Raw genomic sequence first — 57,671 nt, 5'->3', positions numbered from 1 at the left:
AAGGAGCAGGAAGCAACGGAAAAACTGCTCTCCCTCGAACAGAAAATGAGCGTCGCGCAAACGGCGCACAGCCAGTTTGAGCAGGCTTATCAGCTGGTGGTAGCGATTAACGGCCCGCTGGCCCGTAACGAAGCGTGGGACGTTGCCCGCGAGCTGCTGCGCGACGGCGTGAACCAGCGCCATCTGGCCGAGCAGGTTCAGCCGCTGCGTATGCGTCTTAACGAGCTGGAGCAGCGCCTGCGCGAGCAGCAGGAAGCCGAGCGTCTGCTGGCGGAGTTCTGCAAGCGGCAGGGAAAAAATTACGATTTCGACGAGCTTGAAGCCCTGCATCAGGAGCTGGAAGCCCGTATTGCCGCGCTCTCCGATTCCGTATCCAGCGCCAGCGAACAGCGCATGACCCTGCGCCAGGAGCTGGAGCAGCTTCAGTCCCGCTCGCAAGCGCTGCTGCAGCGTGCGCCGGTCTGGCTGGCGGCCCAGAGCAGCCTTAACCAGCTGAGTGAGCAGTGTGGCGAGCAGTTCGAATCCAGCCAGGAAGTCACTGAATATCTCCAGCAGTTGCTGGAGCGCGAGCGCGAGGCGATTGTTGAGCGTGATGAAGTGGGCGCGCGCAAGCGTGACGTCGACGAAGAAATTGAGCGCTTAAGCCAGCCGGGCGGTGCGGAAGACCCGCGTCTCAATGCCCTGGCGGAGCGTTTTGGCGGCGTGCTGCTGTCTGAAATTTATGACGATGTCGGTCTGGATGATGCACCGTACTTCTCGGCGCTGTATGGCCCGTCGCGTAACGCGATTGTGGTTCCGGATCTGTCGCTGATTTCTGAGCAGCTTGCCGGTCTGGAGGATTGCCCGGAAGATCTCTACCTGATTGAAGGGGATCCGCAGTCATTTGATGACAGCGTATTCAGCGTCGATGAGCTGGAAAAAGCGGTGGTGGTGAAAATCGCCGATCGCCAGTGGCGTTATTCCCGCTTCCCGGAACTGCCGCTATTTGGCCGCGCCGCGCGTGAAAGCCGCATTGAAAGCCTGCACGCCGAACGTGAAACGCTGTCTGAACGTTTTGCGACCCTGTCGTTTGACGTCCAGAAAACCCAGCGCCTGCACCAGGCGTTCAGCCGCTTTATCGGTAGCCATCTGGCCGTGGCCTTTGAAGCTGACCCGGAAGCGGAAATTCGCAAGCTCAACACCCGCCGTGGTGAGCTGGAGCGTGCGATTGCCGCGCACGAAAGTGATAACCAGCAGAGCCGCGTCCAGTTCGAGCAGGCGAAAGAGGGCGTTGCGGCCCTTAACCGTATCCTGCCGCGCCTGAATCTGCTGGCCGATGATACGCTGGCTGACCGTGTGGATGAGATCCAGGAACGTCTGGATGAAGCGCAGGAAGCCGCCCGCTTTGTGCAGCAGCACGGTAACCAGCTGGCGAAGCTGGAGCCCGTCGTGTCTGTGCTGCAGAGCGACCCGGAACAGTTCGAGCAGTTAAAAGAAGATTATGCCTGGTCGCAGCAGGTGCAGCGAGAAGCGCGCCAGCAGGCGTTTGCCCTGACGGAAGTGGTGCAGCGCCGTGCCCACTTCGGCTACTCCGACTCGGCCGAAATGCTGAGCGGTAACAGCGATCTGAACGAAAAATTGCGTCAGCGCCTTGAGCAGGCTGAAGCGGAACGTACCCGCGCCCGTGAAGCGATGCGCAGCCACTCCGCTCAGCTGAACCAGTACAACCAGGTGCTGGCTTCACTGAAAAGCTCCTTCGATACCAAGAAAGAGCTGCTCAACGATCTGCACAAAGAGCTTCAGGACATCGGCGTGCGTGCTGACAGCGGGGCAGAAGAGCGGGCGCGCATTCGTCGTGACGAATTGCATGCCCAGCTCAGTAATAACCGCGCACGTCGCAATCAGCTGGAAAAAGCGCTGACCTTCTGTGAAGCGGAAATGGATAACCTTACCCGTCGCCTGCGCAAGCTGGAGCGTGACTACCATGAAATGCGTGAGCAGGTCGTGAGCGCGAAGGCGGGCTGGTGCGCGGTCATGAGGATGGTGAAAGACAATAACGTTGAGCGTCGTCTGCACCGCCGTGAACTGGCTTACCTCTCTGCCGATGAGTTGCGTTCCATGTCGGATAAGGCGCTGGGTGCGCTGCGTCTGGCGGTGGCGGATAACGAGCATCTGCGCGATGTTCTGCGGATGTCAGAGGATCCGAAACGTCCGGAACGTAAAATTCAGTTCTTCGTGGCGGTTTACCAGCACCTGCGCGAGCGTATTCGTCAGGACATTATCCGTACCGACGATCCGGTTGAAGCCATCGAGCAGATGGAGATCGAACTGGGACGCCTGACGGAAGAGCTGACCTCCCGTGAGCAGAAGCTGGCGATCAGCTCCCGCAGCGTGGCAAATATCATCCGCAAAACCATTCAGCGCGAGCAGAACCGTATTCGCCAGTTGAACCAGGGACTGCAGAGCGTGTCGTTTGGTCAGGTGAACAGCGTGCGCCTCAACGTCAACGTGCGTGAAGCCCACGCGACGCTGCTGGAAGTGCTGTCTGAGCAACATGAGCAGCATCAGGACCTGTTCAACAGCAACCGTCTGACCTTCTCTGAAGCGCTGGCGAAGCTGTATCAGCGCCTGAACCCGCAGATTGATATGGGGCAGCGTACGCCACAAACCATCGGTGAAGAGCTGCTGGATTACCGTAACTACCTAGAGATGGAAGTTGAGGTAAACCGTGGCTCCGACGGCTGGCTGCGTGCGGAATCCGGGGCGCTCTCGACCGGTGAAGCAATTGGTACCGGGATGTCGATTCTGGTGATGGTTGTACAGAGCTGGGAAGATGAAGCGCGTCGTCTGCGCGGGAAAGACATCTCCCCATGCCGACTGCTGTTCCTGGATGAAGCGGCGCGTCTTGATGCCCGATCCATCGCCACGCTGTTTGAGCTTTGCGAACGTCTCGATATGCAGCTCATCATTGCGGCACCGGAAAACATCAGCCCGGAAAAAGGGACCACCTATAAACTGGTGCGTAAGGTGTTCCAGAACAGTGAGCACGTACACGTTGTCGGGTTGCGCGGTTTTGCGCCGCAGCCGCCGGAATCATTGCCTGGTACGGCTGACGCATCGTAATCAATACGTTCTCTTTTAACGCAACCTTTCGGGGTTGCGTTTTTTATTTAAATGTACTGAAAATTAAAATAAGAAAAAATAAGCCCAGTAAAAAATGAGTTTATTGTTTATTTGTATTCATGCTATCTATTTATATTAATGTCTTAAAGCAATTTTAAACGGAAGCGGCATGCTGATATTTTCCCCATGAATTAAAGCCGTGTTTTATTGTTTTGGGTTACGCCCTGAGTTGATTGAATGAGGCGTTAATGGAACGGTAAGATTCGGGATTAATATGGACTATATAATTCATGGACCCCGTTATATGCAACCCAACGTCAGGAAACTATTTGCCTGCATACAGATTGTACTGCAGTTACTCCCGCCCTCCTCATTGTTTTATCTCTCTCCGGTCTTTAATGCCAGCGCCCAGGAAACACGTTCCTCCCCTGAAAAAGAAACGGAAAAAAATTCAGCGCAACGAGCAGACAACGTCGCGCAGGCTGCAGTGCAGGCTGGTTCTCTGCTCAGCAGTGACAACGCCTCCGACGCGCTGGGCAACACAGTGGTCAACGCCGCTACCGGCAAAGCGGCCTCCAGCGTGCAGGCGTGGTTGAGCCAGTTTGGTACCGCCCGGGTGAATATCAGTACTGACGAACATTTCACGCTTAATGATTCCGAACTGGATTTACTGGTTCCGATATATAACGAAAAAGAAAATCTGCTTTTCACCCAACTGGGTGGTCGTCGTCACGATGACCGTAATAGTATCAATGGCGGTTTTGGCTATCGCCATTTTAACGAGGAATGGATGTGGGGAACCAATATTTTCTACGACCGGCAGGTTTCCGGTAATCAGCATCAGCGTCTTGGTGTTGGTACCGAACTGGGATGGGATTACCTGAAACTGTCCGCGAACGGTTATTTCCGTCTGAGCGACTGGATCTCCTCTTCCCGCTATGACGATTACGACGAGCGTGCTGCAAACGGATTTGATATTCGTGCCACCGGTTATTTACCGGCATATCCGCAGTTGGGTGCGAATATTATGTACGAACAATATTTTGGTCACAGCGTCGGGCTGTCTGGCGATGACGAAGACGACAGACAAAAAGATCCGTATGCCGTCACGCTTGGCGTGAACTACACCCCGGTACCGCTGGTGACGATGGGGCTTAACCAGAAGATGGGCAAGAGCGGTGGAAATGACACCCAGGTGAATCTGGCCCTGACCTGGACACCGGGTGTGCCCCTGAGTGCTCAGTTCGACCCGTCGCAGGTGGCACTGCGCCGCACCTTGCAGGGGGGCCGAATGGATCTGGTCGATCGCAACAACAACATCGTGCTGGAGTACCGCAAGCAGGAGCTGATTTCCCTCTCACTGCCAGCGAAACTGGAAGGGGCGGAGCAGTCAAAGCAGGTCATGACGGCAAAAGTGAAAGCGAAGCACGGTCTCGACCGCATTGAATGGCAGGGTGACAGCTTCTTCAGCCACGGCGGGAAAATCACAGCGGGCAGCAGCCCGGAACAGGTTATCATGACGCTGCCAGCCTGGCTGGGCAGTGGCAGTAACAGCTACACCCTGAGCGCCACCGCGTGGGATAAAAAGGGCAATGCCTCGTCGCCGGAGAAGATGAGCGTCACGGTGAACGGCATTGATATCAGTACGTTGCAGTCCACAACGACCATTTCGCCGGTGAAGGTGCCGGCAGACGGGAAAAGCCCTGCCGTGGTGAGCGTAACGCTTAAAACCAGCGCGGGAGAAGCTGCAACGGGCCTGGCTTCACGGCTGACGGCCACGCTGACCTCATCGGTCACCGCTGCCGCGAAAGCCGTGGAGGCAACGACCGGGAAGGCGCCGACGATAGGGACCTTTACGGAATCCGGCAGAGGCATTTATTCGGCCACACTGACCAGCGGCACTACGCCGGACACCCTGACCATTCAACCGCTAATTGATGGCGCCATAACACTGGCTACCGCGAAGCTGATTGAAGAGGCGACGGTCGTTTTACCGCAGCTGGCAACGCTCGAAACCTCCGCAAACAGCGCGCTGGCGAGCGGCAACGCGCCCATCACCCTGACGGCACACGTGACAGATCAGTACGGCAAGGTGCTGAAAGACGCCGTGGTGAACTGGTCTGCCGACAGTGCTCAGGCGGTACTGTCTGCTTCTCAGACCAGCACAGATGAGTCCGGCGCCGCGCAAATCCAGGTGTCCAGTAAGGATGTCATCACCACGGTGGTGACGGCGCAATTACAGGGCGGCAATGCCCTCAGTTCATCATCAATGACGTTCACCGCTGATATGTCCTCGGCAAAAGTGGTGGCGGTTGACAGTGAAAAAGACAGGGTAGTGGCGAATAATGCTGACACGAACACGGTAACGGCACAGGTCACGGATGGCTACAGCCACCCGCTCTCCGGCGTGACGGTGAACTGGACGGTGCAGAAAATGGACGATACCCCGGTTACCACAAAAACATCGACCACTGACAGCAGCGGTAATGCGGTGTTGTCCCTGACATCGCCAAAAACCGGCACCATTACGGTGAATGCAGAAGTCAACGGGACCACGCAGGAAACGAACCCGATCACCTTTGTGGCGGATATCCACTCGGCCGTGATCAGCCAGATTATCACTGATAAAAAGCAGGCGCTGGCAAACGGCACGGACAGCATCACCTATCAAGCCACGGTGACAGATGCGAAAGGGAACGCGATCGCGGGCGCGACGGTGAACTGGTCGGCGGATAACCGCGAGGTGAAGCTCAGTGCCGCACAGACCCTCAGCGCCTCAGACGGCACGTCGCAGATTACGATAACCTCCGTTAAGGCGGGCGATGTGGTGGTAACGGCACAGACCAGCGAGGCGACGCCGAAGGCGGCGGATAAGGTGACCTTCATGGCGGACGCTGCGACAGCGCATGTCACCTCCATGACCCGCGATAAACCTTCTGCACTGGCCAACGGTTCGGATGCCATTATCGTCAGCGCTACGGTTACCGATAAAAACGGTAACCTGCTGGCCGATTCGGATGTGAACTGGCAGGTGTCACCCGCCACAGGGAAATTGTCGGTCAATCGCAGTAAAACGGATGCCCGCGGCGTAGCGCAGGTTCAACTCACTTCAGAGGAGGTGGCGAAATATACCGTGATAGCGGATTCTAACGGGACCACTAAGTCACTTGCCGATCTGAGCTTTACGGCGGACAGCGGCACGGCGCAGGTTAGAGACCTGACGGCAGACAAACTGACGGATATTGTTGCCGGGAAAGATACCGTGACGCTGACGGCGCAGATCAGAGATGCGCACAATCATCCGGTGGCCGGCGCGACGGTGAACTGGAGCAGCAGTGAATCCAGCAGCAACTTTAGCGCCAACTCGTCTGTGACGGATACGCTGGGTCAGGCGGTTGTCACCTTTACCATCCTGAAGGCGGGCAGTATCGACGTAACGGCCACCACTGGAACCAGTCATAAGGAGCAGACGCTGCAGGTCATGGGTAACCAGGCGACGGCGAAGGTCACCGACATCCAGGCAGATAAAACGCAGGCGGTGGCTGACGGTGCCGATGCGATCGTCTGGACAGCCACGGTGACGGATGCGAACGATAATGTACTGACGGGGGCCCCCCTGAACTGGAGCAGCTCTCAGGACGGCGTGACGCTTGCGCCAGCCAGCAGCAATACAGATGTAAATGGCACGGCGACCACTGCGGGAACCTCAGTGAAAGCGGGCACGGTGAAGGTGACGGCAACGCCCGCGATGAATCCCGGCGGTAAGAAAACCGACGGTGCGGTGACATTTATCGGGGATGTTAAAACAGCAGCGCTGGTCTCTCTGACGCCGTCTTCCACCCGTGTGATGATAAACGGGACTGGGGTTACCTATACCGCAGTAGTAAATGATGCTAATGGTAACCCGGTACAGGGGGGAATTGTCACCTGGACAACCACTATGAATACATTGTCTGCAACGGAAAGCACGACTGACAGTTCCGGTAAAACAAGCATCACCCTGAAAGGCGGAACCCGGGGGGCGGTGACGGTAACGGCTACGGCAGGCGGTACCACGCTGAAAGACAGCAGTGTGACTTTCTTTGATGTTGTCTCTTATGACTGGAATATCACAGGGGCATCAGGACGCTATAAAGGTGACGTTATTACGGATTATATCTCGGTCGGATTTATTGCCACAGGTGATACGGATGGCCCAACATCTTTATATGTAAGCGGACGTTCAAATCAGCCAGCCACGACCTTGACCGTGCCGATGAAAGATGAGAACGGTGTAGTTTATCGTGTGGTATTTAAAGGTGTCAGACAGACAGAGGGATGTGTCACTGTTCCGTTTAACAACGCAGTTGTCTGCGAAACTTCACGTAATAAACCGCAACTGGATTATTACGCAAGCGACAATCCGTCGTTACCTGAGGGGAGTTATCAGGGCGTGATAACGTTTGAGGGGCAGGACTACAATACCCGGACCCGGCTATTAAGTTATCACATCAATACTCTCTTAACCGTAGAGTAATGTCTTCCCCCGCAGCTTTCCTGCTGCGGGGGTTTTCTCTTATCACTTAACTTCTTTCTTCCGCTGCGTTATCTTTAAGCTTCTTTACATAAGGTAAGGCAACACTGTTTAAGCCTTTCTATAATGAAGAAAAGCCCCAGAGTGATGGGCATGTCGTGAGAAAACAGGGGGCAAGGGATGTTGCTAAAGAATAAATGTGGTCGTCAGCTGTCAGCACTCGGTTTGTGCCTGACAGTGATGTTTGCTCCACTGTTAACCGCTCAGGCCGATGAGCCTGAAATCGTGCCGACTGACAGCTCCGCCACGACCGGCGCACAGCCGACGTCGCTGTCGCAACCGCTGGATCAATCTCCGGCGACGGCTATTATGGCTGGCATCAGACCGTTACCGGAAGGTATCGACGCAGCGTCTCTTAGTCAGCAGCTGCGCTCCGGGCTTCCTGCCGGATACACACCTGTCTATATTAACCAGCTTACGCTGCTGTATGCTGCGCGCGATATGAAACCCATGTGGGAAAACCGGGATGCCGTGCGTGCCTTCCAGCAACAGCTGGCGGAAGTGGCGATAGCAGGTTTCCAGCCTCAGTTTACGCAGTGGGTGGAACTGTTAACCGACCCGGCGGTTACCGGTCAGGCACGGGATGTGGTGTTGTCTGACGCCATGATGGGCTACCTGCAGTTTGTGGCAGGTATTCCGGTCAACGGCAACCGCTGGTTGTACAGTGATAAGCCTTATAAGCTGGCGACGCCAGCCCTGTCAGTGATTAATCAGTGGCAACTGGCCCTGGACAACGGCCAGTTGCCGCAGTTTATTGCCAGCCTCGCACCGGCGCATCCGCAATATGCCACGATGCATCAGTCGCTGCTTACGCTGGTGGCGGATTCCCGCCCGTGGCCGCAAATGCGCGGTACCGCGACGCTGCGTCCGGGACAATGGAGCAGCGATGTTCCCGCCCTGCGTGAAATTCTGAAACGCTCCGGCCTGCTGGAAAGCGGACCGAAGATAGCCCTTCCAGGCGATGAGGCGCAAGACGCGGTGGTTAGCCCGTCAGCCTCCGTAAAAGAGAAGACGTTGAGTGATAAGCCCGCGGCTTACGATCGGGAACTGGTTGCGGCAGTTAAACAATTCCAGGCGGCTCAGGGGCTGGGCGCGGATGGTGTAATCGGCAAATCAACGCGTGACTGGCTGAACGTTTCACCTGCGCAACGCGCCGGGGTGCTGGCGCTGAATATCCAGCGATTGCGCTTGCTGCCGGGCACGCTCTCCACCGGGATAATGGTTAACATTCCGGCGTATTCGCTGGTCTATTACCAGAACGGAAGCGAAGTATTGGCGTCGCGCGTCATTGTTGGGCGGCCGGATCGCAAAACACCGCTGATGAGCAGCGCGCTGAATAACGTGGTGGTCAACCCGCCGTGGAATGTGCCGCCGACGCTGGCGCGTAAAGACATTCTGCCGAAGGTGTGGAACGATCCGGGTTATCTGGAACGTCATGGCTATACGGTGATGCGCGGCTGGAACAGCAAAGAAGCGATTGATCCTTATATGGTCGACTGGTCGACGATCACGCCGTCGAATCTGCCGTTCCGTTTCCAGCAGGCTCCCGGCGCGCATAACTCGCTGGGGCGCTACAAATTCAATATGCCGAGTTCAGAAGCGATCTATCTGCATGATACTCCGAATCACAAACTGTTCCAGAAAGAGACCCGTGCGCTAAGTTCTGGCTGTGTACGCGTGAACAAAGCCTCGGAGCTGGCCAATATGCTGCTGCAGGATGCGGGTTGGAACGACACCCGTATTTCGGATGCCCTGAAACAGGGGGATACGCGTTACGTGAATATCCGACACAATATTCCGGTCAATCTCTACTACCTGACGGCGTTTGTTGGTGAAGACGGGCGTACCCAGTACCGTACAGATATTTACAATTATGATCTCACCGCGCGATCCGGTGCACAAATTTTGCCAAAAGCGGAACAATTAATCAGGTAAATGAAGCAGTTCGGGAAAAATGATTGTCGTAAGTTATGGTGAACACGGGGCGATATCGCTGTAAGCCGCGTGTTCACTGGGGTTGGGCGCCTTGACGTACCCGGTTTTGCCAGTTATGGTGCCCTTCGTGCGCTAAGCATATTACGATTTCTTTGACCTGTAGATCTGATTATCATGGACAAATTTGACGCTAATCGCCGCAAACTGCTGGCGTTAGGTGGTGTTGCGCTTGGCGCAGCGGCCATCTTGCCGACGCCAGCATTTGCCACCCTCTCGACACCTCGTCCGCGAGTTTTAACGCTCAACAATCTTCACACCGGTGAGTCGCTAAAAGCGGAGTTCTTCGATGGCAGAGGCTATATTCAGGATGAATTAGCAAGACTTAACCATTTTTTCCGTGATTTCCGCGCGAATAAAGTAAAAGCCATCGATCCAGGACTGTTTGACCAGCTTTTCCGCCTTCAGGGCCTGCTGGGTACCAGCAAGCCGGTGCAGCTTATTTCGGGTTATCGTTCCATTGATACCAATAATGAGCTGCGCGCCCACAGTCGCGGGGTAGCGAAAAAAAGCTACCACACGAAGGGACAGGCAATGGATTTCCATATTGAGGGCGTTTCGTTAGCCAATATTCGCAAAGCTGCGTTATCTATGCGCGCAGGTGGTGTAGGATATTACCCCAGCAGCAACTTTGTGCATATTGATACCGGTCCGGTCCGGCACTGGTAATAACGAAACACAGGAGCAGTATGAACTATCGTATTATTCCGGTTACCGCGTTCTCCCAGAATTGTTCACTTATCTGGTGCGAACAAACTAAACTGGCCGCGCTTGTCGATCCCGGCGGCGACGCTGAGAAAATCAAGCAGGAAGTCGCCGACAGCGGTGTGACGCCGATGCAAATTTTGCTGACGCATGGTCACCTTGATCATGTTGGCGCAGCGGCGGAGCTGGCACAACATTATGGTGTGCCGGTGATTGGTCCGGAAAAAGAAGATGAGTTCTGGCTGCAGGGGTTACCTGCCCAAAGCCGCATGTTTGGCCTTGATGAGTGTCAGCCTCTGACGCCCGATCGCTGGCTAAACGAAGGAGAGCGCGTTAACGTAGGGAATGTGACTTTACAGGTGTTGCATTGTCCTGGGCATACGCCAGGCCATATTGTCTTCTTTGATGACCAGTCCCGTCTGCTGATTTCCGGCGACGTGATTTTCAAAGGTGGCGTAGGACGCAGCGATTTTCCGCGCGGCGATCACGGGCAGTTGATTCAGTCGATTAAACAGAAGTTGTTGCCGCTGGGTGATGACGTGACGTTTATCCCTGGACACGGCCCGATGTCGACGCTGGGCTATGAACGGCTCCACAACCCGTTCCTTCAGGATGAAATGCCTGTCTGGTAACCCGAAATAAAAAAAGCCTGCATAACGCAGGCTTTTTTATGGGCGCATTTTACAGTACGGCGACAATCGCTTCGCACAGTGGCGCCATGTTGTCAGGTGTCATACCCGCAACGTTCACGCGGCCAGACGCCACGGCGTACACGCCAAACTCTTCACGCAGACGCAGAACCTGCTCTTTGGTCAGGCCGCTGAAAGAGAACATACCGTTCTGTTTGGTGATAAAGCTGAAGTCGCGGTCAGCACCTTTCTCCGCCAGCGTGTTCACAAACAGCAGACGCATGCGCTGGATACGCTGACGCATATCGTTCAGCTCTTGTTCCCAGATAGCGCGCAGCGCATCGTTGCTCAGAATAGTGGCAACAACAGAGGCACCGTGTGCTGGTGGGTTAGAGTAGTTCGCACGGATAACTGACTTCATCTGGCTGAATGCACGATCGGCAGTCTCTTCGTTCGCCGCAACCAGCGTACAGGCACCTACACGCTCATTATAGAGACCGAAATTCTTGGAGTAGGAGCTTGCGACAATCAGTTCCTGATGGACGGCTGCGAACGCGCGCAGACCTTCGGCGTCTTCTTCCAGACCACGGGCGAAGCCCTGGTAGGCAAAGTCAAACAGCGGCAGCCAGCCTTTCTCAACAGAAAGCTTAGCCAGCTGTTCCCACTGCTCAAGCGTTGGATCGATGCCGGTTGGGTTGTGGCAGCAGCCGTGGAACAGCACCACGTCGCCTGCCTGCGCGTCGCTCAGGCTTGCCAGCAGGCCGTCAAAGTCAAGAGAGTGGTTTGCCGCATCATAGTAAGCATATTCGCGCACTTCGAGACCCGCAGAGTTGAAGACGCTCTTGTGGTTTGGCCAGCTTGGGTTGCTCACCCAGACGCGCTTAACAGAGGTGTTTTTCGCAAGGAAATCCGCCGCCACGCGCAGAGCACCGGTACCGCCAGGGGTTTGTGCTGTACGGGCACGTTTGTCACTTACAATTGCGCTGCCTTTACCGAACAGCAGCTCCTGGGTGCAGCGACCAAATTCAGGGATACCATCAATACCGAGGTAGTTTTTGGTGGTTTCATTTTCCAGCAGATACTGCTCAGCTTTCTTGACGCTGGTCAGTACCGGAGTTTTGCCGGTTTCATCTTTATATACACCAATACCCAGGTTGATTTTGCCAGGGCGGTCGTCGGCACGAAACAGATCGGCCAGGCCCAGAATCGGGTCGGCAGGAGCGGCGGTAATGTTCTCAAACATGACGAAGTTCCATTGTGATTACAGAAGTGAAATCCGCTATCAGGTTAACGGTAGATTTACAAAATGCCAACCGTTTGCGACGAAAAGCGTGCGGCTTTTCAAAAGTCGCTATTATTTTCTGTCGGGCATAAAAAAACAGGGCCGAAGCCCTGTTCATTAAGCATATAACATAGTGGTGTTCTGATTAGAACTGGTAGGTCACAGCCATTGCAACCTGGTCGTCTTTACCGTTCACGATGCCGACGTTACGAGAGTAGTCGGTGTCGTCGATCAGGTTCAGCTGGTAGTCAACATAGATGTTGAAGTTTTTGTTGAAGTAGTAAGTCGCACCCAGTTCAACGAATTTCTGCAGGTCAGCATCGCCGCCAGAGAAGGTGCCACGCTGTGCCAGGTTTTTACCTTTAGACTGAACGTAGGACACGGACGGACGCAGACCGAAGTCGAACTGGTACTGAGCGATCACTTCGAAGTTCTGAGTTTTGTTCGCGAATGAACCGTCAGCTTCACGGGTCATGTTGCGGGTTTCAGCATAGGTGGTCGCCAGGTAGATGTTGTTCGCGTCGTATTTCGCGCCAACTGCCCATGCTTCAGCTTTCTCGCCTTTGCCGTCTGCGCTCTGCGCATTAGTACGGTCAGAGTTGCTGTAAGCACCGATCAGGCCGAAACCTTCGCCGAATTCATAGCCCAGAGAGGTACCGAAGCCGTCACCGTTAGCCGTTCTCACGTCGGTACGCTCGTTTTTACCCTGATACTGCAGGCCCAGGCTCAGACCGTCAACCAGACCGAAGAAGTCAGAGTTGCGGTAGGTCAGCAGACCAGAGTTACGGCCAGTCATGAAGTTATCAGAGTAGTTAGCCCAGGTCATACCAGAGAAGGATGGGGCCATATCGGTATAGGATTCTACATCGTATACGATACCGTAGTTACGGCCGTAATCGATGGAGCCCGCATCACCGGCTTTCAGACCAGCGAACGCCAGACGGGTACGCTGAGTCTGGTTGCTTTCAGCCTGGCTTGCCAGCGCACGGTATTCCCACTGACCGTAACCGGTCAGCTGGTCATTAATTTGAGTTTCGCCTTTGAAACCGATCTGAGCATAGGTTGCGTCGCTGCTGTCAGTGTTGTCACCTGAAGTTACGAAGTCGTGCTCACCAACCACTTTCCCGTACAGATCCAGTTTGTTGCCGTTTTTGTTATAGATTTCTGCAGCGTTAGCTGCACCGGCTACCAGCAGGGCAGGGATTACCACTGCCAGAATATTGCGCTTCATCATTATTTATTACCCTCATTGGTTTTTTTATGACACTCGCCACTGCCGTCAATAAATTCTGTCAATAAATATTTCCGGAACTATTGATGAGAGTTTGGTGTCTTTATGTATCTGACAGGCATCTTTCCATTCACCGAAGCGTTTCGCTAGCCTCAAAGTGCTACAAATCTCAAGATTAAGTAACAACAAGAAAATATGTGTAACTAAATATGTATTTTTCGGAACTTTGTGAACCATCTCAAACTTCAGAACTCGCTGGCGAATTAAACAACAGGGCGTTTCCTATATATATGAATTCCTTATGATTAATTTGGATAAAGGCATTTCATATAAACAGACCTTAAACGACTCACTTTTTCTTATGGCGCAGTAAAGACGTCTGGATGGCTTAAAAAGTGGTTGAAATTTGTGCTATTGCTTGAGGATGTATTAATCGCAATAAGAATGGGGTTTATTTTTTGTGGCTGGATATTTCACGGAAACAAAACGTAACAGGTAGTGGTTGTGACGGGGAGAAGGTTTAAAGATGCTGACTTTACGCTGACGAAAACTGACAATGCAGAATAAAATAATGGCCAGCATGAGCTGGCCATTTTCTGTTTTACCGATTAGAAGCTGGCATTACGCGGAGTACGTGGGAACGGAATCACGTCACGAACGTTCTGAACACCGGTCACGTAAGCGATGAGACGCTCGAAGCCCAGACCAAAACCGGCATGCGGTACAGTGCCGTAGCGGCGCAGATCGCGGTACCAGCTGTAGTCTGCAGGGTTGAGACCCATCTCTTCCATGCGCGCGTCCAGCACGTCCAGACGCTCTTCACGCTGCGAACCACCGATAATTTCACCGATGCCCGGCGCCAGCACGTCCATCGCTGCCACGGTTTTACCGTCTTCGTTAAGGCGCATATAGAAAGCCTTAATGTCTTTCGGGTAGTTTTTAACAACAACCGGAGCCTTGAAGTGTTTCTCAGCCAGATAGCGTTCGTGCTCAGACGCCAGGTCAACGCCCCAGTAAACCGGGTTTTCGAACTTCTCACCGCACTTCTCGAGGATTGCCACCGCGTCGGTATAGTCTACCTGTGCAAAATCAGCGGAGACGAAACGCTCCAGACGAGCCACCGCATCGCTGTCTACGCGCTCAGCGAAGAATTTCATGTCGTCCGGACGCTCTTCCAGCACCGCTTTGAAGACATACTTCAGCATCGCTTCTGCCAGACCTGCGACATCGTCCAGGTTAGCGAACGCCACTTCCGGCTCCAGCATCCAGAATTCCGCCAGGTGACGGCTGGTGTTGGAGTTTTCGGCGCGGAAGGTTGGGCCGAAGGTGTAGATTTTGGACAGCGCACAGGCGTACGTTTCGCCGTTGAGCTGGCCAGAGACCGTCAGGAAGGCTTCTTTACCAAAGAAGTCTTTGTCGTAGTCCACTTTGCCTTCTGGCGTGCGCGGCAGGTTTTCGAGATCCAGCGTAGAGACGCGGAACATTTCACCTGCACCTTCTGTATCAGACGCAGTGATCAGCGGAGTCGAAACCCAGAAGTAACCCTGCTCATCGAAGAAACGATGCAGCGCCTGCGCCAGCGTGTGACGCACGCGGGCCACCGCACCAATCAGGTTGGTGCGCGGACGCAGGTGCGCGACTTCACGCAGGTACTCAATGCTGTGACGTTTTGCCGCCATCGGATAGGTGTCCGGATCTTCAACCCAGCCGGTCACCTCAATGGACGTGGCCTGAATTTCAAAACTCTGGCCCTGACCCGGTGATGCCACCACAACGCCGGTCACAATTACGGAACAACCAGTTGTCAGGCGCAGAACGTCATCATTGTAATTGGGCAGAGAATTATTAATGACGGCCTGTACAGGATCAAAGCAGGAACCGTCATAGACGGCAAGGAAGGAGATGCCAGCTTTAGAATCTCGGCGGGTACGCACCCATCCGCGCACGGTGACTTCGGCGTCAACGGCGACACGGCCCTGGAGTACGTCGGCTACAGGCACAACGCTCATAATATTCTCTCTGTTAATAGTCGGAAAAAATAAACACTTGTCCACCCTTATGGGGGATATCTATGTTACCTGCCATCCGCTATCAGACAAGTAAATTTCGCAGTCAAAAGAGAAGATTTAAGAAATAAATAAGAAGAGGGGAGCCAGTTAAGGCTCCCGTGAGCGCTTAACTGGCTTTTTTAACCTGGGGGAGATCGAACGCTTCGCGTAACGCGCGAACAAACGCTTTGTCATGACAGATGGTTTTGCCCGGGCTGTCGGAGAGCTTTGCCACCGGCTTGCCGTTACATTCCACCAGTTTTATGACGATATTCAGCGGTTTCACCTGGGGAATGTCGCAGGTCAAACGGGTACCAATCCCAAAGCTCAGGTTCACTCTGGCGTTGAAATGACGGTAGAGCTCAACGGCTTTCGCAAGATCGAGGTTATCGGAGAAGACCAGCACTTTGCTCATCGGGTCAATGCCCAGCTTTTCGTAATGGGCAATCGCCTTCTCGCCCCATTCAACCGGGTCTCCGGAATCGTGGCGTAACCCCTGGTAACGCTCGGCGAACTCGGGACCGAAGTCGCGCAGGAAAGCATCCATCGTAATACAGTCGGTGAGGGCGATCCCGAGTTGATTCGGGTACTCCTCAAGCCACGCGGCCAGTGCCGCACGCTGGCTGTTAGCCAGGTCGGGGCTTATCTGCTGGTGCGCCTGGAACCACTCGTGCGCCTGGGTTCCCATTGGCGTCAGGTCGAGACGACGGGCCAGGTCGTAGTTGCTGGTGCCCACGAACCACGGCTCCTGCTGCAGACGTTTTACAATCGCCTCCTGAACGTCGCGGGAGAAACGGCGACGGGTGCCAAAGTCCATCAGACGGAAGCGGGACATATCCAGCCCTTCAGTCATCGTGGCGAAGCCAGCCAGTTTGTTTTCCAGAGAGGCAACCGCCTGGGCGACGCCTGTTTCCGGCGAACGGTAGCGGTGGGCAAGCTCACTGATAACCGCCAGAAGCGGCACTTCCCACATGATCACTTCCCGCCACGGGCCTTCAAGGCGAATATCCAGCTTGCCATTATCGTTAACCACGGTCACCTGCTCCGGCTTATAGCGGAAATCGCGCAGCCAGTTCAGATAGTCGGTTTTGAAGAAAGGCAGGCCAGAAAGCCACTGATATTCGTCGTCCTGCAGCGTCAGATGCTGCATAGCATCGACCTGTTCACGAATGGAGTCTGCGTAGATACCGAGCAAGTCGTCGCCACGGCAGCGGAATTCCGCCGCGACATGAACGTCATAGTAATGGTGGAAAACGGCTTGCTGCATATGCAGTTTATACGCGTCGGTATCCAGCAACGTATGCAGAACAGGAGAAGCGAATTGAGTCATAGGTGCGCAGTAGCATCCTCTCACAGGAGCGTTTAGTACAATAAACAACTCCGGAGTATACCTTGTTTAGTGATTTATTGAACCCCGATCACAACATAAGCGCGTTTAAGGGTCGAGGGCATTTTGTGCCCCGTGTTATATAAATGTAGCAAAAAAGGGTTTTGTTCCTGAAAAGATGAACATTCTGCATAGCGCGTTTTACACAACAGGAATATATTGAAACGTTACTCGACAAACGATGCATAAGGTTTTCTATGACACAACAGCCACAAGCCAAATACCGCCACGACTACCGTGCGCCGGATTACCTGATTAGCGATATCGATCTGACTTTTGACCTGGATGCCACTAAAACCGTTGTGACGGCGGTGAGCCAGGTGACGCGCCACAGCGCAACGGCCGTGCCGCTGCGTCTGGACGGGGAAGACCTGACGCTGGTCTCCCTGCAGATTAATGATGAAGCGTGGTCTGACTATAAAGAAGAAAACAACCAGCTGGTCATCGACAACCTGCCTGAAAAGTTTACGCTGCGCATCGTGAATGAAATCAGCCCGGCCGCCAACACGGCGCTGGAAGGGCTTTATCAGTCTGGCGTGGCGTTGTGCACCCAGTGCGAAGCGGAAGGGTTCCGTCACATTACCTGGTATCTGGACCGCCCGGACGTCCTGGCGCGCTTCACCACCAAAATCATCGCCGATAAAAAGCTTTATCCCTTCCTGCTCTCCAACGGTAACCGCGTCGGTGAAGGCGAGCTGGAAAATGGCCGTCACTGGGTTCAGTGGCAGGATCCGTTCCCGAAACCGTGCTACCTGTTTGCGCTGGTAGCGGGAGATTTCGACGTGCTGCGCGACACCTTCAAAACACGGTCGGGTCGCGAGGTGGCGCTGGAGCTGTTTGTTGATCGCGGCAACCTGGACCGCGCCCCATGGGCGATGACCTCGCTCATCAACTCCATGAAGTGGGACGAAGAGCGCTTCGGCCTCGAATACGACCTCGACATCTATATGATCGTCGCCGTCGACTTCTTCAACATGGGCGCAATGGAGAACAAAGGCCTTAACGTCTTTAACTCCAAATATGTGCTGGCGCGCACCGATACCGCCACCGATAAAGATTATCTTGATATCGAGCGCGTCATCGGCCACGAGTATTTCCATAACTGGACCGGTAACCGCGTCACCTGCCGCGACTGGTTCCAGCTGAGCCTGAAAGAGGGCCTGACCGTCTTCCGTGACCAGGAGTTCAGCTCCGATCTGGGGTCTCGTGCGGTAAACCGCATCAACAACGTGCGCACTATGCGTGGCCTGCAGTTTGCGGAAGATGCCAGCCCAATGGCGCACCCGATCCGCCCGGATAAAGTCATTGAGATGAACAACTTCTACACCCTGACGGTGTATGAAAAAGGGGCGGAAATTATCCGTATGATCCACACCCTGCTGGGTGAGGAGAATTTCCAGAAAGGGATGCAGCTGTACTTTGAGCGTCATGACGGCAGTGCGGCCACCTGCGACGACTTTGTGCAGGCGATGGAAGATGCCTCCAATGTCGATCTCTCTCATTTCCGCCGCTGGTACAGCCAGGCCGGTACGCCAATTGTGACCGTCAAAGACGATTACAATCCGGAAACCGAGCAGTACACGCTGACCATCAGTCAGCGCACGCCGCCGACGGCAGAGCAGGAAGAGAAATATCCACTTCATATTCCGTTCAGTATTGAGCTGTACGACAACGAAGGCAAAGTCATCCCATTGCAGAAGGGCGGCCACCCGGTGCACCACGTGTTGAACGTGACCCAGGCCGAGCAGACCTTTATCTTCGATAACGTCTACTTCCAGCCGGTACCTGCGCTGCTGTGTGAATTCTCTGCGCCAGTGAAGCTGGAGTACAAGTGGAGCGATCAGCAACTGACGTTCCTGATGCGTCACGCGCGCAACGACTTCTCCCGCTGGGATGCGGCACAAAGCCTGCTGGCAACCTACATCAAGCTGAACGTGAACCGTTATCAGCAGGGCCAGCCGCTGACGCTGCCGGTTCATGTGGCTGACGCGTTCCGCGCCATCCTGCTGGACGAGAAGATTGATCCGGCACTGGCGGCTGAAATCCTGACTCTGCCGTCCGCGACGGAAATTGCGGAGCTGTTTGACATTATTGACCCGATCGCCATCGTGGCGGTGCGTGAAGCGCTGACCCGCACACTGGCGACCGAGTTGGCCGATGAGTTCCTGGCGGTCTACAACGCCAATAAGCTTGACGCGTATCGCGTGGAGCATGCGGATATCGGTAAACGTTCTCTGCGTAACACCTGCCTGCGCTATCTGGCGTTTGGTGAAACCGGGCTGGCGAACACCCTGGTGAGCAAGCAGTATCACGACGCGGATAACATGACCGACGCGCTGGCCGCGCTGGGGGCAAGCGTTGCAGCTGAACTGCCTTGCCGTGATGCGCTGATGCAGGAGTACGACGACAAATGGCATCAGGATGGTCTGGTGATGGACAAGTGGTTCATTCTGCAGGCGACCAGTCCGGCGGCCGATGCCCTCAGCACCGTTCGCAGCCTGCTGAAGCATCGCTCCTTTACCATGAGCAACCCCAACCGCGTGCGTTCCCTGATTGGCGCGTTTGCCAGCAGCAACCCGGCGGCGTTCCACGCCGAAGATGGCAGCGGTTATCAGTTTATGGTGGAAATGCTGACTGAGCTGAACAGCCGTAACCCGCAGGTGGCGTCACGTCTGATTGAGCCGCTGATCCGTCTGAAACGTTACGACGAGAAGCGTCAGGCGAAGATGCGTGCCGCGCTTGAGCAACTGAAAGGGCTGGAAAATCTGTCAGGCGATCTGTACGAGAAGATTGCTAAAGCGTTGGCCTGATGTAAAAGCCCGGTGGCGCTACGCTTACCGGGCCTACATAGGTTTCCTCCCTCTCCCCGTGGGAGAGGGCATCAGGCATTAGCTTTGATCAATGCGCGCTCATTCCCCCCCCGTTTCATCACCCGATCCAGCACTTCAGCTTCGAGCTCCGCCAGTCTTGCGGAACCGACGCGACGAGGGCGTGGAAGGTCTACCGTCAGATCCAGACCAATTTTCCCGTCTTCTATTAATAGCACCCGGTCGGCCATTGCGACGGCTTCGCTCACGTCATGCGTCACCAGCAGCACCGTAAAGCCGTGCGCCTGCCAGAGGGATGCAATCAAATCCTGCATGTCGATTCGCGTCAGGGCATCGAGCGCGCCCAGCGGTTCATCGAGCAACAGCAGGCCCGGACGGTGAATCAACGCCCGCGCCAGCGCCACACGCTGCTTCTGTCCACCCGACAGCGCCGCAGGCCATTCATTTGCACGATGTTCCAGCCCGACGGCGGCCAGCGCCTGGCGGGCTTCATCCCGCCAGTTGCCCTTAAGACCGAGCCCGACATTGTCGATAACCGTTTTCCACGGCAGCAGCCGCGCGTCCTGGAACATCATACGGGTATCGTCCTGAATATTGGCCAGCGGCGTCGTGCCCGCCAGAATGTCGCCGCCGTTGGGGGACTCCAGCCCCGCTAAAAGACGCAACAGTGTGCTCTTGCCGCCGCCGCTGCGGCCGACAACGGCCACAAATTGCCCGGCGGGAATGTGCAGATCCAGTCCGTTAAGAATGGTGTTTTCACCGTAGCGTTTGGTGACACCGCTGAGCAACAGCGGGGTACCCTGAGTCAGTCGGGCTGTATTCATGCTTTCGCCTCCGAAGTGGTATAGGCTGGATTCCAGCGTAGCCAGCTGCGTTCCAGCCACTGGGCGCTGACATCGGCGAGTTTGCCGAGCAGGGCGTAAAGGATGATGGCGACCACGACCACATCCGTTTGCAGGAATTCGCGGGCGTTCATCGCCAGATAGCCAATGCCGGAGTTGGCAGAGATGGTTTCCGCGACAATCAGCGTCAGCCACATCAGGCCGAGCGCAAAACGCACCCCGACCATAATGGAGGGCAGGGCGCCGGGCAGAATGACATGGGTAAAGAGCGCGAAACCTGATAAGCCGTAGCTGCGCGCCATCTCCACCAGACCGCGATCGATGTTGCGGATGCCGTGCCAGGTGTTGATGTAAATCGGGAACAGCGTGCCCAGCGCCACGAGGAAAATCTTGGCGCTCTCATCAATACCAAACCATAAAATCACCAGCGGGATCAGCGCCAGATGCGGCACGTTGCGCAGCATCTGAATGGACGTATCCAGCAGCCGCTCACCCCAGCGGGACAGACCGCTGATCAACCCCAGCACCAGGCCGATGCTGCCGCCGATGGAAAAACCAATCACCGCGCGCCAGGAGCTGATCGCCAGATGCTGCCACAGCTCGCCGCTGACGCTTAACGACCAGAACGCTTCGATAACGCCCTCCGGGGAGGGCAGAATGCGGCTCGACAGCCAGCCGGTGGACGACGCGAGCTGCCAGATAGCCACAATACCGACGGGTAAAAACCACGGCGCGGCGCGCAGCAACCATTTTTGTGAGGTGGCAGACATGGTTACTCCTTAGCTTTGCGCAACTTTTCGCGGGATAAATTCGTTGGCCACGGCTTCGCCCTGCAGCTGCAGCTGGCGGGGCTGGGGAATTTCCGGGATGGCCACATCCAGATGCGGGAACAGCAGTTCGCCCACCTTATACGCCTCTTCAAGGTGCGGATAGCCTGAGAGAATAAAGCTGTCGATCCCAAGCTCTGCGTATTCATTTATCCGCGCGGCCACGGTTGGACCGTCGCCGACCAGCGCCGTACCCGCACCGCCGCGCACCAGACCCACGCCTGCCCACAGGTTCGGGCTGATCTCCAGATTCTCGCGTTTGCCGTTGTGCAGGGATGCCATCCGGTGCTGTCCTACAGAGTCAGTTTTGGCAAACGCGGCCTGCGCTTTGGCGATGGTCTCATCATCCAGATGAGAAATCAGACGGTCGGCCGCCTGCCAGGCTTCTTCATTGGTCTCACGCACAATCACATGCAGACGAATACCGAAGCGCACCTTGCGGCCATGGGCGGCCGCTTTGGCGCGGACCTGGTCAATTTTTTCTTTTACCAGCTCAGGCGGTTCGCCCCAGGTGAGATACAGATCAACCTGCTCTGCCGCCAGGTCCTGCGCCACATCTGACGAACCACCAAAATAGAGGGGAGGGCGCGGCTGCTGCACCGGCGGGAAGTAAAGCTTCGCGTCGCGAACGTGAATATGCTTGCCTTCGAAGGTCACGGTCTCACCCTCCAGCAGACGTCGCCAGACGCGGGTGAACTCGGCAGAGGCCTCATAGCGCTCGGTGTGGTCGAGGAACACGCCATCACCCGCCAGCTCCTGGGGATCGCTACCCGTCACCAGGTTAAACAGGGCGCGACCGTTGGACAGTCTGTCGAGGGTTGCCGCCTGACGCGCCGCCACGGTGGGGGAGACGACGCTCGGGCGCAACGCAACCAGGAACTTCAGCCGCTGAGTCACCGGGATCATCGAGGCGGCGACCAGCCAGGCATCTTCACAGGATCGTCCGGTTGGGATCAGTACCCCGGTGAAACCGATGCGATCCGCCGCCTGCGCTATCTGCTGCAGATAGCCGTGGTCAACCGGGCGTGAACCCTCTTCTGTACCAAGATAGTGTCCATCACCGTGGGTGGGTAAAAACCAGAAAAGATTCAGACTCATGATTTTGTTCCTTCTTTGCCTGCGGGTTGCCAGATACGTTCACGAATATCCACCTGCTTAGGAACCAGGTGATTTTGATAGAAGAGGTCAGCGGTTTGCTGCTGAAGTGCGGCAACGTGTGCATCTACGGGGGAGATGGTGGTCGGTGGACGGTGGCTGAGGTAGCTCGCGATCACCGGTTCAGGTAAGCCCATGGTTTTTGCCAGCAGGGCAATACTCTCCTGACGCTGGCTTTGAGTCAGGGCATCGGCCTGGGTAAAGGTATCCAGTACGTTCTGAATAAATGCGCCGTTTTTTTCCGCATATGGTTTTGCGGCAAGGTAGAACGAGCCGGTCTGTTTCAGGGTGGTACCGTCTTTCAGTACCCGCACGCCGCCCTGCAGCAGTGCGGCGGAGTAGTATGGATCCCAGATGGCCCAGGCATCCACATTCCCTTGCTGGAAGGCGGCGCGCGCATCAGCCGGGGTCAGATAGACGGGCTGAATATCGGTGAACTTCAGCCCGGCTTCCTGCAGGGCACGCAGCAGCAGATTATGCGAGCTGGAACCTTTCTGGAACGCAACTTTATGTCCTTTAAGATCGGCGACGCTTTTGATGTCGCTCTTTTCCGGTACCAGAATCACTTCGGCCTTCGGTTTGGGCGGCTCAACGCCCACATAGACGAGGTCCGCTCCGGCGGCCTGGGCGAATATTGGCGGAATATCGCCTGTACTGCCCAGATCAATACTGCCGACATTCAGGGCTTCCAGCATCTGAGGTCCAGCGGGAAACTCAACCCAGGAGAATTTGGTGTCCGGGAAGCGTTTTTCCAGAAGCTGGTGGCTTTTGGCCAGCACCATACTCACGCTGCCTTTCTGGTAACCGATGCGTAAGCTCTCAGGGGCGTTATCTGCGGCATGGGCCAGCGACGTCAGTGCCATCAGACCTGCCAGTCCGACGCGGGATAAGATTTTAAACATGAGCGACTCCTTGAGGCTGACCAAACGCCGGGGCCTGAATATCCCTGCGATGCAGGGCATGCCAGAAGGTTTCCAGAGCGTTATCGAGGCGGGTTTGCAGATTAGGCGTAAAGTGTGGTTTGTGCTGATAGTCAATGACCTGGGAGTCATCCGCAAAGACGCCGTGGAGGATCTCCTGCGCTTTCAGCGCGTTCAGGACCGGCTTCAGGGCGTAATCCACCGCCAGTAAATGGGCGACTGTGCCGCCTGTGGCCAGCGGTAACACCACCTTGCCATCCAGTGCGCGTTCAGGAAGCAAATCAAGCAAGGTTTTCAGTGCGCCGGAAAAAGAGGCTTTATAAATCGGCGTGGCGACGATTAAGCCGTCCGCGTCTTTAAGTTGTTCTGTCAGGGTTTTGAGCGCGGGGCTGTCAAAACGGGCGTAAAGCAGATCCTCAGGTTCGAAGTTATGCAGGTTCCAGTGGCACACTTCCACATCCAGGGCATTGAGCTTTTCACGGGCATATTCCAGCAGGGCGCTGGAGCGCGAAGGGAATCGTGGACTTCCGGCCAGAGTAATGACGCGCATACTTCCTCCTTATAACCAATTGTTTGCTTTTATCTAACATTCATAACAATTTTCAGGAGTGTGACATCGCGCGGTTATTCCACTAAATGATTTATCTGCAATTAAAATGCGAAAAAGAGCATAAGAAATCCCCGGGCAGGTAAACGATTGCGTTTTACGCGGCTTTTTTTGCCACAGGTCAATTCCCTTTCGCGCCGGGATCGCCCATAATCCCCTCCCGGTTTGCACACCGGGAATCCAGGAGAGTTCATGTACTACCCCTTCGTTCGTAAAGCCCTTTTCCAGCTCGATCCTGAGCGCGCTCATGAATTTACATTCCAGCAATTACGTCGTATTACCGGAACGCCGCTGGCGGCGCTGGTGCGCCAGAACGTGCCGGAAAAACCTGTGCAGTGCATGGGACTGACTTTTAAAAACCCGCTGGGTCTGGCGGCAGGTCTGGATAAAAATGGCGAGTGCATTGATGCCCTGGGCGCGATGGGCTTTGGCTCCATCGAAATTGGTACCGTCACCCCGCGTCCGCAGCCGGGAAATGACAAGCCGCGCCTGTTCCGCCTGGTCGAAGCCGAAGGGTTGATCAACCGCATGGGCTTTAACAACCACGGTGTGGATCACCTGGTGGAGAACGTAAAAAAAGCCCATTTTGATGGGGTATTAGGCATCAATATCGGCAAAAATAAAGATACGCCAGTCGAGCAGGGTAAAGATGACTACCTGATTTGTATGGAAAAAGTCTACGCCTATGCCGGTTATATCGCGGTGAATATTTCTTCACCCAATACTCCGGGCCTGCGATCCTTACAATATGGTGAAGCGCTGGACGATCTTCTGAGCGCCATTAAAAATAAACAAAATGCCCTGCAGGCGATCCACCATAAATATGTTCCGGTGGCGGTTAAGATCGCCCCGGATCTTTCTGCGGAAGAATTGATCCAGGTTGCTGACAGTTTAGTTCGCCATAATATTGATGGCGTGATTGCGACCAATACCACCCTCGATCGCTCCCTCGTACAGGGAATGAAAAACTGTGATGAAGCGGGTGGGTTAAGCGGTCGTCCGGTACAATTAAAAAGCACCGAAATTATTCGTGCCCTGTCTGCGGAATTAAAAGGACGCCTGCCGATTATTGGCGTCGGTGGCATTGACTCCGTGATAGCTGCGCGCGAGAAGATGGCGGCAGGTGCCTCACTGGTGCAAATCTATTCCGGCTTTATTTTTAAAGGGCCGCCGCTGATTAAAGAAATCGTTACTCATATCTAATCTTTTCTCCTAATCAGACAACCAGGGCTTTATTTCCAGCCCTGGTTGTTTTATATTCCGTCACTGTTGCTTATTTAGACATTATGGTCTTTTATTAATGGTGTTATAAACGAAGCGGCAATCAGGACATTTTTAGTACAGGACGTTTGGGTACGGGAGAGAAACATGCGAATTAAACCTGACGATAACTGGCGCTGGTATTTTTGCGACGAGCACGATCGAATGATGCTCGATTTAGCCAATGGCATGTTGTTTCGTTCTCGTTTCGCCCGCCGAATGTTAACCCCGGATGCGTTTTCCCCGTCTGGCTTTTGCGTGGATGACGCTGCGCTTTATTTCTCCTTTGAGGAGAAATGTCGCGATCTGGTTCTCTCTAAAGAGCAGCGTGCCGAACTGGTATTAAATGCGCTGGTCGCGATCCGTTTCCTGAAACCACAGATGCCGAAAAGCTGGCACTTTCTTGCGCACAACATGAACTGGACCCCGGCAACGGGTGACGCGGCCTGCGTCAATCTGAGCGATACGGCAGAAGAGGTCAGTTTGCTGGTGGTTGAGCCTGGCGAAAATGCCGCGCTCTGTCTGCTGGCCCAGCCCGGCGTGACCATTGCCGGGCGGACGATGCAGCTTGGGGACGCCATAAAAGTGATGAACGACAGGCTGAAACCGCAGTTGCGTATGGACTCGTTCAGCCTCGAGCAGGCGGTTTAAACTTCCAGCTGTACCGACGTTTTTGGGATACAGCTGCAGCACAGAATGGTCCCGTCTTCGGCAATCGCTGATTTTTTCAGCGCACTGACCTCGCCCTCCACCAGTTTGATTCGACAGCAGCCACAGATCCCCGCGCGGCAGGAATAGGGTATGCGGATCCCCGCTTGTTCCAGTTGCTCAAGTAAAACCTGCTGATTGTTCCCCCGAATGACGTTGCCCTGCCAGTGAATATCCACCGCCGAGCTGACTGGCGTCTCAATATCGACAGACTCTTCTTCCTGGCCTGCGCCGTAAACGCGTGCGGGTCCCCGGGCAAGAATTTCTACCTCATCACCGACACGGATCGCGCCGCTGGAGCGCGGGATAAGGTTCTGGCCAAAATCGACATCACCGTTATCCTGCGCGGTACGGAAGGACTGCAGGGTTTTCAGCGGCTCGCCGGAAGGGTGCTTCTGGCCTTTCTCCGGACTCACCGTCGTGAAAATGCAGCGGCTGCAGGGCTTCACCACGTCGAAAATAACGCTGCCAATGCGGATCACTTTCCAGGTGTCTTCTTCCCAGGCGTCTGCTCCCGTCACCACCAGGTTCGGACGGAACTGCTCCATCTGAACGCTGGCTTTGCAGCGGCGTTGTAAATCACGCAGCGAGGCTTCATTGGTCAGCAGGAACGGGAAACCATCGGCGAAGGAGAGCGGAACCGCGTCGTGACGCTTCACGCGACGCGTCAGTTCCGGCCCAACCCAGCGAAGCTGCACGTCGCGGGAGAAAAAGCCGCTCAGCCAGCGGTTAATCTCTTCCGGGGCAATGCGCGCGGTAAAATGATTGCCCCACACTTCCGTTGGCGCATCGACAGGCGCAAAATCAGCAAAGCGGATCACCTGACTTTCACCATCCGGTGCGGTCAGGTGCAAACCGTCATGAAGCGGGGAAGGGGTAAAGCGAACCATCTGCGGGAACTGGCGTGCGGTAATGAATGTCCCGTCCGGCTCGGTGACCATGAAGATACGATCGAAGGCAAATCCGCTCATGTCGGCCAGGGCGTGAGAAACGCCGATGCCGCGCATGGATTTCACCGGATGAATAAAAAGCCTGGATAAGGTCGCCACTGCACAGTCCCTCGAATGAAAATAAGCCTTCAACTTTATGACATACACGCCATATTAGCTATAATGCGCGACAATTTTCTTAGAGTAAAAGTGACGATATGAATTCTCTGTTTGCCAGTACGGCCCGTGGGCTGGAAGAGCTGTTAAAAACTGAACTGGAAGCCCTGGGCGCGCAAGAGTGCCAGGTAGTTCAGGGTGGTGTCCATTTTGAGGGCGACACACGGCTTATTTACCAGAGCCTGATGTGGAGCCGTCTGGCATCGCGCATCATGCTGCCGATGAAGGAGTGTAAGGTTTACAGTGACCTTGACCTCTATACCGGCGTTCAGATGATCGACTGGACAGAGATCTTCACTCCAGATGCCACCTTCGCGGTGCATTTCAACGGCGTGAACGACGAGATCCGCAACAGCCAGTACGGTGCCTTGCGCGTCAAAGACGCCATTGTGGACTGCTTTACGCGTAAAAATAAGGAACGACCAAACGTCGATCGTGAAAACCCGGATCTGCGCATTAACGTCTGGCTCAATGGCGACACAGCAAGTATCTCTCTCGATCTGAGCGGGGCGGGCTTACATCTGCGTGGCTACCGCGATCGCACCGGTATGGCACCGATCAAAGAAACCCTGGCCGCCGCCATCGTGATGCGCTCCGGCTGGCAGCCAGGCACGCCATTGCTCGACCCGATGTGCGGCTCCGGTACGCTGCTGATTGAAGCGGCTATGCTGGCCACCGACCGCGCGCCGGGACTGCACCGCGGCCAGTGGGGCTTCAAAGGCTGGGCGCAGCACGATGAAGCTATCTGGAAAGAGGTGAAAGCGGACGCTCAGGCCCGGGCACGTAAAGGCCTGGCGGAGTACACCTCCCACTTCTACGGTTCGGACAGCGATCCGCGCGTGATTGAACGTGCGCGCAGCAACGCCCGTCGTGCGGGTATCGGCGAGCTGATCACCTTCGAGGTGAAAGATGTCGCCAACCTGACCAACCCGCTGCCGAAAGGGCCTTACGGTACGGTTATCAGCAACCCGCCATACGGTGAGCGTCTCGACAGCGAACCGGCGCTGATTGCCCTGCACAGCCTGCTCGGCCGCAACATGAAAGATTACTTTGGCGGCTGGAATCTCTCCCTCTTTAGCGCCTCGCCGGAATTGCTGAGCTGCCTGCAGCTGCGCGCCGATCGCCAGTTTAAGGCGAAGAATGGCCCGCTGGATTGCGTGCAGAAAAACTACCATCTGGCGGAAAAGGCGACTGACAGCAAACCGTCGGGCGTGGCGGAAGATTACGCCAACCGTCTGCGTAAGAACCTGAAGAAATTTGAAAAATGGGCGAAGCAGGAAGGCATTGAATGCTATCGCCTGTATGACGCCGATCTGCCGGAGTACAACGTGGCGGTTGACCGCTACGCGGACTGGGTGGTGATTCAGGAATATGCGCCACCAAAAACCATTGATGCGCAAAAAGCGCGTCAGCGCATGCTGGACGTGATTGCGGCAACTATCGCCGTGCTGGGGATTGCGCCAAACAAACTGGTGCTAAAAACCCGTGAACGCCAGAAAGGGAAAAACCAGTATCAGAAGATGGGCGAGAAGGGCGACTTTATCGAAGTGGGCGAATACAACGCCCGTCTGTGGGTTAACCTGACCGACTACCTCGATACCGGCCTGTTCCTTGACCACCGTATCGCCCGCCGTATGCTGGGCCAGATGAGCAAGGGTAAAGATTTCCTCAACCTGTTCTCCTACACCGGCAGCGCCAGCGTGCATGCGGGACTGGGCGGCGCGCGCAGCACCACTACGGTCGATATGTCCCGCACCTATCTGGAGTGGGCGGAGCGCAACCTGCGCCTGAACGGCTTAACCGGACGTCAGCATCGTCTGATGCAGGCCGACGTGCTGGGCTGGCTGCGTGATACCGATGAGCAGTTCGACCTGATCTTTATCGATCCGCCGACCTTCTCGAACTCCAAGCGTATGGAAGATAGCTTTGATGTACAACGCGATCACCTGCGCCTGATGACCGACCTGAAACGCCTGCTGCGTAAAGGCGGCACGATTATGTTCTCGAACAACAAACGCGGCTTCCGTATGGATCATGACGGCTTAGCAGCCCTGGGACTGAAAGCACAAGAAATCAGCCAAAAAACGCTGTCTCAGGACTTTGCCCGTAACCGTCAAATCCATAACTGCTGGTTGATTACCGCGGTCTGAAAGGAAAAATAAATGTCTTTAATTAGTATGCACGGCGCGTGGCTCTCCTTCAGCGACGCACCGCTTCTCGATAATGCCGAACTGCACATCGAAGATAACGAGCGCGTCTGTCTGGTGGGCCGTAATGGCGCGGGTAAATCCACGCTGATGAAAATCCTCAACCGTGAACAGGGCCTGGATGACGGGCGGATTGTTTACGAACAGGATCTGATTGTCTCCCGTCTGCAGCAGGATCCACCGCGCCACGTGACCGGCAGCGTGTACGATTTCGTGGCGGAAGGCATCTCTGAGCAGGCTGAATACCTGAAGCGCTATCATGAGATTTCGCATCTGGTGATGACCGACCCGAGCGACAAGAATCTCAACGAGCTGGCGAAAGTGCAGGAGATGCTCGATCACCACGACCTGTGGCAGCTTGAAAACCGCATTAATGAGGTGCTGGCGCAGCTTGGTCTCGAAGCGGATATGGAGCTGTCCGCGCTCTCCGGTGGCTGGCTGCGTAAAGCGGCCCTGGGTCGCGCGCTGGTCAGCGGGCCGAAGGTGCTGCTGCTGGACGAACCCACCAACCACCTGGATATCGAAGCGATTGACTGGCTGGAAGGGTTCCTGAAAACCTTCAGCGGCACCATCATCTTCATCTCTCACGACCGTTCGTTTATTCGCAATATGGCGACGCGTATTGTCGATCTCGACCGCGGTAAGCTGGTGACTTATCCAGGCGATTACGATACCTATCTGCTGGAGAAAGAAGAAAACCTGCGCGTGGAAGAGCTGCAGAATGCCGAGTTTGACCGCAAACTGGCGCAGGAAGAGGTGTGGATCCGCCAGGGGATTAAAGCCCGACGTACCCGTAACGAAGGCCGCGTGCGTGCCCTGAAGGCCATGCGCCGTGAACGTAGCGAACGCCGTGAAGTGATGGGCAGCGCCAAAATGCAGGTGGAAGAGGCCTCCCGTTCCGGCAAGATTGTCTTCGAAATGGAAAACGTGAACTATCAGGTTGACGGTAAAGTCCTGGTGAAAGAGTTCTCGGCTCAGGTCCAGCGCGGCGACAAAATCGCCCTGATTGGCCCGAACGGCTGCGGTAAAACCACGCTGTTGAAACTGATGCTCGGACAGCTTCAGGCCGACAGCGGGCGCATTCACTGCGGTACGAAACTCGAAGTGGCCTACTTCGATCAGCACCGCGCGGAGCTGGATCCGGACAAAACGGTGATGGATAACCTCGCCGAAGGGAAGCAGGAGGTGATGGTGAACGGCAAGCCGCGCCATGTGCTGGGCTACCTGCAGGACTTCCTGTTCCATCCGAAACGTGCGATGACGCCGGTACGTGCCCTGTCAGGCGGTGAGCGAAATCGTCTTCTGCTGGCACGTCTGTTCCTGAAGCCAAGCAACCTGCTGATCCTCGATGAACCGACCAACGATCTGGATGTCGAAACGCTGGAACTGCTGGAAGAACTGATTGATGGCTATCAGGGAACCGTGATGCTCGTCAGCCACGATCGTCAGTTTGTTGATAACACCGTGACCGAGTGCTGGATTTTCGAAGGTGAAGGTCGAATTGGACAATATGTCGGCGGCTATCACGACGCAAAAGGGCAGCAGTCGCAGTCTCTGGCGCAGAAACAGGCAAAGTCCAAAATAAGTTCTGAACCTGCTGTAACAAAAGCAGAAACTGTCAAGAAAACCTCGGCTAAACTAAGCTATAACCTGCAGCGCGAACTGGAGGGGCTACCGCAGCGTCTTGAAGAGCTGGAGGCCGCGCTTGAGGATCTGCAAAAACAGGTTGCTGATGCGTCATTCTTTACCCAATCGCATGACTATACTCAGAAAGTATTGGCTGAACTCTCCGCGGCTGAAAAAGCCCTGGAAGACGCCTTTGAGCGCTGGGAGTACCTTGAGTCTCTGAAAAACGGCGCATAAACAGGGATAACATATGTGTGACCAGCACCATGCCGACAGGCATATATTATGCTCGCAATGCGATATGCTCGTGGCGTTGCCAGAGCTTGGTCACGGACATAAAGCCCTGTGTCCACGTTGCGGGACGACGTTGACAACCGAGTGGGACGCGCCGCGGCAGCGTCCCACCGCTTACGCACTGGCGGCACTGTTCATGCTGCTGCTCTCCAATCTCTTCCCGTTCATCTATATGAAGGTGGGGGGGATGACCAGCCAGGTGGATTTGCTTGAAATTCCGGGCGTGATGTTCTCAGAAGATTACGCCAGCCTCGGCACCTTTTTTCTGCTCTTCGTTCAGATAGTCCCGGCTTTTTGTCTGGTCGTTATCCTGATGCTGGTAAACCGCGTCAGGATGCCGCCATCACTGAAAATCAAACTCGCGCGTATCCTTTTTCAGCTCAAAAGCTGGGGGATGGCCGAGATCTTCCTGGCGGGCATTCTGGTCAGTTTCGTGAAGCTGATGGCGTACGGTGACGTGGGGATCGGCAGCAGTTTTATTCCCTGGTGTTTGTACTGCGTCCTGCAGCTGCGCGCCTTCCAGTGCGTCGACAGGCGCTGGGTGTGGGACGATATCGCGCCGGCACCGACGCTTGCGCAGACGGTGAAAGTTGGCGTACCGGGTATTCGGCAGGGGCTGCGTTCGTGCCCGTGCTGTACCGCTGTGCTGCCCGCCGATCTTGACATTTGTCCGCGCTGTGAAACGAAAGGTCATGTACGCCGTAAAAATAGCCTGCAGTGGACGATGGCGCTGTTGGTGACCTCCATCATGCTCTATCTGCCGGCCAATATTCTGCCGATCATGATCACTGATTTGCTCGGGGATAAAATGCCCTCGACGATCCTCGCCGGGGTCATACTGCTGTGGGGGGAGGGTTCCTACCCGGTCGCCGGCGTTATCTTTATCGCCAGTATTATGGTGCCAACGTTAAAAATGATCGCCATCGCCTGGCTCTGCTGGGATGCGAAAGGCCACGGAAAACGCGACAGTGAACGCATGCATCTGATTTATGAAGTGGTCGAGTTTGTCGGACGCTGGTCAATGATTGACGTGTTTGTGATTGCCGTTCTCTCTGCGCTGGTGCGGATGGGCGGTCTGATGAGTATTTATCCCGCGATGGGGGCTTTAATGTTTGCGCTGGTTGTGATTATGACCATGTTTGCGGCCATGACCTTCGACCCTCGTTTATCGTGGGATCGTGAGCCTGAATCAAGCCATGAGGAAGAGTAAGAGCATGGAAAATAAGAGTGGAGAGGCGAAAGTGCAGAAGGTCAAAAACTGGTCACCGGTGTGGATTTTTCCCATCGTGACTGCGCTGATCGGTGCCTGGATCCTGTTTTATCATTACAGTCATCAGGGACCGGAAGTGACGCTGATAACCACCAATGCCGAGGGGATTGAGGGCGGTAAAACGACCATCAAAAGCCGTAGCGTGGATGTGGGGGTGGTTGAAAGCGCAACCCTGACCGACGATTTAACCCATGTGGAGATTAAGGCACGCCTTAATGCCGGCATGGAAAAACTGCTGCATGGCGATTCCGTGTTCTGGGTCGTTAAACCGCAGGTGGGACGTGAAGGGATCAGCGGCTTAGGGACGCTGCTGTCGGGGGCCTATATTGAGCTGCAGCCCGGCGCTAAGGGTAACCAGCCAGCCAAATACCAGCTTCTGGATTCACCACCGCTTGCGCCGCCTGATGCCAAGGGTATCCGCGTGATCCTCGACAGCAAGAAAGCAGGCCAGCTCACGGCGGGCGACCCGGTACTGTTCCGTGGCTATCGCGTCGGGTCGGTTGAGAAAAGCACCTTTGATCCGCAGAAAAGAGCGATCAGCTATCAGCTCTTCATCAATGCGCCAAACGATCGACTGGTCACCAGCAATGTCCGTTTCTGGAAAGACAGCGGGATCGCGGTGGATCTGACGTCGGCAGGCATGCGCGTTGAAATGGGCTCGCTGACCACGCTGTTTGGCGGAGGTGTAAGCTTTGACGTTCCGGAAGGCCTTGATCTGGGGCAGCCGGTTACAGAGAACACCGCCTTCCGACTCTTTGACGATCAAAAAAGTATTCAGGATGCGCTCTATACCGATCACGTTGACTTCCTGATGTTCTTTAAAGATTCCGTCCGCGGCCTTCAGCCGGGGGCGCCTGTTGAGTTCCGCGGCATTCGTCTCGGTACGGTGGGGCAAGTTCCGTTCTTCGTCCCGGGTCTTCAGCAGGTATTGGATGATGATTACCGCATCCCGGTGCTGATCCGCATTGAACCGGAACGACTGCTTAACCAGATTGGCGAAAATCAGGATATTGCTACCCATATCACCCAGCTGATGGAACGCGGTCTGCGTGGATCGCTGAAAACCGGTAACCTGGTGACCGGTGCGCTGTATGTGGATATGGACTTCTATCCAAAAGCGCCGCCGATTACCGGTATCCGTGAATTTGGTGGCTACAAAATTATCCCAACGGTGAGCAGCGGTCTGGCTCAGATCCAGCAGCGTCTGATGGAAACCCTGGATAAGATTAACAATCTGCCACTGAATCCGATGATTGAAGCGGCGACCGGTTCGTTACACCAGAGCCAGGAGACAATGCAACGTCTGCAGACCACGCTGGATAATATCAACAAGATCACCGCCAGCCAGAGTATGCAGCAGCTGCCGCAGGACATGCAGAAAACGCTGCGTGAGCTGAACCGCAGTATGCAGGGCTTCCAGCCTGGCTCTGCGGCCTATAACAAGATGGTGGCAGATATGCAGCGTCTTGATCAGGTCTTGCGTGAACTGCAGCCCGTTCTGAAAACGCTCAACGAGAAGAGCAACGCGCTGGTGTTCGAAGCGAAAGATAAAAAGGATCCTGAGCCGAAGAGGGCAAAAGAATGAATAAGTGGCTAGTGATGGTGAGTGCTCTGCTGTTAACGGCATGCAGTTCAGGCGTAGATAACAAAAGCTACTATCAGCTTCCTGTGGCGACCCAGAGTGGCGGGCAAAGCACGGCCAGTCTGGGAAGCCGCCAGCTGTGGGTTGAGCAGGTTAACGTGCCGGATTACCTCGCCGGAAACGGCGTGGTTTATCAGACCAGCGACGTTAAATACGTGATTGCGACGAACAATCTCTGGGCCAGCCCGCTGGATCAGCAGCTGCGCAACACGCTAGTGGCCAATCTGGGCAGCCAGCTTCCGGGTTGGGTTGTCGCATCGCAGCCGCTGGGTAACGATCAGGATACGCTGAATGTTACGGTAACGGGCTTCCATGGCCGTTATGACGGTGCGGTGGTGATCAGCGGGGAGTGGTTGCTGAATCATCAGGGGCAACTGATCAAGCGTCCTTTCCATCTGGAGCTGAAACAGCAGAAAGATGGTTATGACGAAATGGTGAAAGTCCTGGCTCAGGGTTGGGCACAGGAGTCGGCCAGTATCGCCAGGGAAATATCCCGGCTGCCATAAGTAAAATTCATCATCAAAAACCGCAACCGGCCCGTCGCTGATTGCGGTTTTTTTTTCGTTTTCACTTCAGTTTGTTACTTGTGCCGTATCACATTTTTTGTACAAATGATCTTCTGGCTAGCTCACAAATATGACACCCGTATGAATTTTGAACATTGACGCTGCGACTAATTCGGGGTATTCGTTATCTGTGCCTGTACATAGAGTGCAGACACTGTTTTCTTTCCACCAGACAAAAGAATGAGGGAAACGAGGCATGAAGAGACAGAAACGAGATCGCCTGGAACGGGCTCATCAACGTGGTTATCAGGCCGGCATCGCTGGACGTTCTAAAGAAATGTGTCCTTATCAGACGATAAATCAAAGGTCACAATGGCTTGGAGGCTGGCGAGAAGCCATCGGCGACAGGGCACTCATAGCCTGATAACGTCTCTTTAAAAAAAAGAAACCTCCGCAATGCGGAGGTTTCGCCTTTCTGGTCTGGCGTTGCGAAACGCACTATCAGAACGCGGAGGTGTCCTGGAACAGACCCACTTTCAGGTCGCTCGCGCTGTAGATCAGACGACCGTCTACCAGCACTTCGCCATCTGCCAGGCCCATAATCAGGCGGCGGTTCACGATGCGCTTGAAGTGAATACGATAGGTCACTTTCTTCGCGGTAGGCAGCACCTGACCTGTGAATTTCACTTCGCCCACGCCCAGCGCGCGGCCTTTACCTTCGCCGCCCAGCCAGCCCAGATAGAAGCCAACCAGCTGCCACATAGCATCCAGGCCCAGACAGCCAGGCATTACCGGATCGCCAATAAAGTGGCAACCGAAGAACCACAGGTCCGGATTGATATCGAGTTCTGCTTCTACGTAACCCTTATCGAAGTTGCCGCCGGTTTCGGTCATTTTCACGACACGGTCCATCATCAGCATGTTCGGGGCCGGTAACTGCGGGCCTTTTGCGCCAAACAGTTCACCGCGACCAGAGGCAAGAAGATCTTCTTTTGTATAGGATTCGCGTTTATCTACCATGTTCTCAGTAAGCCTTATTTTAGTGAAGGACGCAGGATAGCTAACACGTGTACGCTGAACAAGTCCGATCAGTTCGAACTAAACCAGCTTAACCAGCGTAACGGCCATGGATAACGATGACGAGCATCCTGTTGTGTCGCCTGAGCAATTCGCTCCTGGATGGTCTGCATCAGGGTTGTTTGCCCTTCGCCATCCCAAACCAGGTTTGTCAGTAAGGGTAGTGCATCCTCAATCCCTTCGATGGCCCAGAGCGTGAATTGCCCTTGTTCAACCGCATCCAGAATATCCTGACTGAGGCTTAAATGGCGTGCGTTAGGCGCAGGAATAATCACACCCTGTTTACCGTTTAAACCACGCTGCTGGCAGATGGAAAAGAAGCCTTCGATTTTTTCATTGAGGCCTCCTACGGGCTGAGCACGACCAAATTGATCCACCGAACCGGTGATTGCGATGTTCTGATTGATCGGCACGTCCGCCAGGGCGCTGATTAAGGCACACAGCTCTGCCATAGAGGCACTATCGCCATCCACTTCGCTGTAGGACTGCTCAAACGTCAGCGAGGCGGAGAAGGGGATCTGCTGCTCAAGCTGCAGCTCCGACATTAAAAACGCCTGCATGATCATCATGCCTTTCGCATGAATGTTCCCGCCCAGTTCGGCTTTGCGTTCGATATCAGTGAATTCACCATCACCAATATGCACCACGCAGCTGATACGGGAAGGCTCACCAAACGCGCGTGGGTGGCCAGGGTACTCAATCACCGACAGGGCGTTAATCTGCCCGACGCGTTCGCCTTCGGTCTCCACCAGAATTTGTTCCAGCAGGATTTCATCCTGCATACGGTCAGCAAGGTAGCCTTCTCGCCACTCGCGCTGCGCCAGCATCTGGGCGAGCTGTTCTCCGGTGAACGTACCGTTACCGCTGATAACACCCACTTCACGCAGCTGTTTACTGATCCACAGCGGGCAGAGTGGCAGGGTTTCCTGATCGCCGGTATAGCGCACCGCTTCGCGCATTAAGCCCGGCCACGCGTCGGCCGCAGGCGTTGGCAACGCAAAACGTTCCGCCACCGTCAGCACCCACTGACACCACTGGGTCATATCATCGGCATCGGCAATCTGGATGTTATCTTCGTATTCACTATACACCGCCTGCTCAGCCAGCTCCGGCTCCATTTCCTGGAAATCCGCCAGCGATTCACGGTCGCCCGTCAACACGACGGTCAACGACAGCGGCATAGACGGCACAGCGACCGGCAGGGGACGAGACTCATCGTAGCCAACCCAGTCGAAGCGCTGCTGGTTTACGATGGTTTTCAGACGCATCCACAACAGCGGCTGCGAGAGCAGGGTACGCAATGAGATGATGAGGACACCGCCATTTGCGCGATGCACCAGCCCTGGCTGCAGGGACAGCTCACCGTTAAACTGGCGCAGACAACCAAAGAGTTGTTCAGCCTCGACCCAGTTAGCGGTAATCACCTCGCCCTTAGCGGCAAAACGGTCATCAGCCTGGGTTGAGGGTTCGAAAGTGACATCATGTCCCGCGATACGATATTGGCCGCCAAAGACTGCGTTCGATTCCGGCTGCAACTGGCGCACAGCATCCCCAATCAGCGTCAGGTATTCCGCTTCTTCCGGGGCTTTGAGCAACATGAAGGGCGCTGTTGCCCATGGGCTCAACACCTGCTCCAGCGCATAGTGCAAACGTGGCTGCGTATCGCTAAGGATGAATTCGTGTTCTTTTGCGAGATCTGGCTGTGCAAACACGTCCTGATAGCTTTCGCTATCCGGAACAAGGTCACGCCATGCAAGTTTCGTAATGGTCAAAGTTGATGTTTTTTAGTCAGATGTAAAAGGGGGGAGTATACCGTAAGCGGGGGGCTCTACCCAAGCAGGATTGGGGATTTCGAATGCGGGACGGGCTGCATTCCATCACAGGATATGATTTCTTTTCAGCAGATTGCTAAAAAACTGATATTCTGAACAGAGTTACGTGGTAACACTGAGATCGCAATGAAATATCAACAACTGGAAAATCTCGAAAGCGGCTGGAAATGGAAGTACCTGGTCAAAAAGCACCGTGAAGGGGAGCTGATCACCTGCTATATCGAAGCCAGCGCGGCGCAAGAAGCCGTGGATATTTTGCTGACCCTCGAAAATGAACCGGTACAGGTCAACGGCTGGATTGAAAAACACATTAATCCTGCGCTGTTAAACCGGATGAAGCAAACTATCCGCGCGCGACGAAAACGGCATTTTAATGCTGAGCATCAACACACGCGCAAAAAATCAATCGATCTGGAGTTTGTTGTCTGGCAACGCCTGGCAGGGCTGGCGCAGCGCCGGGGCAAAACGCTGTCGGAAACCATCGTGCAGCTGATTGAGGATGCCGAACATAAAGAGAAGTACGCCAACCAGATGTCGTCACTGAAGAATGATCTTCAGGCTCTGTTGGGCAAAAAGTAGATTTTACTTTCTTCGGACAATAAAAAACCCCGCATTGCGGGGTTTTTTTATAAGACGATAACTTATGCCGCTGGCTGAGTTACAACGTCTTTGATGCCTTTAACTTCGATCTCAACGCGACGATCTGGAGCCAGGCAGTCGATCAGTGCAGCGCGAGCTTTCACGTTGTCACAGGTGTTGCCAGTAACTGGGTTAGCTTCGCCCATACCACGTGGGGAGATCTTGTTAGCTGGGATACCTTTAGAGATCAGGTAATCAACAACAGACTGAGCACGTTTCTCAGACAGTTTCTGGTTGTAAGCGTCAGAACCGATACGGTCGGTGAAGCCCAGAACCACTACAGAACCGTCTTTAGGATCCAGGTTGCTCAGCTGGGTGTACAGCTGATCCAGTGCCTGCTGACCTTCTGGTTTCAGGGTAGCTTTGTTGAAGTTGAACAGAACGTCAGACTTCAGAGTGAAGTGCTTGGTCTGTACTTCTGGAGCTGGAGCCGGCGCTGGAGCAACAACTGGTGCTGCTTCTTCCTGCTGGCCGAAACGGTAGGAAACACCTACGCTCAGCATGCCGTTGTCTGGACGAACACCAACGGTGTTGCCGTCGCCGATGTTGTTAACCCACTGGTATTCCAGACGGGTAGCGATGTCACGGGTCATAGCCCACTCAACGCCACCAGCGAATACTGGGGAAACACCGGTGTCATGGTCGTCGCCAGCGTTGCTGTTGCTGGAGTCAGCGCGCCATACCATGCCGCCCAGACGGGTGTATACGTCCAGATCGTCGGTTACTGGGTAACCCAGTTTAGCGGTCAGCTGAACGCCCTGTGCTTTGAAAGCGCCATTGGTGTTGTCGCCTTTGTATGGCATACGACCTAACCAGTCGTAACCCATTTCAAAACCAACATACGGGTTAACCTGATAGCCACCGAACGCACCTGCACCAAGCTGGCTCTCGTGAGTCGGGCCATCATTGTTGTTTGCGCTGTTGTACCAGCCGGTGTCGTGGAACTGAGACCAGCCCAGTTTACCACCTGCATACCAGGTATTATCTTTCGGAGCGGCCTGCGCTACGGTAGCGAAGCCAGCCAGTGCCACTGCAATCGCGATAGCTGTCTTTTTCATTTTTTGCGCCTCGTTATCATCCAAAATTCGCCATGAAAGTCTCAAGAGAGAATCACGGTTAAATCCTTCACCGGGGGGCGTGGTCAAATATAAATCTACCGATATCTTCGGCTTAGGCCGAGCACCCCTGGCGATGTAAAGTCTACAACGTAGCTGAAAACTTACAAGTGTGAAGTCCGTCAGGCATATGAAAAAAAAAGTTCCGTATACCTAATATTTAACATTTTCTGAACGAATTTTGTGCAATAAAATTAAGGAGAACCGCACCAGACAAGCCTTGCCGCAGTTTTGAGGTGGGGAACTAAAATCCCATCTCGCTGTCAAAAAAAATTCCAGGAATAATCTTAATTTCACTCAATGATACAAATTTGAGTGAATTTTTAGCCCAGAAAGTTGTCCTCTGCGGTAAGAATCCGAACGAACCGGACGCATAATAAACCCGATCGCGTTCCCCTCTTCAGCCGCTTCCGTCAGACGGAAATGTTCCTCTTCCGTCAGTTCTTCTGGCAACCAGCCAATCACCACGCTGTAATTTCCAGTGCGTAACGCACGGATCATCGACTCAACGGTATCGCAAGGCGAGAGTTGATTAATCTGCATGACTTTTGTCAGCGGGAGGCCCGCGGACTGAACCCACTCACGGCTCAGCTTTTGCTGAGGCGTGAGCCAGAGCTGCCAGCGCGATTGCTGGCCGAGCTGTTGCAATAACGGCAACAACAGAAGTTGCGTCAACAGGGGCTGGTCTTCACGATATACCACTTCACTGATAAGCCCCGTGGACACACGCTCGACGGAATTCTGCGCGACATTGCCTGCGGTAGAAGAGAGAGAGGTTGAGCGATTTGCATAGCCTGAAGTGTACATATTCATTCCAGCCCTGTAGTTACTGTATGGATATACAGTAACCCCTGTATGCATAAAGATCAACCTCATTTTCGGAAAGCGACTCGCAAAATTCATTCAATCTTGATGCCCCTCGAAAAATCATCTTGCTCAACGGCGACAAGTTGCCTATTTTCCTGCTAACGGATCCGTTAGTAAGAAAAGTCGTGGTTAGCATATGATTTTCAAGGGAAATATCATGAAAAAGATATCTTATGAACGGATTTATCAATCCCAGGAATACCTCTCTCCGCTGGGCGAAATCCATCATCGTGCGCTGTTTGGCGGTTACACCCTGGCGGTGGATGATGCGGTCTTTGCCATGGTGTCAGACGGCGAACTTTATCTTCGTGCGTGTGAGGAAAGTGCAAAATACTGTGTAAAAAATGCCGCCTCGTTTTTAACGCTGATGAAGCGAGGTCGTCCGGTACTGCTCAACTATTATCGTGTTGACGACGGCTTATGGCAGGACAGAGAGCGGCTGCTTCAGCTCTCCTCGTTTGCCCTCAGTGCCGCAAGAAAAGAGCGCAACCTGCGGCATCAACGAAACCGACTTAAGGATCTGCCGAACCTGACTTTTCAGCTTGAAGTCCTGCTGTTTGAAGCCGGTATCACCAATGAAGAGACACTCCGGGCGCTGGGCGCCAGAGCCAGCTGGCTGAAGATGCGGGCGAAAAATAAAGCGCTGAGTATAAAAGTGCTCTTCGCGCTGGAAGGGGCGATTGAGGGGCTGCATGAGGCGGCGCTCCCGGCAGGTATTCGCCGGGAGCTGACGGAGTGGTTTAATGCGCTACCTGAGGCACAGGATAATCACTCCTCCAGGTAGCGATTTGCTGCTGCAGACGGCAAATTTCAGGCAGCAAAGCGATGAGCAGGCCGATTTGCTGAAGAACCAGCGGCGCTTTGCTGTCGTTACCCGGATCAAGATGCGCAATGCGCTGAGCCAGTTCATCCAGTGCCTGTTGCACCCGCGGTTCATCCGCCGGTCGGTGATGAAGTGCGTCATCGACGTAGCATACGGCGTCGTCCAGCAGGTTGAGAATACCCGGGTTGGTGAGCTTCTCGCGGTGGGCACCGAGCGTCGAAATGTAGCTGGTAAAGGTATGGTTCAGGCACAGCAGACGAAAGGCTGTTTCACGAATTTCTGCGGTGGCGCGAGGCTCCGTTGACATGTTCGAAACAACAGAAGCCAGCTCAGCATCGCTGTTGTGTGCATCGCGGCGTGCTATCCGGTAGGCCAGGCGGTTATCGCGACCCTGGTGGTACTGCTCCAGAATGGCGTCAAGGTACCGACAGTTGGCGTTCAACGCCCGCTCAACCACGCGCGGCAAATTACGAAAACGCCAGTCCGGCCAGATAAAGCTGACTGCCGCCCAGGCGATGGCGCAGCCTATCAGGGTATCGATCACCCTGGGCAGGGCGACTTCAAACCCTTCACCCAGCAGGTTAAAGCAGAGCAGCACCAGCAGCGTAATAAACATGGTGGCATGCGCGTACTGCACGTTGCGAAACGCGAAGAACAACACGCCGGTGATCACGATCAGAATCAGCTGACCTTCAATGGACGGCACGAAATAGAGTACCGGCAGGCCAATCGCGACGCCCACCAGCGTACCGATAATACGCAGCGCCAGCCGGTGCCGGGTGGCGTTATAGTTGGGCTGACAGACAAACAGACTGGTCAGCAGGATCCAGTAACCGTGATGTAACCCGGTGATCTGGATAAGCGCATAACCTACGCACAGCACCAGGGACATCCTCACCGCGTGGCGAAAGAGCGCCGACTCGGGCGTAAAGTTGCGGCTCAGCCGTAGCCACATATCGCTCACGCTGTGCACGCTGTCATCCGCGAGCTGGTTATCGACCTCACTGCCCGGCTGTGCCATCGCCTGTTCGGACTCAATGGTCGCCAGCTGAGCATCAATCGCCCGCAGGTTGTTCAGCAGGAAACCCAGGGCTTTGATGTGTTCCGGTGAGGTTCCGCTGGCCTGAACGCGGTCGAGCGCCGCATCCAGGTGGCTGAATACGCGTTCAAAGCGTGGGTCATGCTGATAGGGCGTGCGCAGCAGAATAGAGCGCGAGAGTTGCTGACACGCCTGGGACTGCATGGAGAGCAGGCGCTGGAAGCGGAACATTACGTCGCTGTAGCGGAACTTCTCGCGCAGGGCGGCATACTGAACGTGCGAGGAGCTGGCGCGCTCATGAATATCCTGGGCGGCAAAATAGTAGTGTAAGGTTCGTCGCGTTCCGCGCTGGCCGCGATCCCCGCGCAGACGGGTCAGCAGCGAGGCTTTGGTCTGGTTAAGGGTGGCGACCAGTTGACCGTTTGCCAGCGCCAGATCGTAGAGCGGCGCCTGGCTTTCTTCTTCGATATCGGGGTCAAAAAGCCGGGATTTCAGTTCCAGATAGTGGGCTAACTGCTCGAAGCTGCGGGCAAGGTTATCCTGCAGGGGGCGAACCGGGAAGATCAGATGACCGGTTAACGTCAGCAGGTTATACCAGATGGCGCCGAGCAACAGCAGGACAGGCTGTTGATACCACTGATCGTAAAGCGACACGCCCAGCATGGTGTAGATGGCGATCAGCAATGCGCCAAACGCGATGGTGGCATAGCGCTGCCCAAGGCCGCCCAGCAAAATAAACCCGCTGGTGGAGAGCGTAAGACCCAGGGCAAACAGCCAGGGCCACGGGAAAAGCAGCTCAACGGATGCGGAAGCAATAAAAAAGCAGATCAGCGTAATGACCAGGTTACGTAAACGCCCGGCCAGACGATCGTCCAGGTCCGCCAGCGCCCCGGCCACCACGCCCAGCGTGAGCGGGATGGTGAGTTTGACATCATTCAGCCACCAGGGCAGGGCAACCGTGCCGCAAAGGGCGATAAAAATCCTGACGTTATAGAGCCAGGTACTGTTCCAGGTATAACGGCGAAGCAGTGGGCTTAGCATAAACGCGGCCAGTCCTTATTTACTGAAAACGACGACGAGCATTTGCTTCACGCGCGGCCTGGGCCACTTCTACCGAAACCACCCTGCGCCCGACGGGCCAGAGAGCGATCGCGGCGATCTTGAAATTCGCAAGTCCCACCGGAATACCGATAATCGTGACGCACTGCGCAATCCCCGCAAAAATATGCATGATGCACAGCCACCAGCCGAAGAAGATCAGCCACAGAATGTTCAGCAGGGTCCCGCCCGTATTCATCAGGGCGTTTTTGCTCTCCGGATTCAGCTCGTCAACGTGGATGGCCTCATTCCCGTAGGGGACAAACGAGAGTTTGGTGATCTCCCAGCAGGAACGGGTCAGGGGAAGCGTGAAAATCAGAACGATGCTCACCAGCGTGGCAAAAAGCCAGGAAAGGGTGGTGGCAAAACCGCCCAGCACAAAATTCAACACATTCAGAACGGTACGCATAAACCCTCACTTCCTTTCGATAAATTAACGCCCAATGATTGTAACGTTTTTTTAGGCTGGAGCACCTTAAAACTGGCAGTTAAACTATCAGACAAATTATCTCTTCGTGGATTTGGCGGGACATGGAACTGAAAGCAACTTCAATGGGCAAACGCCTGGCGCAACACCCTTACGACAGGGTGGTTCTCCTTAATGCCGGGGTGAAAGTCTCCGGAGAACGCCACGAATACCTTATTCCGTTTAATCAGCTTCTGGCTATCCACTGCAAACGCGGGCTGGTGTGGGGCGAACTGGAGTTCGTTCTGCCAGACGATAAAGTCGTGCGACTTCACGGCACCGAGTGGGCGGAAACCCAGCGCTTCCACCATCACCTGAACGCGCTCTGGCAGCAGTGGAGCCAGGAGATGAGCGTGATTGCGTCCCAGGTGCTGCAGCAGGTGCTGGACGACATCGCGCAAAGCAACGCGCAGCAAACCTGGCTGACCCGTCAGCAGACGGCCGGGCTACAGCAAAAGATCAGGCAGGCACTCTCGGCGCTGCCGATATCCGTGACGCGTCTCGATGAGTTTGACAATTGTCGTGACGCCTGGCGCCAGTGTCAGGCCTGGCTGAATGACGTGGATAAAAGCCGGCTTGCCCATAACCAGGCTTGGACGGATGCCATGCTTACCCAATACGCTGATTTCTTCAGTACGGTGGAATCTTCCCCCCTCAATCCGGCGCAGGCGCGTGCGGTGGTGAATGGTGAGCAATCGCTGCTGGTGCTTGCGGGCGCCGGAAGCGGTAAAACGTCGGTGCTGGTGGCGCGTGCTGGCTGGCTGCTGACGACCGGAGAAGCCGTACCCGATCAAATTCTGCTTCTGGCTTTTGGCCGCAAGGCGGCTGAGGAGATGGACGAGCGTATTCAGGCGCGCCTGCATACCCGGGATATCACCGCCAGAACCTTCCATGCGCTTGCGCTGCATATTATTCAGCAGGGCAGTAAAAAAGTGCCTTCCATCAGTAAACTGGAAAACGATACGCAGGCGCGTCAGGCGCTGTTTATCAAAACCTGGCGTCTGCAGTGCAGCGAGAAAAAGGCGCAGGCGAAAGGATGGCGTCAGTGGCTGGAGGACGAGCTCAACTGGACGGTACCAGAGGGCAGTTTCTGGCAGGATGACAAACTGGCGCGCCGGCTGGGGTCGCGGCTTGACCGATGGGTAAGTCTGATGCGAATGCACGGTGGGTCGCAGGCGGAGATGATTGAGAGCGCGCCGGAGGAGATCCGCGATCTGTTTTCAAAGCGCGTCAAACTGATGGCGCCGCTGCTGAAAGCCTGGAAAACGGCGCTGAAGGAGGAAAACGCCGTCGACTTCTCCGGGTTAATCCACCAGGCCATTATCATTCTTGAGAAAGGGCGTTTTGTCAGCCCGTGGAAGCATATTCTGGTGGATGAGTTTCAGGATATCTCCCCGCAGCGTGCCGCACTGCTCTCGGCGCTGCGGGCGCAGAATAAGCATACCTCACTGTTTGCGGTGGGGGACGACTGGCAGGCCATCTATCGCTTCAGCGGCGCGCAGCTCTCCCTGACGACCGCGTTCCACCACTATTTTGGCGAAGGGGATCGCAGCGATCTGGACACGACCTACCGCTTCAATTCCCGAATCGGTGAGATTGCTAACCGCTTTATCCAGCAGAACCCGCATCAGCTGGCCAAGCCGCTCAATAGCCTGCGGTCTGGTGATAAAAAAGCTGTCACCCTGCTGGCGGATGATCAGCTGGAGCCGCTGCTGGACAAGCTCAGCGGCTATGCGAAGCCCGATGAACGTATCCTGGTGCTGGCGCGTTACCATCACCTCAAACCTGCGGCGCTGGAAAAAGCCGCCACCCGCTGGCCGAAGCTGCAGATTGAATTTATGACCATTCACGCCAGCAAAGGTCAGCAGGCCGATTATGTCATCGTGGTGGGGCTGAAAGAGGGGAGCGATGGGTTCCCGGCTCCGGCTCGCGAGTCGGTGATGGAGGAGGCCTTACTGCCTGAACCGGAAGACTTCCCGGACGCCGAAGAGCGGCGTTTGCTGTATGTGGCCATGACCCGTGCCCGCCACCGCGTGTGGCTGCTGTTCAACAAAGAAGAGCCATCCGTATTTGTGGATATCCTGAAGAGTATTGATGTGCCGGTGGCGAGAAAGCCATAACGACGACGGGCAAAGAGGAGCAGGCCGGGTAAGGCGTAGCCGCTACCCGGCAAAAAAACTATTTCAGTCTCTCGGAAAGATAGCGCTGATAATCCGGAATAAGGATCTCAACCGGGGAGTTAAACTGCGGGGATTCAATAATGAAATCCGCCGTCGAGAGGTTGGTCGCCACCGGGATATTCCACACCGTCGCCAGACGCAGCAGCGCTTTGACATCCGGATCGTGCGGAACCGCATTCAGCGGATCCCAGAAGAAGATCAGCACATCAATCTTTCCTTCGGAAATCTGCGCCCCGACCTGCTGATCGCCGCCCATCGGGCCGCTCAGCATGGCATTTACCTCCAGACCCGTTTCGCGCTGAATCAGGTTACCGGTTGTGCCGGTCGCCGACAGGGCGTGCTTTTCCAGCAAAGACTGATGGCGGCGAACCCAGTTAAGCAGCATTTGTTTACAGTGATCGTGCGCAACCAGAGCAATGTGTTTACGTTCCGGTAGCGTGCGTGTTGTCAGTTCCATAATCATATCCATCAGGTTAACTGACTACACGATGACGGGAACCGCCTGACGCTGCAAGAGCAAGGCGTAAAAAATGTGGCTTATGAGGAAGGTTGTTGTTTTGCCCATTGTAAAAACCGGGCGCGCGTATCGGGATCGGCCTGCTGAAACCAGAATTTGAGGCGTTGTTCCGTCAGGGTCTGGGACTGAGGGGGAATAACGTCCAGCTCAGAGACACCCGATAACAGCGTACTGTCGTCAGCCATCATGGTGGCAAACTGCGGAAGCGAGGCGCGTTTGCCTGCTTTGTTATAGGCCTGGGCCGCGGCCTCGTAATCCGGTCCTTTCGGTGAGGTAGTCAGCGCCAGAATATCCAGTTTTACCGGAATCGGCATTGCATCCCCGTCCAGCAGTTCAATACGCGGTGACGTGTCAAAGGCCGCACTCTCTTTCTCTGTTTCAATACGCGGCAGGGTAATGTTGACCTGACTGATTTGCCGGGTATTAAAGCTGACAATCAGCGGCGGGGAGATGTACATCCTTTGCTCATGATTGGCGAGGCCGATCGATTTTTCCACCCGGAATACCAGCTGATGCGGGCCGTTATCCAGCTCGATGCTGTCGGCACCGCGCAATAAGGAGCTGGAGACCTTTTTTCCATCCAGCACCAGGAGATCAATATCGCCAGAGAGCCGAAGCGTGGTAGCAAAGACGCAAACCGGCATCACTAATGCAATCAGAGCAGTGGCAATACCGGTTTTCATAGAAGGCTCCTGTCAGAAATTCTGTCGGCGCATGAATGTATCTAAATTTTTCGATAATCACGTTTATTAACATATAGACATATTTGGCCGTTTTGCCCTCATACATCTGTATGGGATGGATGGTTGAGATGTGCCCTTTGGCGTACACTTTGAAAAAAGCCAGGAGAAAAACCATGAAAGAGAACGATATTGCCGAGATTTTGACATCCACGCACACCATTGCGCTGGTGGGCGCGAGCGATAAACCCGATCGTCCAAGCTATCGGGTCATGAAATACCTTCTCGATCAGGGTTATCACGTTATCCCTGTCTCGCCGAAAGTGGCCGGTAAAAGTTTACTGGGCCAGCAGGGCTACGCCACGCTCAACGACGTACCGGAAAAAATCGATATGGTGGATGTTTTCCGTAATTCGGAGGCGGCGTGGGGCGTGGCTCAGGAAGCCATTGCGATTGGGGCAAAAACGCTGTGGATGCAGCTCGGGGTGATTAACGAGCAGGCCGCGGTGCTGGCGCGTGAGGCGGGTCTGAAGGTGGTCATGGACCGCTGCCCGGCCATTGAAATCCCCCGTCTGGGGCTGGCGAAGTAATAAAAAAAGCCCGTTCATCGGGCTTTTTTACACGCTTAGTTCCGCAGGCGCGGAGCCTGTAACTGTTTGCGGATTGTCTGAGCCAGTTCATCCATCGTAGGTTGCTCCGGATGTTCTTCCCGCAGTTCACTGCTGAGCTGCGCTTCAGCAAGATAGGTGTGAACGGGTTGTCCGTCATCACCTTCCATTACCACATGGTACCATGGCGCGGCGCGAAGCTCGGCGTTCACCGCCAGCTCGTCTGCTGACGGTTCATCAAGGGAATACTCCGGGTCGATATCCACGACCACACCCAAATACCCTAGCAAAGTGTGGCGGACCTGCTGGCCGATACCGAATTTGCTGGCAATCATAGTCACCTCCCGGGAAATACGACTTACACGTTATGTGCGGGCAATATTTCTCTTTTCAAGTTACATGACGCGACAGGCAAACCCTTTCAGATAGAGCCCTTCCGGGTAGGTAGCAATCACCGGGTGATCGGCTGCCTGACGGAACTGCTCTATAAATTGTACATCACGACCAGCATCTATTGCGGCATCGGCGATGATTTTTTGGAATAAATCGGTGGTCATCAGGCCAGAGCAGGAGAACGTGAGCAGGACGCCGCCCGGATTCAGCAGCTGGATGGCCAGCATGTTGATATCTTTATAGCCGCGGCAGGCGCCCATCAGCTGACTTTTGTTTTCGACAAACTTCGGCGGATCCATCACGATAACGTCGAACGTCTCGCCCTGATCGCGATATTTACGCAGCAGCTTAAAGACGTCGTCACGAATAAATTCGGCTTTGCTCAGATCAAGCTTATTCAGCTCGACGTTCTGTTTCGCCACGTCCAGCGCTTCCTGTGAGGTGTCCACGCTCACCACCTGGGCACAACCGCCCATCAGCGCTGAAACGGCAAATCCGCCGGTGTAGGAGAAGCAGTTCAGCACGCGTTTGTCGGCAACGTACTGACGCGTCGCCAGGCGGCTGTCGCGCTGGTCGAGGTAATAACCCGTTTTGTGTCCGCCCTGAATATCCACCAGCAGCTTCATGCCGTGCTCTTCAATCGGCAGCAGGGCAGGCGGCAGTTCACCGGTCACAGGGCCTTGCGTCAGCTCCATGCCCTCTTTTTTGCGCACCGCCACGTCGCTGCGGTCGTAAATGGCGCACTGTGGGAACAGTGTTTGCAGGGCACTAATCAGCGCGGCACGCTGATATTCCGCCCCGGCGCTCAGAAGCTGCAGCACCAGGAAGTTGCCGAAGCGGTCAATGGTGACGCCCGGGAGACCATCAGACTCACCGGCAATCAGGCGGTAGCTGTCCAGCCCGTCGCGTTTTGCCAGCCAGTCGCGCCACTGCTGCGCCTGCTGCAAACGGCGAACGAAGAAGTCGATATCAATGGTTTCATCTTTATCGAAGGTCCAGACGCGGGCACGGATTTGGGACGCTGGCGAGTAGGCGCCTCGCGCTAACCATTTCCCCTGATGGTCAACGATATCAATGGTTTCACCGAGGCTGGCTTTGCCTTCCATGCGGGCAACCGCGCCGGAAAAGACCCAGGGATGACGGCGCAGTAAAGACTTCTCGCGCCCTTTGGCTAACACTAAACGTACACTCATAATTTGCTGTTCTGTCGATTTCAGGGAAATGGCGCGTAGAGTAGCACATCAAAACGGATCAGAGCTTCTCAAAATCTCTGATGATTTTTCGATAACGCCAGGATTTATAGGACAGCACAGGAGGTTGTGCGAGAGTCATAATGCTAACCCCTACGATGATCGCCAGCCCCCACGCCAATGCCCTGACAGGTGAACTGAAAACGACAAGAACAATCAGGAACATGAAGCATACGCTGATTACCCAGAGTAGGGTATTGAATCGACGGGCGAGATCGTAAACTGCTTCTTCAGGCGTTCCACCGTACCTCTCAACGTTATTTTTTATCTTCTGCAAATCAGACAGTGTAAAACCAGAACGCAACAGGTCTTCATCAGTAACATTCATATCGTTTTCCTTTCGCGCATAGCATTCCAGCAATCATCTGCGGATACCCTTGAGCGTTTCGGCACAAAATCAAATCGCTTAGGCACATTACACGATTGCCGAGGGATATACAGTGGGGCTTCCAGTACAGCAAAGGGATCCCCCATGAAAAAGCACAGTGTGATAGCAATAGCTGCTCTGACGGCAATGAGTTTTCAGGTTTTAGCCGCAACGCCTTTCAGCATGACCAGCCGGGATATTTCCGGCGAACGGCGGTTAGCGTCACCGCAGGTGTTTGAGGGATTTGGCTGCCACGGTGGGAATACCTCGCCACAGCTGGCGTGGACAAATCCGCCCGCGGGTACGAAAAGTTTTGCCGTCACGGTCTATGACCCGGATGCGCCTACCGGCAGCGGCTGGTGGCACTGGACCGTAGCCAACATTCCCGCGAAGACAATGACGCTGCCCGCTGGTGCCGGTAACCCAAATGGCGAAAAATTACCTGCCGGCGCTGTGCAGGGGCGTAATGATTTCGGGTATTCTGGATTCGGCGGCGCATGTCCGCCCGCAGGAGATAAGCCTCACCGCTATCAGATGACCGTCTGGGCGCTGGACGTGGATAAACTGCCTGTCGACAACAATGCCAGCGGTGCGCTGGTCGGCTTTATGCTCAATAGTCATGTTCTGGCAAAGGCGCAGTTAACCGCCACCTACAGCAGATAAGGATGAACCGGTGCAGGAGTTTCATTTTCGACATAAACATCTCACGGCGGGTGAAGTGACTGCCAGCAAAATGCATCGCCTGCACCAGGTTAAACTCTTTTTTCCGGCCATTTGTCATATCACGCACGGCAGTAAGGTGATTGTGCAGGACGACAACCGTCTGGTGGCCACCCGGGATGAACTCATCATTATCCCTGCCAATACGGCGATGGAGATCATCAATCAGCCTGCAAACGGTCTGTTTCACTCGGACTTGCTGATGTTATCGCCGGAAATCGTTGCCGGGTTTAAAGCGCATTACCTGAAATCCTGGCCGCGCACGACGCTGCATTCGCTCTGCGCTCCGCTGAGCGAGGGGCTGGCGTTTATGTGGGATAACCTGCTACACGCCGTGCGTCAGGATTTACCGGAGGCGCTGCAAAAACATCAGGCCTTCGGTCTGTTGCTGGCATTGCTGCATGACGGCGTGGCAGGTCCGCTGCTTATCGAGCGAAGTAATAACCTGACCGAGCAGGTGCGACAGTTCATTATGCTGTCGCCTGCCAGAGCCTGGACCGCGCAGGACATTGCCAGTCGTCTCGCCCTGAGCGTGCCGACGCTGCGCAGACGCTTACGCGAAGAGTCGCAGAGCTTTCGTCAGATTGTGGAGGAGGTAAGGATGGCCGTGGCGTTGTCACAGCTACAGTCAACCCGATTACCGATTGGCGAAATCGCATTACAATGTGGGTATCTTTCCAGCTCTCGTTTCACCGCCCGTTTCCGGCAACACTATGGCTGTTTGCCGAAAACGCTACGTTAAGGAGAAGAAAAATGGCAAAAGTCTGCACTATTGCCTGGGTTCACGGCATCGTTCAGGGTGTGGGGTTCCGCTACAGCACTCAGCGCGAGGCCGTTCAGCTTGGGTTAACGGGATACGCGCGTAACATGGATGACGGCAGCGTTGAAGTAGTCGCCTGTGGCGAAGCGGAGCAGGTCGACAAGCTGGTGGCGTGGCTGAAAGCGGGTGGGCCGCGCAGCGCACGGGTTGATAAGGTCTTAACGGAACCGCATCAACCCGGCCGGGAGTACGTTAACTTCGGTATTCGCTATTAAATGCACTTCACCGGTTTAGGCAGGCCGGCAATTTTGGTGGCCTGTTTTGCCGGGCCTTTCGGGAACAGGCGATAGAGATAGCGGCTGTTGCCTTTCTCTTCACCGAACTTATTGGCCATCGCCTTGACCAGCATGCGGATGGCCGGAGAGGTGTTGAATTCGAGATAGAACTCGCGCACAAAACGCACCACTTCCCAGTGTTCGGGGGAGAGGGCGATGCCTTCTTTCTCAGCAATGACTTCTGCCAGCGCTTCGTTCCACTGGCCACTTTCTTTCAGATAACCGTCGTTATCGGTCTCGATCTCTTTGCCTTCAAAACTCAACATAGTCATTCACGCGTCAGTCAAAAACGCTGCAGTGTACCAAAAAACAAAGCCCCGCATAAGCGGGGCCAGGTTCACATCGTTGCGGCTTAATCCCGGCTGGCAAAGCCCAGGATGCTCAGCAGGCTGACGAAGATGTTGTACAGCGAGACATACAGGCTCACGGTGGCGCGAATATAGTTCGTCTCACCGCCGTGAATGATGTTGCTGGTTTCATACAGGATTGCGCCGGATGACAGCAGGATAAACACCGCGCTAATCGCCAGGTGCAGGGCAGGGAGCTGCAGGAAGATGTTAGCCACCATACCAATCAGCACCACCACGATACCCGCCATCAGCATACCGCCGAGGAAGGACATGTCCTTGCGGGTGGTGAGCACGTAGGCCGAGCAGCAGAAGAACACCAGCGCGGTTCCGCCCAGCGCCATACCAATCACATCGCCCATGCCGGCGGACAGGTACGCGTTCAGGATTGGCCCCAGGATGTAACCCAGGAAGCCGGTGAAGGCAAACGCGGAGAGAATACCGACCGGTTTGTCAGCGGTTTTGTAGGTCAGGAACATCAGACCGTACATTCCCACCAGCGTCAGGATCAGCCCCGGGGACGGCAGCATCAGCACGGTGCTGGCGGTTGCGGTGATCGCCGAAAACGCCAGCGTCAGGCTGAGCATGAAATAGGTATTGCGCAGCACCTTGTGGGTGCTGAGTAGCGATGTGCGGTCGCGGGAAGAAGTAATTATACGATCCATGAGTCACTCTCTTATGACAGATGTAATTAACGGAAAGAATAGGAAACGGCGCGTCACTCTCAAAGTGGTTTTACCCATCTTTACTCAGCAGGTTAGGGCGGAAGCTGGTTGTTTCTTCTGCATAAATACGTTTCACCAGTATGAACAGCGGTTTGACGCGATTAATCAGATCAACCTCTTATAGGTTACTGAAAATTATTGCGTTATTACCATAAGGCCGCTAAGAGTTATTTCCGGATCGTCACAAAAACAGACAATAAGGCGAAGGAAATGAAACCTCAAACACGCACGCGCTTTACGCTCTCTTTACTTACCGCAGGGATCCTGTGCGCCAGCACGGCAACCTGGGCGGCGAACGTGCCGGCAGGAACGCAGCTGGCCGATAAGCAGGAACTGGTCAGGAACAACGGTAATGAGCCGGCCTCGCTCGACCCGCATAAAGTCGAAAGCGACGTCGAATTCAATATTATCAGCGATTTATTCGATGGGCTGGTCAGTGTCTCCCCGGCGGGGGACATTCAGCCACGGCTGGCGGAAAAATGGGAGAACAAGGACAACACCGTCTGGACGTTCCATCTGCGTCCGGGCATCACCTGGAGCGACGGCACTGCCATCACCGCGGAAGATGTGGTCTGGAGCTGGCAGCGTCTGGTTGATCCTAAAACCGCTTCACCGTATGCCAGCTATCCAGGCAACATGCACATTGTGAATGGTGCGGATATTGCGCAGGGGAAAAAAGCCCCCGATACGCTGGGCGTTAAAGCGATAAACGACACCACGCTGGAAGTCACATTGACGCAGCCTAATGCGGCATTCCTGGCCATGCTGGCGCACCCGTCACTGGTTCCGGTGGACAAAGTGCTGATTGGCCGCTTTGGCGACAAGTGGACCAAGCCTGAACATATCGTCACCAGCGGGGCCTATAAGCTGTCCCAGTGGGTGGTCAACGAACGCATTGTGGCGGAGCGCAACCCGCGCTACTGGGATAATGACCATACCGTGATTAATAAGGTGACGTATCTGCCTATCACCTCCGAGGCCGCAGATGTGAACCGCTATAAAGCGGGCGAAATTGATATTGTCTACACGGTGCCGATCAACCAGTTCGCTCAGCTCAAAAAAACGCTCGGCAGCGAGCTGGATGTCTCTCCGCAGCTGGCAACCTATTACTACGAATTCAATACCACCCGGCCGCCGTTCAACGACGTCCGCGTGCGAAAGGCGCTGAACATGGCGCTCGATAAAGACATCATTGCCGGGAAAGTTTTAGGGCAGGGGCAGCGTCCGGCGTGGCTCATCAGCCAGCCGGATATCGGTGGAGTTAAGTTACAGAACCCTGATTACGCCAGCTGGCCGCAGGACAAGCGCATCGCTGAGGCGAAAAAATTGCTCGAAGCGGCCGGGTATAACGCCAGCCATCCTCTGCGCTTCAACCTACTTTATAACACCTCTGAATCGCACCAGCGTATTGCGATTGCGGCCAGCTCTATGTGGAAAAAGAACCTCGGCGTGGAGGCGAAGCTGCAAAATCAGGAGTGGAAAACCATGCTGGATACCATGCATACCCACAACTTTGACGCGGTGCGTTACGCCTGGATTGCCGACTACGACGACGCGGCGACCTTCCTGAACAACTTCCGCACCGGTGACAGCGAAAACACCAGTCAGTACAGCAATCCGGAATACGACCAGGCGCTGATGAATGCCGCAAAAGCCAAAACAACGGAAGAGCGGGGTAAGTTCTACCAGCAGGCGGAAGATCTGCTGGGACGTGATGTGCCCGCCATTCCGGTGTATCACTACGTCCGTACGCATCTGGTCAAACCGTGGGTGGGCGGATTTACGCCGGATAAGCTGGGGTACTATTACACGAAGGACATGTACATCAAAAAACACTAAGCCTGTGCTGATAAAATCGTCGATGTGTTGTCAGTTCAACCGATTAAACACGTTTTGACTATTTTTACAGCGAACGAATGCCGCGACTCTTTACAGCGCGCGGTGAGGTGTTTATAGTTCGCCTCACTCAGGAAGTGTGGCCGAGCGGTTGAAGGCACCGGTCTTGAAAACCGGCGACCCGAAAGGGTTCCAGAGTTCGAATCTCTGCGCTTCCGCCAGATATAAACCCCAGGTTACTTGTAACCTGGGGTTTTTCTTTTGTCTTGACGCAGGTTTGTCCTTCACCAGATTCTGGCCATTCCTTCGCTTGCCGGGCGAACGAGCGTAAAACCAAATTTAGTATAAAGCTCAGGCACGTCGGCCATTAAGCAAACGTAGGCTCCTCTACAGGCGTGGTTATCCAGCCAGGCAACAAGCGTTTCCATAATGACCCTGCCGAGTCCTCTCCCCTGATGAAGCGGATCAACGGCGACGTCGACAATATCGAAATTCAACGCACCGTCCCCCACGATGCGCCCCATACCCACCGGTTTACCCTCACACAGAATATGCATGCCATAACAGCTGCCGGGCAGCGCTTTTCGGGCCGCCTCCAGCGGGCGAGGGCTAAGGCCCGAGATTTCGCGCAGCCGGCAAAACGCTTCTGCAGTGGGGACGGTTTCAACCACGGTATAGTTATCAGGCATAAGAAGAGCTCCAGTCGGTGTTCAGTAAAAGGCTTCAGTCTGGCAGTAAAATTGACTAAAGACGATTTTACGGACCGATCCCGTTCACACTTTTAACCTCCCGCTATTCCCCTGTAAAAAACTGGCGTTATCATTCACCCCGTAAATACCTTTTCATCTCTTACCGAGGCTTTGATGCTGGAGAATGTTTTCATCAGATAATCAGCTTCCCGCCCTTCTCAGGACGGACTGGTTATCGCTGCGCTTAAACCTTACGCACGCACCTGCTGGTGTGGGCTTGTTTTTACGCATGATGATTACACAGGTTTTCCAGTATGAATTTATCCCGTCAGGAACAACGTACCTTACACGTTCTCGCCAAAGGTGGACGTATTGTGCACGTCCGCGACAGTTCTGGCCGCGTCACGTCCGTTGAGTGTTATACCCGTGAAGGGCTGGTGCTGAGCGACTGCACGCTCAGCGTCTTCAAAAAACTCCGCACTAAAAAGCTGATCCGTTCCGTGAACGGGCAGCCTTACCGCATCAATACCACCGGGCTGAATAACGTTCGCGCCCAGCTGGACAATCGCTAAGCGGAAGAAACCACGCCACCCTCGGGTGGCGTTCATACATTGAACGGAATGTAGGCCGGGTAAGCGCAGCGCCACCCGGCAAGAAACGCGGCGTTAAGAGCGGATAAAAGCCAGAATATCCGCGTTGATGGTATCCGCGTGGGTGGTATGCATCCCGTGTGGGAAGCCCGGATAAATTTTCAGTACGCTGTTCGCCAGCAACTGGTCCTGCAGAAGGGCGGCATTTTTATACGGCACGACCTGATCGTCGTCGCCCTGCATCACCAGAACGGGAACCGTAATGGCTTTCAGATCTTCCGTCTGGTCGGTCTCTGAAAACGCCTTGATCCCTTCGTAGTGCGCTTTGGCGCTGCCGATCATGCCCTGACGCCACCAGTTCTGAATCGTTCCCTGCGAAACCTCGGCGCCATCGCGATTGAAACCGTAGAAAGGACCGCTGGCGACGTCGAGGTAAAACTGGGCGCGGTTAGCCGCCAGCGCCTGGCGAAAGCCATCGAAAACCTCAATCGGCGTGCCGCCGGGGTTAGCGTCCGTTTTGACCATCAGAGGAGGGACGGCGCTGACAAGCACCGCTTTGGCGACGCGACCCTGCGGCTGACCATACTTCGCCACATAGCGGGCGACCTGGCCGCCGCCGGTAGAGTGACCGACGTGCACGGCATTGCGTAAGTCCAGGCTTTCAACAACGGCTGACGCATCGGCCGCATAGTGATCCATATCATGCCCTTCACTCACCTGATCCGAACGTCCATGACCGCGGCGATCGAGCGCGATAACGCGATAGCCTTCCGCGAGGAAGAAGAGCATCTGGTTATCCCAGTCATCGGCACTTAACGGCCAGCCGTGGTGGAAGACGATGGGCTGCGCCTCTTTTGGACCCCAGTCTTTGTAGTAAATGTTGACGCCATCTTTCGTGGTAACGAATGCCATACCGCTGACTCCTCTGTTAAAGGCAAAACGCGTGCCGACTGAACGCAGTGCAGATCAGTAATGCCTTAATTAAGTTGGTTTTTTTCTGTTTCCCGTACCGACAGTACTCCTAAAGTGTAGGATAAAGCGTAAAAGCAGGCGGTTTCATTTTTGTTAACGGCACGCATAAAACCCATCACCGATCCCCCGGCGCTACCCGCTTACGGGTATACATTGCTTTGTCAGCGCTATTGAGCAACGTGTCGGCATCTACGGCGTCGTGAGGAAAGCGGGCAATACCGATACTGCCCGAGATAGTAATCACCTGTTCGTTAATCAAAAATGACTGCGTCAGTGCAGCGCTGACCTTTTCGGCCGTTTGTGTGGGTAAGGGATCGCTGGCAGCTAAATCGGGGAGGAGGGCGACAAACTCATCGCCACCGAGGCGGGCAATCGTGTCACCTTCGCGCAGCAGACTTTGCAGACGAAATGCCACAAGCCGAAGCAGTTCATCGCCGACGGCATGACCGTGGAGATCGTTCACCGGTTTAAACCGATCGAGGTCGATAAACAGCAGTGCCACTTCTCTACTGTTGGCGATAGCCTGAGTGATTGCCAGTTCCAGACGGTTAACGAGTAATCTCCGGTTCGGTAATCCAGTCAGGGCATCAAAGTTGGCATGCAGCCAGGCGATGTGTTCGCGCTGTTTGCGATCGGTAATATCGCGGATAAATGCCGAAAATATCTGCTTCCCTCCTTGCTGATGCGGCCATATCGACAGTTCAATAGGGAACTCACCTTTGGTGCGATGCAGCGCAGCGATCTCGATAGTGCGGTTAAGAATATTCGACGGTTGCGCGGCCTTAAAGCGCATCAGGCCGCGCGCGTGTTGCTCGCGAAACGCTTGCGGTACAATCATCTCGCCAAGGCTGTTGCCTATCGCTTCTCCGGCAGTCCAGCCGAACATGCGTTCTGCGGCCTGGTTCCAGTTCACAACGACGCCAGCCTGATCGATGGTAATCACAGCATCCTGGGCGGTCTCAACCAGCTGGCGATGGTACTCTTCACTCTCTTCCAGCG

The 57,671-nt window shown here is 54.9% G+C and carries 49 protein-coding genes and 1 tRNA gene (2 of these 50 cut by a window edge); 24 read left to right on the top strand and 26 right to left on the bottom strand.

Translation table 11 applies throughout. The features are described from left to right. The 5 genes from mukB to EKN83_RS03785 all read left to right on the top strand — a co-directional run. Positions 1-3,102, top strand: the 3' portion of a protein-coding gene (gene mukB, locus EKN83_RS03805; RefSeq protein WP_025756000.1) for a chromosome partition protein MukB. Its footprint begins 1,347 nt before the window's first position; the window shows 3,102 of its 4,449 coding nt (coding positions 1,348-4,449); its start codon lies off the left edge, out of view; it ends in the stop codon at positions 3,100-3,102. Positions 3,103-3,589: 487 nt separating this feature from the next. Further along, positions 3,590-7,618 (top strand): Ig-like domain-containing protein, encoded by a 4,029-nt coding sequence (locus EKN83_RS03800; RefSeq protein ID WP_260591127.1) that lies wholly within the window; start codon positions 3,590-3,592, stop codon positions 7,616-7,618. A gap of 177 nt (positions 7,619-7,795) precedes the next feature. Next, on the top strand, positions 7,796-9,610 hold the full coding sequence (gene ldtD, locus EKN83_RS03795) for a L,D-transpeptidase (RefSeq protein WP_126800364.1): 1,815 nt from the start codon (positions 7,796-7,798) through the stop codon (positions 9,608-9,610). Between the two features lie 174 nt (positions 9,611-9,784). Then, entirely contained in the window at positions 9,785-10,336 is a 552-nt protein-coding gene (locus EKN83_RS03790; protein WP_025755997.1) for a YcbK family protein, read from the top strand. 20 nt (positions 10,337-10,356) lie between these two features. Continuing rightward, entirely contained in the window at positions 10,357-11,004 is a 648-nt protein-coding gene (locus tag EKN83_RS03785) for an MBL fold metallo-hydrolase (RefSeq protein ID WP_126800363.1), read from the top strand. A gap of 49 nt (positions 11,005-11,053) precedes the next feature. Here the strand turns inward: EKN83_RS03785 and EKN83_RS03780 are convergent, their stop codons facing one another. From EKN83_RS03780 to pncB, 4 genes are all read right to left on the bottom strand, one after another. Further along, a complete protein-coding gene (locus tag EKN83_RS03780) occupies positions 11,054-12,244 on the bottom strand; it encodes an amino acid aminotransferase (RefSeq protein WP_025755995.1) in 1,191 nt (396 codons plus the stop codon). A gap of 184 nt (positions 12,245-12,428) precedes the next feature. Next, positions 12,429-13,517: a porin gene (locus tag EKN83_RS03775; protein WP_047958165.1), complete on the bottom strand. Its 1,089-nt coding sequence runs from the start codon at positions 13,515-13,517 to the stop codon at positions 12,429-12,431. Between the two features lie 605 nt (positions 13,518-14,122). Next, positions 14,123-15,523: an asparagine--tRNA ligase gene (gene asnS, locus EKN83_RS03770; RefSeq protein ID WP_025755994.1), complete on the bottom strand. Its 1,401-nt coding sequence runs from the start codon at positions 15,521-15,523 to the stop codon at positions 14,123-14,125. Between the two features lie 166 nt (positions 15,524-15,689). Then, positions 15,690-16,892 carry a nicotinate phosphoribosyltransferase gene (gene pncB / locus EKN83_RS03765; RefSeq protein ID WP_025755993.1) on the bottom strand — a complete coding sequence of 401 codons (1,203 nt, stop codon included), beginning with the start codon at positions 16,890-16,892 and terminating at the stop codon, positions 15,690-15,692. A 254-nt stretch (positions 16,893-17,146) separates the two neighbouring features. On the opposite strand from pncB, the gene pepN reads away from it, so the two are divergent. Beyond that, a complete protein-coding gene (pepN, locus tag EKN83_RS03760) occupies positions 17,147-19,759 on the top strand; it encodes an aminopeptidase N (RefSeq protein WP_094918159.1) in 2,613 nt (870 codons plus the stop codon). A gap of 71 nt (positions 19,760-19,830) precedes the next feature. Here the strand turns inward: pepN and ssuB are convergent, their stop codons facing one another. From ssuB to ssuE, 5 genes are read right to left on the bottom strand one after another with little or no spacing between them, the layout of a single operon-like run. Then, positions 19,831-20,601: an aliphatic sulfonates ABC transporter ATP-binding protein gene (ssuB, locus tag EKN83_RS03755; RefSeq protein WP_126800362.1), complete on the bottom strand. Its 771-nt coding sequence runs from the start codon at positions 20,599-20,601 to the stop codon at positions 19,831-19,833. Next, positions 20,598-21,389, bottom strand: coding sequence for an aliphatic sulfonate ABC transporter permease SsuC (gene ssuC / locus EKN83_RS03750; protein ID WP_025755990.1), 792 nt, complete (start codon positions 21,387-21,389; stop codon positions 20,598-20,600). The genes ssuB and ssuC overlap by 4 nt, the downstream gene beginning before the upstream one ends. A 9-nt stretch (positions 21,390-21,398) precedes the next feature. Beyond that, positions 21,399-22,544 (bottom strand): FMNH2-dependent alkanesulfonate monooxygenase, encoded by a 1,146-nt coding sequence (gene ssuD / locus EKN83_RS03745; RefSeq protein ID WP_047958169.1) that lies wholly within the window; start codon positions 22,542-22,544, stop codon positions 21,399-21,401. After that, entirely contained in the window at positions 22,541-23,503 is a 963-nt protein-coding gene (locus tag EKN83_RS03740; RefSeq protein WP_025755988.1) for a sulfonate ABC transporter substrate-binding protein, read from the bottom strand. Before EKN83_RS03740 ends, ssuD begins: the two co-directional genes overlap by 4 nt. Continuing rightward, the gene (gene ssuE / locus EKN83_RS03735) at positions 23,496-24,071 is read right to left on the bottom strand and encodes an NADPH-dependent FMN reductase (protein WP_025755987.1); all 576 of its coding nucleotides are present in this window, start codon (positions 24,069-24,071) and stop codon (positions 23,496-23,498) included. The genes EKN83_RS03740 and ssuE overlap by 8 nt, the downstream gene beginning before the upstream one ends. Positions 24,072-24,320: 249 nt before the next feature. On the opposite strand from ssuE, the gene pyrD reads away from it, so the two are divergent. Together pyrD and zapC are read left to right on the top strand one after the other, a co-directional pair. Further along, positions 24,321-25,331 carry a quinone-dependent dihydroorotate dehydrogenase gene (gene pyrD, locus EKN83_RS03725; RefSeq protein ID WP_045284708.1) on the top strand — a complete coding sequence of 337 codons (1,011 nt, stop codon included), beginning with the start codon at positions 24,321-24,323 and terminating at the stop codon, positions 25,329-25,331. A 165-nt stretch (positions 25,332-25,496) separates the two neighbouring features. Beyond that, positions 25,497-26,039: a cell division protein ZapC gene (gene zapC, locus EKN83_RS03720; RefSeq protein ID WP_025755985.1), complete on the top strand. Its 543-nt coding sequence runs from the start codon at positions 25,497-25,499 to the stop codon at positions 26,037-26,039. Here the strand turns inward: zapC and EKN83_RS03715 are convergent. Then, a complete protein-coding gene (locus tag EKN83_RS03715; protein ID WP_126800361.1) occupies positions 26,036-27,145 on the bottom strand; it encodes a YcbX family protein in 1,110 nt (369 codons plus the stop codon). The genes zapC and EKN83_RS03715 overlap by 4 nt on opposite strands. Positions 27,146-27,243: 98 nt before the next feature. Between EKN83_RS03715 and rlmKL the strand changes: the two genes are divergently transcribed. From rlmKL to rmf, 6 genes are all read left to right on the top strand, one after another. Continuing rightward, positions 27,244-29,352 carry a bifunctional 23S rRNA (guanine(2069)-N(7))-methyltransferase RlmK/23S rRNA (guanine(2445)-N(2))-methyltransferase RlmL gene (rlmKL, locus tag EKN83_RS03710; RefSeq protein ID WP_126800360.1) on the top strand — a complete coding sequence of 703 codons (2,109 nt, stop codon included), beginning with the start codon at positions 27,244-27,246 and terminating at the stop codon, positions 29,350-29,352. Between the two features lie 12 nt (positions 29,353-29,364). After that, a complete protein-coding gene (locus EKN83_RS03705) occupies positions 29,365-31,272 on the top strand; it encodes an ABC transporter ATP-binding protein (protein WP_126800359.1) in 1,908 nt (635 codons plus the stop codon). Between the two features lie 13 nt (positions 31,273-31,285). Then, positions 31,286-32,539 (top strand): membrane integrity-associated transporter subunit PqiA, encoded by a 1,254-nt coding sequence (gene pqiA / locus EKN83_RS03700; protein WP_126800358.1) that lies wholly within the window; start codon positions 31,286-31,288, stop codon positions 32,537-32,539. A gap of 4 nt (positions 32,540-32,543) precedes the next feature. Then, positions 32,544-34,184, top strand: coding sequence for an intermembrane transport protein PqiB (gene pqiB, locus EKN83_RS03695; protein ID WP_025755980.1), 1,641 nt, complete (start codon positions 32,544-32,546; stop codon positions 34,182-34,184). Continuing rightward, a complete protein-coding gene (pqiC, locus tag EKN83_RS03690) occupies positions 34,181-34,747 on the top strand; it encodes a membrane integrity-associated transporter subunit PqiC (RefSeq protein WP_025755979.1) in 567 nt (188 codons plus the stop codon). The genes pqiB and pqiC overlap by 4 nt, the downstream gene beginning before the upstream one ends. 256 nt (positions 34,748-35,003) lie before the next feature. Further along, entirely contained in the window at positions 35,004-35,171 is a 168-nt protein-coding gene (rmf, locus tag EKN83_RS03685; RefSeq protein ID WP_013097261.1) for a ribosome modulation factor, read from the top strand. Positions 35,172-35,248: 77 nt separating this feature from the next. On the opposite strand, the gene fabA is transcribed toward rmf, so the two are convergent. Both fabA and EKN83_RS03675 read right to left on the bottom strand, forming a co-directional pair. Next, a complete protein-coding gene (gene fabA, locus EKN83_RS03680) occupies positions 35,249-35,767 on the bottom strand; it encodes a 3-hydroxyacyl-[acyl-carrier-protein] dehydratase FabA (RefSeq protein ID WP_008499931.1) in 519 nt (172 codons plus the stop codon). A gap of 68 nt (positions 35,768-35,835) precedes the next feature. Next, on the bottom strand, positions 35,836-37,596 hold the full coding sequence (locus EKN83_RS03675; protein WP_126800357.1) for a Lon protease family protein: 1,761 nt from the start codon (positions 37,594-37,596) through the stop codon (positions 35,836-35,838). Between the two features lie 186 nt (positions 37,597-37,782). On the opposite strand from EKN83_RS03675, the gene matP reads away from it, so the two are divergent. Then, positions 37,783-38,235, top strand: a complete 453-nt coding sequence (matP, locus tag EKN83_RS03670; RefSeq protein ID WP_023332611.1) for a macrodomain Ter protein MatP — start codon at positions 37,783-37,785, stop codon at positions 38,233-38,235. 62 nt (positions 38,236-38,297) lie between these two features. Here the strand turns inward: matP and ompA are convergent, their stop codons facing one another. Both ompA and sulA read right to left on the bottom strand, forming a co-directional pair. Then, entirely contained in the window at positions 38,298-39,353 is a 1,056-nt protein-coding gene (gene ompA / locus EKN83_RS03665) for a porin OmpA (RefSeq protein WP_025755977.1), read from the bottom strand. Between the two features lie 354 nt (positions 39,354-39,707). Further along, complete coding sequence (gene sulA / locus EKN83_RS03660) at positions 39,708-40,217, bottom strand: SOS-induced cell division inhibitor SulA (protein WP_025755976.1); 510 nt, start codon at positions 40,215-40,217, stop codon at positions 39,708-39,710. Between the two features lie 217 nt (positions 40,218-40,434). On the opposite strand from sulA, the gene EKN83_RS03655 reads away from it, so the two are divergent. Next, positions 40,435-41,061 carry a TfoX/Sxy family DNA transformation protein gene (locus EKN83_RS03655; protein ID WP_126800356.1) on the top strand — a complete coding sequence of 209 codons (627 nt, stop codon included), beginning with the start codon at positions 40,435-40,437 and terminating at the stop codon, positions 41,059-41,061. Here EKN83_RS03655 and yccS read toward each other — a convergent pair. Both yccS and EKN83_RS03645 read right to left on the bottom strand, forming a co-directional pair. Beyond that, positions 41,018-43,180, bottom strand: a complete 2,163-nt coding sequence (gene yccS, locus EKN83_RS03650) for a YccS family putative transporter (protein WP_126800355.1) — start codon at positions 43,178-43,180, stop codon at positions 41,018-41,020. The two genes, EKN83_RS03655 and yccS, sit on opposite strands and share 44 nt — an antisense overlap. 19 nt (positions 43,181-43,199) lie before the next feature. Continuing rightward, on the bottom strand, positions 43,200-43,646 hold the full coding sequence (locus tag EKN83_RS03645; RefSeq protein ID WP_025755973.1) for a YccF domain-containing protein: 447 nt from the start codon (positions 43,644-43,646) through the stop codon (positions 43,200-43,202). A 122-nt stretch (positions 43,647-43,768) separates the two neighbouring features. Here EKN83_RS03645 and helD point away from each other — a divergent pair, with 122 nt between their 5' ends. Next, positions 43,769-45,823, top strand: a complete 2,055-nt coding sequence (helD, locus tag EKN83_RS03640; RefSeq protein WP_126800354.1) for a DNA helicase IV — start codon at positions 43,769-43,771, stop codon at positions 45,821-45,823. A 58-nt stretch (positions 45,824-45,881) separates the two neighbouring features. On the opposite strand, the gene mgsA is transcribed toward helD, so the two are convergent. Both mgsA and csgI read right to left on the bottom strand, forming a co-directional pair. Beyond that, a complete protein-coding gene (gene mgsA / locus EKN83_RS03635; RefSeq protein ID WP_025755971.1) occupies positions 45,882-46,340 on the bottom strand; it encodes a methylglyoxal synthase in 459 nt (152 codons plus the stop codon). 80 nt (positions 46,341-46,420) lie between these two features. Beyond that, positions 46,421-47,083: a curli synthesis inhibitor gene (csgI, locus tag EKN83_RS03630; RefSeq protein ID WP_126800353.1), complete on the bottom strand. Its 663-nt coding sequence runs from the start codon at positions 47,081-47,083 to the stop codon at positions 46,421-46,423. Between the two features lie 173 nt (positions 47,084-47,256). On the opposite strand from csgI, the gene EKN83_RS03625 reads away from it, so the two are divergent. Beyond that, a complete protein-coding gene (locus EKN83_RS03625) occupies positions 47,257-47,670 on the top strand; it encodes a CoA-binding protein (RefSeq protein WP_126800352.1) in 414 nt (137 codons plus the stop codon). Positions 47,671-47,705: 35 nt separating this feature from the next. Here the strand turns inward: EKN83_RS03625 and hspQ are convergent, their stop codons facing one another. From hspQ to EKN83_RS03610, 3 genes are read right to left on the bottom strand one after another with little or no spacing between them, the layout of a single operon-like run. After that, entirely contained in the window at positions 47,706-48,023 is a 318-nt protein-coding gene (gene hspQ / locus EKN83_RS03620) for a heat shock protein HspQ (RefSeq protein WP_045284700.1), read from the bottom strand. A 60-nt stretch (positions 48,024-48,083) separates the two neighbouring features. After that, on the bottom strand, positions 48,084-49,274 hold the full coding sequence (rlmI, locus tag EKN83_RS03615) for a 23S rRNA (cytosine(1962)-C(5))-methyltransferase RlmI (RefSeq protein ID WP_126800351.1): 1,191 nt from the start codon (positions 49,272-49,274) through the stop codon (positions 48,084-48,086). A 58-nt stretch (positions 49,275-49,332) separates the two neighbouring features. Beyond that, positions 49,333-49,659 carry a hypothetical protein gene (locus tag EKN83_RS03610; protein WP_126800350.1) on the bottom strand — a complete coding sequence of 109 codons (327 nt, stop codon included), beginning with the start codon at positions 49,657-49,659 and terminating at the stop codon, positions 49,333-49,335. A gap of 144 nt (positions 49,660-49,803) precedes the next feature. Here EKN83_RS03610 and EKN83_RS03605 point away from each other — a divergent pair, with 144 nt between their 5' ends. From EKN83_RS03605 to yccX, 3 genes are read left to right on the top strand one after another with little or no spacing between them, the layout of a single operon-like run. Further along, positions 49,804-50,361, top strand: a complete 558-nt coding sequence (locus tag EKN83_RS03605; RefSeq protein ID WP_126800349.1) for a kinase inhibitor — start codon at positions 49,804-49,806, stop codon at positions 50,359-50,361. 10 nt (positions 50,362-50,371) lie between these two features. After that, positions 50,372-51,160, top strand: a complete 789-nt coding sequence (locus EKN83_RS03600; protein ID WP_045284697.1) for a helix-turn-helix transcriptional regulator — start codon at positions 50,372-50,374, stop codon at positions 51,158-51,160. Between the two features lie 11 nt (positions 51,161-51,171). Beyond that, complete coding sequence (gene yccX, locus EKN83_RS03595; RefSeq protein ID WP_025755965.1) at positions 51,172-51,453, top strand: acylphosphatase; 282 nt, start codon at positions 51,172-51,174, stop codon at positions 51,451-51,453. Here yccX and tusE read toward each other — a convergent pair. Next, on the bottom strand, positions 51,450-51,779 hold the full coding sequence (tusE, locus tag EKN83_RS03590; RefSeq protein WP_025755964.1) for a sulfurtransferase TusE: 330 nt from the start codon (positions 51,777-51,779) through the stop codon (positions 51,450-51,452). The genes yccX and tusE overlap by 4 nt on opposite strands. Before the next feature lie 86 nt (positions 51,780-51,865). Next, positions 51,866-52,525 carry an FtsH protease modulator YccA gene (yccA, locus tag EKN83_RS03585; RefSeq protein ID WP_013097244.1) on the bottom strand — a complete coding sequence of 220 codons (660 nt, stop codon included), beginning with the start codon at positions 52,523-52,525 and terminating at the stop codon, positions 51,866-51,868. A 270-nt stretch (positions 52,526-52,795) separates the two neighbouring features. On the opposite strand from yccA, the gene EKN83_RS03575 reads away from it, so the two are divergent. Together EKN83_RS03575 and EKN83_RS03570 are read left to right on the top strand one after the other, a co-directional pair. Continuing rightward, the gene (locus EKN83_RS03575) at positions 52,796-54,424 is read left to right on the top strand and encodes an ABC transporter substrate-binding protein (protein ID WP_047958183.1); all 1,629 of its coding nucleotides are present in this window, start codon (positions 52,796-52,798) and stop codon (positions 54,422-54,424) included. 130 nt (positions 54,425-54,554) lie between these two features. Beyond that, positions 54,555-54,642, top strand: a tRNA-Ser gene (locus tag EKN83_RS03570). Positions 54,643-54,705: 63 nt separating this feature from the next. Here the strand turns inward: EKN83_RS03570 and EKN83_RS03565 are convergent. Continuing rightward, entirely contained in the window at positions 54,706-55,110 is a 405-nt protein-coding gene (locus tag EKN83_RS03565; protein ID WP_126800348.1) for a GNAT family N-acetyltransferase, read from the bottom strand. Between the two features lie 314 nt (positions 55,111-55,424). On the opposite strand from EKN83_RS03565, the gene EKN83_RS03560 reads away from it, so the two are divergent. Then, a complete protein-coding gene (locus EKN83_RS03560) occupies positions 55,425-55,682 on the top strand; it encodes a YjhX family toxin (RefSeq protein ID WP_021240841.1) in 258 nt (85 codons plus the stop codon). 93 nt (positions 55,683-55,775) lie between these two features. Here the strand turns inward: EKN83_RS03560 and EKN83_RS03555 are convergent, their stop codons facing one another. Both EKN83_RS03555 and EKN83_RS03550 read right to left on the bottom strand, forming a co-directional pair. Next, on the bottom strand, positions 55,776-56,612 hold the full coding sequence (locus EKN83_RS03555) for an alpha/beta fold hydrolase (RefSeq protein WP_025755962.1): 837 nt from the start codon (positions 56,610-56,612) through the stop codon (positions 55,776-55,778). 175 nt (positions 56,613-56,787) lie between these two features. After that, positions 56,788-57,671, bottom strand: partial view of a diguanylate cyclase domain-containing protein gene (locus EKN83_RS03550; RefSeq protein ID WP_126800347.1) — the 3' portion only. 145 nt of this gene lie beyond the right edge of the window; 884 of the gene's 1,029 nt are visible here — the last part of the coding sequence; its start codon lies off the right edge, out of view; its stop codon occupies positions 56,788-56,790.

Source organism: Enterobacter sp. WCHEn090032 (assembly GCF_003986875.1).
Classification (GTDB): domain Bacteria; phylum Pseudomonadota; class Gammaproteobacteria; order Enterobacterales; family Enterobacteriaceae; genus Enterobacter; species Enterobacter sichuanensis.
The sequence above is the reverse complement of the archived record's forward strand: the minus strand, read 5'-3'. Positions and strand labels throughout refer to the sequence as shown.

What these genes read in the sequence shown, in the direction of transcription:
- ldtD (WP_126800364.1), top strand. Translation starts at nt 7,796, where the DNA reads ATGTTGCTAAAGAATAAATGTGGTCGTCAGCTGTCAGCACTCGGTTTG.
- EKN83_RS03790 (WP_025755997.1), top strand. Translation starts at nt 9,785, where the DNA reads ATGGACAAATTTGACGCTAATCGCCGCAAACTGCTGGCGTTAGGTGGT.
- EKN83_RS03785 (WP_126800363.1), top strand. Translation starts at nt 10,357, where the DNA reads ATGAACTATCGTATTATTCCGGTTACCGCGTTCTCCCAGAATTGTTCA.
- EKN83_RS03780 (WP_025755995.1), bottom strand. Translation starts at nt 12,244, where the DNA reads ATGTTTGAGAACATTACCGCCGCTCCTGCCGACCCGATTCTGGGCCTG.
- EKN83_RS03775 (WP_047958165.1), bottom strand. Translation starts at nt 13,517, where the DNA reads ATGATGAAGCGCAATATTCTGGCAGTGGTAATCCCTGCCCTGCTGGTA.
- asnS (WP_025755994.1), bottom strand. Translation starts at nt 15,523, where the DNA reads ATGAGCGTTGTGCCTGTAGCCGACGTACTCCAGGGCCGTGTCGCCGTT.
- pncB (WP_025755993.1), bottom strand. Translation starts at nt 16,892, where the DNA reads ATGACTCAATTCGCTTCTCCTGTTCTGCATACGTTGCTGGATACCGAC.
- pepN (WP_094918159.1), top strand. Translation starts at nt 17,147, where the DNA reads ATGACACAACAGCCACAAGCCAAATACCGCCACGACTACCGTGCGCCG.
- ssuB (WP_126800362.1), bottom strand. Translation starts at nt 20,601, where the DNA reads ATGAATACAGCCCGACTGACTCAGGGTACCCCGCTGTTGCTCAGCGGT.
- ssuC (WP_025755990.1), bottom strand. Translation starts at nt 21,389, where the DNA reads ATGTCTGCCACCTCACAAAAATGGTTGCTGCGCGCCGCGCCGTGGTTT.
- ssuD (WP_047958169.1), bottom strand. Translation starts at nt 22,544, where the DNA reads ATGAGTCTGAATCTTTTCTGGTTTTTACCCACCCACGGTGATGGACAC.
- EKN83_RS03740 (WP_025755988.1), bottom strand. Translation starts at nt 23,503, where the DNA reads ATGTTTAAAATCTTATCCCGCGTCGGACTGGCAGGTCTGATGGCACTG.
- ssuE (WP_025755987.1), bottom strand. Translation starts at nt 24,071, where the DNA reads ATGCGCGTCATTACTCTGGCCGGAAGTCCACGATTCCCTTCGCGCTCC.
- pyrD (WP_045284708.1), top strand. Translation starts at nt 24,321, where the DNA reads ATGTACTACCCCTTCGTTCGTAAAGCCCTTTTCCAGCTCGATCCTGAG.
- zapC (WP_025755985.1), top strand. Translation starts at nt 25,497, where the DNA reads ATGCGAATTAAACCTGACGATAACTGGCGCTGGTATTTTTGCGACGAG.
- rlmKL (WP_126800360.1), top strand. Translation starts at nt 27,244, where the DNA reads ATGAATTCTCTGTTTGCCAGTACGGCCCGTGGGCTGGAAGAGCTGTTA.
- EKN83_RS03705 (WP_126800359.1), top strand. Translation starts at nt 29,365, where the DNA reads ATGTCTTTAATTAGTATGCACGGCGCGTGGCTCTCCTTCAGCGACGCA.
- pqiA (WP_126800358.1), top strand. Translation starts at nt 31,286, where the DNA reads ATGTGTGACCAGCACCATGCCGACAGGCATATATTATGCTCGCAATGC.
- pqiB (WP_025755980.1), top strand. Translation starts at nt 32,544, where the DNA reads ATGGAAAATAAGAGTGGAGAGGCGAAAGTGCAGAAGGTCAAAAACTGG.
- pqiC (WP_025755979.1), top strand. Translation starts at nt 34,181, where the DNA reads ATGAATAAGTGGCTAGTGATGGTGAGTGCTCTGCTGTTAACGGCATGC.
- rmf (WP_013097261.1), top strand. Translation starts at nt 35,004, where the DNA reads ATGAAGAGACAGAAACGAGATCGCCTGGAACGGGCTCATCAACGTGGT.
- fabA (WP_008499931.1), bottom strand. Translation starts at nt 35,767, where the DNA reads ATGGTAGATAAACGCGAATCCTATACAAAAGAAGATCTTCTTGCCTCT.
- matP (WP_023332611.1), top strand. Translation starts at nt 37,783, where the DNA reads ATGAAATATCAACAACTGGAAAATCTCGAAAGCGGCTGGAAATGGAAG.
- ompA (WP_025755977.1), bottom strand. Translation starts at nt 39,353, where the DNA reads ATGAAAAAGACAGCTATCGCGATTGCAGTGGCACTGGCTGGCTTCGCT.
- sulA (WP_025755976.1), bottom strand. Translation starts at nt 40,217, where the DNA reads ATGTACACTTCAGGCTATGCAAATCGCTCAACCTCTCTCTCTTCTACC.
- EKN83_RS03655 (WP_126800356.1), top strand. Translation starts at nt 40,435, where the DNA reads ATGAAAAAGATATCTTATGAACGGATTTATCAATCCCAGGAATACCTC.
- yccS (WP_126800355.1), bottom strand. Translation starts at nt 43,180, where the DNA reads ATGCTAAGCCCACTGCTTCGCCGTTATACCTGGAACAGTACCTGGCTC.
- EKN83_RS03645 (WP_025755973.1), bottom strand. Translation starts at nt 43,646, where the DNA reads ATGCGTACCGTTCTGAATGTGTTGAATTTTGTGCTGGGCGGTTTTGCC.
- helD (WP_126800354.1), top strand. Translation starts at nt 43,769, where the DNA reads ATGGAACTGAAAGCAACTTCAATGGGCAAACGCCTGGCGCAACACCCT.
- mgsA (WP_025755971.1), bottom strand. Translation starts at nt 46,340, where the DNA reads ATGGAACTGACAACACGCACGCTACCGGAACGTAAACACATTGCTCTG.
- csgI (WP_126800353.1), bottom strand. Translation starts at nt 47,083, where the DNA reads ATGAAAACCGGTATTGCCACTGCTCTGATTGCATTAGTGATGCCGGTT.
- EKN83_RS03625 (WP_126800352.1), top strand. Translation starts at nt 47,257, where the DNA reads ATGAAAGAGAACGATATTGCCGAGATTTTGACATCCACGCACACCATT.
- hspQ (WP_045284700.1), bottom strand. Translation starts at nt 48,023, where the DNA reads ATGATTGCCAGCAAATTCGGTATCGGCCAGCAGGTCCGCCACACTTTG.
- rlmI (WP_126800351.1), bottom strand. Translation starts at nt 49,274, where the DNA reads ATGAGTGTACGTTTAGTGTTAGCCAAAGGGCGCGAGAAGTCTTTACTG.
- EKN83_RS03610 (WP_126800350.1), bottom strand. Translation starts at nt 49,659, where the DNA reads ATGAATGTTACTGATGAAGACCTGTTGCGTTCTGGTTTTACACTGTCT.
- EKN83_RS03605 (WP_126800349.1), top strand. Translation starts at nt 49,804, where the DNA reads ATGAAAAAGCACAGTGTGATAGCAATAGCTGCTCTGACGGCAATGAGT.
- yccX (WP_025755965.1), top strand. Translation starts at nt 51,172, where the DNA reads ATGGCAAAAGTCTGCACTATTGCCTGGGTTCACGGCATCGTTCAGGGT.
- tusE (WP_025755964.1), bottom strand. Translation starts at nt 51,779, where the DNA reads ATGTTGAGTTTTGAAGGCAAAGAGATCGAGACCGATAACGACGGTTAT.
- yccA (WP_013097244.1), bottom strand. Translation starts at nt 52,525, where the DNA reads ATGGATCGTATAATTACTTCTTCCCGCGACCGCACATCGCTACTCAGC.
- EKN83_RS03575 (WP_047958183.1), top strand. Translation starts at nt 52,796, where the DNA reads ATGAAACCTCAAACACGCACGCGCTTTACGCTCTCTTTACTTACCGCA.
- EKN83_RS03565 (WP_126800348.1), bottom strand. Translation starts at nt 55,110, where the DNA reads ATGCCTGATAACTATACCGTGGTTGAAACCGTCCCCACTGCAGAAGCG.
- EKN83_RS03560 (WP_021240841.1), top strand. Translation starts at nt 55,425, where the DNA reads ATGAATTTATCCCGTCAGGAACAACGTACCTTACACGTTCTCGCCAAA.
- EKN83_RS03555 (WP_025755962.1), bottom strand. Translation starts at nt 56,612, where the DNA reads ATGGCATTCGTTACCACGAAAGATGGCGTCAACATTTACTACAAAGAC.